Origin of the sequence: Rhodococcus sp. (in: high G+C Gram-positive bacteria), from assembly GCF_049286785.1 — a bacterium.
GTDB lineage: Bacteria > Actinomycetota > Actinomycetes > Mycobacteriales > Mycobacteriaceae > Rhodococcus_F.
On record NZ_JBAQEO010000107.1, the window covers coordinates 1 to 41,981 of the forward strand.

General features: G+C 65.8%; 37 protein-coding genes, 1 pseudogene and 1 riboswitch. Of the genes and pseudogenes, 27 read left to right on the forward strand and 11 right to left on the reverse strand.

Annotated elements, in window-relative coordinates:
* Window positions 1-891: pseudogene (locus tag WAW17_RS04100) on the reverse strand (hypothetical protein); the annotation flags it as partial.
* A 243-nt stretch (window positions 892-1,134) separates the two neighbouring features.
* Here WAW17_RS04100 and ehuB point away from each other — a divergent pair.
* Genes ehuB through ehuA form a run of 4 tightly spaced genes read left to right on the forward strand, consistent with a single transcriptional unit; the run spans window position 1,135 to window position 4,196 of the window.
* Window positions 1,135-1,998 carry an ectoine/hydroxyectoine ABC transporter substrate-binding protein EhuB gene (ehuB, locus tag WAW17_RS04105; RefSeq protein ID WP_422331763.1) on the forward strand — a complete coding sequence of 288 codons (864 nt, stop codon included), beginning with the start codon at window positions 1,135-1,137 and terminating at the stop codon, window positions 1,996-1,998.
* Between the two features lie 17 nt (window positions 1,999-2,015).
* A complete protein-coding gene (ehuC, locus tag WAW17_RS04110) occupies window positions 2,016-2,747 on the forward strand; it encodes an ectoine/hydroxyectoine ABC transporter permease subunit EhuC (protein ID WP_422331735.1) in 732 nt (243 codons plus the stop codon).
* The gene (gene ehuD, locus WAW17_RS04115; RefSeq protein ID WP_422331736.1) at window positions 2,744-3,388 is read left to right on the forward strand and encodes an ectoine/hydroxyectoine ABC transporter permease subunit EhuD; all 645 of its coding nucleotides are present in this window, start codon (window positions 2,744-2,746) and stop codon (window positions 3,386-3,388) included. The genes ehuC and ehuD overlap by 4 nt, the downstream gene beginning before the upstream one ends.
* 46 nt (window positions 3,389-3,434) lie before the next feature.
* Window positions 3,435-4,196, forward strand: a complete 762-nt coding sequence (gene ehuA / locus WAW17_RS04120) for an ectoine/hydroxyectoine ABC transporter ATP-binding protein EhuA (RefSeq protein WP_422331764.1) — start codon at window positions 3,435-3,437, stop codon at window positions 4,194-4,196.
* A 20-nt stretch (window positions 4,197-4,216) separates the two neighbouring features.
* Here the strand turns inward: ehuA and WAW17_RS04125 are convergent, their stop codons facing one another.
* A complete protein-coding gene (locus tag WAW17_RS04125; RefSeq protein WP_422331737.1) occupies window positions 4,217-5,221 on the reverse strand; it encodes a bile acid:sodium symporter family protein in 1,005 nt (334 codons plus the stop codon).
* Between the two features lie 82 nt (window positions 5,222-5,303).
* On the opposite strand from WAW17_RS04125, the gene WAW17_RS04130 reads away from it, so the two are divergent.
* Window positions 5,304-6,164 (forward strand): LysR family transcriptional regulator, encoded by an 861-nt coding sequence (locus WAW17_RS04130; protein WP_422331765.1) that lies wholly within the window; start codon window positions 5,304-5,306, stop codon window positions 6,162-6,164.
* A 55-nt stretch (window positions 6,165-6,219) separates the two neighbouring features.
* Here the strand turns inward: WAW17_RS04130 and WAW17_RS04135 are convergent, their stop codons facing one another.
* Entirely contained in the window at window positions 6,220-7,815 is a 1,596-nt protein-coding gene (locus tag WAW17_RS04135; protein WP_422331738.1) for a hypothetical protein, read from the reverse strand.
* Window positions 7,816-8,129: 314 nt separating this feature from the next.
* Here WAW17_RS04135 and WAW17_RS04140 point away from each other — a divergent pair, with 314 nt between their 5' ends.
* On the forward strand, window positions 8,130-9,503 hold the full coding sequence (locus WAW17_RS04140) for an MFS transporter (protein WP_422331739.1): 1,374 nt from the start codon (window positions 8,130-8,132) through the stop codon (window positions 9,501-9,503).
* 3 nt (window positions 9,504-9,506) lie between these two features.
* Here the strand turns inward: WAW17_RS04140 and WAW17_RS04145 are convergent, their stop codons facing one another.
* Window positions 9,507-11,192, reverse strand: a complete 1,686-nt coding sequence (locus WAW17_RS04145; RefSeq protein ID WP_422331740.1) for a PucR family transcriptional regulator — start codon at window positions 11,190-11,192, stop codon at window positions 9,507-9,509.
* Window positions 11,193-11,372: 180 nt separating this feature from the next.
* Between WAW17_RS04145 and WAW17_RS04150 the strand changes: the two genes are divergently transcribed.
* The 10 genes from WAW17_RS04150 (at window position 11,373) to WAW17_RS04195 (ending at window position 20,316) form a co-directional block, all read left to right on the forward strand.
* Window positions 11,373-11,819, forward strand: a complete 447-nt coding sequence (locus WAW17_RS04150) for a GlcG/HbpS family heme-binding protein (protein WP_422331741.1) — start codon at window positions 11,373-11,375, stop codon at window positions 11,817-11,819.
* Window positions 11,820-11,981: 162 nt separating this feature from the next.
* Window positions 11,982-12,701 carry a TenA family transcriptional regulator gene (locus WAW17_RS04155; RefSeq protein WP_422331742.1) on the forward strand — a complete coding sequence of 240 codons (720 nt, stop codon included), beginning with the start codon at window positions 11,982-11,984 and terminating at the stop codon, window positions 12,699-12,701.
* 67 nt (window positions 12,702-12,768) lie between these two features.
* Window positions 12,769-13,140 (forward strand): Rieske (2Fe-2S) protein, encoded by a 372-nt coding sequence (locus tag WAW17_RS04160; protein ID WP_422331743.1) that lies wholly within the window; start codon window positions 12,769-12,771, stop codon window positions 13,138-13,140.
* Window positions 13,141-13,156: 16 nt separating this feature from the next.
* A complete protein-coding gene (locus WAW17_RS04165) occupies window positions 13,157-14,401 on the forward strand; it encodes an NAD(P)/FAD-dependent oxidoreductase (RefSeq protein WP_422331744.1) in 1,245 nt (414 codons plus the stop codon).
* On the forward strand, window positions 14,398-15,840 hold the full coding sequence (locus tag WAW17_RS04170; RefSeq protein ID WP_422331745.1) for an aldehyde dehydrogenase family protein: 1,443 nt from the start codon (window positions 14,398-14,400) through the stop codon (window positions 15,838-15,840). The genes WAW17_RS04165 and WAW17_RS04170 overlap by 4 nt, the downstream gene beginning before the upstream one ends.
* 29 nt (window positions 15,841-15,869) lie before the next feature.
* Window positions 15,870-16,232, forward strand: coding sequence for a Rieske (2Fe-2S) protein (locus tag WAW17_RS04175; protein WP_422331746.1), 363 nt, complete (start codon window positions 15,870-15,872; stop codon window positions 16,230-16,232).
* On the forward strand, window positions 16,229-17,821 hold the full coding sequence (locus tag WAW17_RS04180) for a gamma-glutamyltransferase family protein (RefSeq protein ID WP_422331747.1): 1,593 nt from the start codon (window positions 16,229-16,231) through the stop codon (window positions 17,819-17,821). The genes WAW17_RS04175 and WAW17_RS04180 overlap by 4 nt, the downstream gene beginning before the upstream one ends.
* Complete coding sequence (locus WAW17_RS04185) at window positions 17,814-18,269, forward strand: RidA family protein (protein ID WP_422331748.1); 456 nt, start codon at window positions 17,814-17,816, stop codon at window positions 18,267-18,269. The genes WAW17_RS04180 and WAW17_RS04185 overlap by 8 nt, the downstream gene beginning before the upstream one ends.
* A 110-nt stretch (window positions 18,270-18,379) precedes the next feature.
* Window positions 18,380-19,027, forward strand: a complete 648-nt coding sequence (locus tag WAW17_RS04190) for a GntR family transcriptional regulator (protein WP_422331749.1) — start codon at window positions 18,380-18,382, stop codon at window positions 19,025-19,027.
* Window positions 19,024-20,316, forward strand: coding sequence for an MFS transporter (locus tag WAW17_RS04195; protein ID WP_422331750.1), 1,293 nt, complete (start codon window positions 19,024-19,026; stop codon window positions 20,314-20,316). Before WAW17_RS04190 ends, WAW17_RS04195 begins: the two co-directional genes overlap by 4 nt.
* A 54-nt stretch (window positions 20,317-20,370) precedes the next feature.
* On the opposite strand, the gene WAW17_RS04200 is transcribed toward WAW17_RS04195, so the two are convergent.
* Window positions 20,371-21,687, reverse strand: a complete 1,317-nt coding sequence (locus tag WAW17_RS04200; RefSeq protein ID WP_422331766.1) for a M1 family metallopeptidase — start codon at window positions 21,685-21,687, stop codon at window positions 20,371-20,373.
* Entirely contained in the window at window positions 21,684-25,574 is a 3,891-nt protein-coding gene (locus WAW17_RS04205) for a Pls/PosA family non-ribosomal peptide synthetase (protein ID WP_422331751.1), read from the reverse strand. Before WAW17_RS04205 ends, WAW17_RS04200 begins: the two co-directional genes overlap by 4 nt.
* Before the next feature lie 642 nt (window positions 25,575-26,216).
* Between WAW17_RS04205 and WAW17_RS04210 the strand changes: the two genes are divergently transcribed.
* The 4 genes from WAW17_RS04210 to WAW17_RS04225 all read left to right on the forward strand — a co-directional run bounded on the left by WAW17_RS04210 (window position 26,217) and on the right by WAW17_RS04225 (window position 29,360).
* A complete protein-coding gene (locus WAW17_RS04210; RefSeq protein ID WP_422331767.1) occupies window positions 26,217-27,095 on the forward strand; it encodes a phosphatase PAP2 family protein in 879 nt (292 codons plus the stop codon).
* A gap of 32 nt (window positions 27,096-27,127) precedes the next feature.
* Window positions 27,128-27,242: riboswitch (SAM riboswitch) on the forward strand.
* Window positions 27,243-27,292: 50 nt separating this feature from the next.
* Window positions 27,293-28,588 carry an aminotransferase class V-fold PLP-dependent enzyme gene (locus WAW17_RS04215; protein WP_422331752.1) on the forward strand — a complete coding sequence of 432 codons (1,296 nt, stop codon included), beginning with the start codon at window positions 27,293-27,295 and terminating at the stop codon, window positions 28,586-28,588.
* Window positions 28,589-28,616: 28 nt separating this feature from the next.
* A complete protein-coding gene (locus tag WAW17_RS04220; RefSeq protein ID WP_369325290.1) occupies window positions 28,617-28,685 on the forward strand; it encodes a putative leader peptide in 69 nt (22 codons plus the stop codon).
* Between the two features lie 48 nt (window positions 28,686-28,733).
* A complete protein-coding gene (locus WAW17_RS04225) occupies window positions 28,734-29,360 on the forward strand; it encodes a hypothetical protein (protein WP_422331753.1) in 627 nt (208 codons plus the stop codon).
* A 21-nt stretch (window positions 29,361-29,381) separates the two neighbouring features.
* Here WAW17_RS04225 and dszD read toward each other — a convergent pair whose 3' ends face one another.
* The 3 genes from dszD to WAW17_RS04240 all read right to left on the reverse strand — a co-directional run bounded on the left by dszD (window position 29,382) and on the right by WAW17_RS04240 (window position 31,721).
* Window positions 29,382-29,963, reverse strand: a complete 582-nt coding sequence (dszD, locus tag WAW17_RS04230; RefSeq protein ID WP_422331754.1) for an NADH:FMN oxidoreductase DszD — start codon at window positions 29,961-29,963, stop codon at window positions 29,382-29,384.
* 170 nt (window positions 29,964-30,133) lie between these two features.
* Window positions 30,134-30,607, reverse strand: a complete 474-nt coding sequence (locus WAW17_RS04235; RefSeq protein WP_422331755.1) for a YbaK/EbsC family protein — start codon at window positions 30,605-30,607, stop codon at window positions 30,134-30,136.
* Between the two features lie 34 nt (window positions 30,608-30,641).
* Window positions 30,642-31,721, reverse strand: coding sequence for a hypothetical protein (locus WAW17_RS04240; RefSeq protein WP_422331756.1), 1,080 nt, complete (start codon window positions 31,719-31,721; stop codon window positions 30,642-30,644).
* Window positions 31,722-31,848: 127 nt separating this feature from the next.
* Here WAW17_RS04240 and WAW17_RS04245 point away from each other — a divergent pair, with 127 nt between their 5' ends.
* Together WAW17_RS04245 and WAW17_RS04250 are read left to right on the forward strand one after the other, a co-directional pair.
* Window positions 31,849-32,427: a TetR/AcrR family transcriptional regulator gene (locus WAW17_RS04245; protein WP_422331768.1), complete on the forward strand. Its 579-nt coding sequence runs from the start codon at window positions 31,849-31,851 to the stop codon at window positions 32,425-32,427.
* A gap of 80 nt (window positions 32,428-32,507) precedes the next feature.
* Window positions 32,508-33,338: a crotonase/enoyl-CoA hydratase family protein gene (locus WAW17_RS04250; protein ID WP_422331757.1), complete on the forward strand. Its 831-nt coding sequence runs from the start codon at window positions 32,508-32,510 to the stop codon at window positions 33,336-33,338.
* A 132-nt stretch (window positions 33,339-33,470) separates the two neighbouring features.
* Here the strand turns inward: WAW17_RS04250 and WAW17_RS04255 are convergent, their stop codons facing one another.
* Window positions 33,471-33,962 carry an inorganic diphosphatase gene (locus WAW17_RS04255; RefSeq protein ID WP_422331758.1) on the reverse strand — a complete coding sequence of 164 codons (492 nt, stop codon included), beginning with the start codon at window positions 33,960-33,962 and terminating at the stop codon, window positions 33,471-33,473.
* A gap of 131 nt (window positions 33,963-34,093) precedes the next feature.
* On the opposite strand from WAW17_RS04255, the gene dacB reads away from it, so the two are divergent.
* Genes dacB through hpt form a run of 4 tightly spaced genes read left to right on the forward strand, consistent with a single transcriptional unit; the run spans window position 34,094 to window position 38,075 of the window.
* The gene (gene dacB, locus WAW17_RS04260) at window positions 34,094-35,482 is read left to right on the forward strand and encodes a D-alanyl-D-alanine carboxypeptidase/D-alanyl-D-alanine endopeptidase (RefSeq protein WP_422331769.1); all 1,389 of its coding nucleotides are present in this window, start codon (window positions 34,094-34,096) and stop codon (window positions 35,480-35,482) included.
* Entirely contained in the window at window positions 35,482-36,528 is a 1,047-nt protein-coding gene (locus WAW17_RS04265; RefSeq protein ID WP_422331770.1) for a zinc-dependent metalloprotease, read from the forward strand. The genes dacB and WAW17_RS04265 overlap by 1 nt, the downstream gene beginning before the upstream one ends.
* 10 nt (window positions 36,529-36,538) lie before the next feature.
* Complete coding sequence (tilS, locus tag WAW17_RS04270) at window positions 36,539-37,516, forward strand: tRNA lysidine(34) synthetase TilS (protein WP_422331759.1); 978 nt, start codon at window positions 36,539-36,541, stop codon at window positions 37,514-37,516.
* A 4-nt stretch (window positions 37,517-37,520) separates the two neighbouring features.
* Window positions 37,521-38,075 (forward strand): hypoxanthine phosphoribosyltransferase, encoded by a 555-nt coding sequence (gene hpt, locus WAW17_RS04275; RefSeq protein WP_422331760.1) that lies wholly within the window; start codon window positions 37,521-37,523, stop codon window positions 38,073-38,075.
* A 25-nt stretch (window positions 38,076-38,100) separates the two neighbouring features.
* Here the strand turns inward: hpt and WAW17_RS04280 are convergent, their stop codons facing one another.
* The gene (locus WAW17_RS04280; RefSeq protein ID WP_422331761.1) at window positions 38,101-40,167 is read right to left on the reverse strand and encodes a serine/threonine-protein kinase; all 2,067 of its coding nucleotides are present in this window, start codon (window positions 40,165-40,167) and stop codon (window positions 38,101-38,103) included.
* A gap of 136 nt (window positions 40,168-40,303) precedes the next feature.
* Between WAW17_RS04280 and WAW17_RS04285 the strand changes: the two genes are divergently transcribed.
* Window positions 40,304-41,662, forward strand: coding sequence for an amidase (locus tag WAW17_RS04285; RefSeq protein ID WP_422331762.1), 1,359 nt, complete (start codon window positions 40,304-40,306; stop codon window positions 41,660-41,662).
* Window positions 41,663-41,981: the final 319 nt, after the last annotated feature.

A 41,981-nucleotide genomic window follows, 5' to 3' on the forward strand; every position in this document is an offset into this window, starting at 1 on the left:
GATGGGGCACGTCGCTTTGCGTTGGGGCTGTCCGTCACCCGGGCCGGCATACGAGAAGTAGGAGACCTGATCGCATTCGTAGCCCAGCCGATTCACGTCGGTCTGGTGAATCGCGCCGAGGCCGGACCGCGAGTTGATGCCGGACATGATGAAGAGCGCACCGGCCTGAGGCGGGCCCGGCTCAGGATTGTCGTAGTGACGCGTTTGCACGAAGATCACCGACGATCCGGTCAGCAGAACAAGGGTCAGCGTGAGCGCGGCGACCGGTCGGGTGAGGGGCGCACGGTCCATTGCCCATACCGTCAGTCCGGTGACGGCGGCGGAAATGGGTACCAGCAGCACTGTCAGGCCGGGCATCCGCTCGGCGACGGCACCGAGTGCGACCACGGCACCGCAGTACGGCACAATCACTTCGACGCGCAGACCGCGGCGCCACGCCCGCCCCACCGCGCCGGACAAGGTGAGCGCTCCCTGCCAGGGAACCGGGCCGAGTACGAACACCAGCACCGCGACGAGCGTCACCGCCGGCCAGAAGACCCGCGAATACAGCACCGCGTATGCGGTCGCGTCGCTGAAGGTGGCGAGGAGAACCGGACCGAACGCCGTCGCATAGAACAGTGCGGCGAAGCGTAGACGGCGTGCATCGAGTCCGCCGAGAAGCCAGGCCATCAGCATCACTCGGAGGGCGAGCAGCACGGCCAGAAGCGAGAGGAACTGCGGCCATGAATCGGTGCGTAACAGCAGAATTCGCAGGTCGGCAAAGAGGTCCAACGGGGGCAGCGCCACCAGGTGGGGCAACCCTGGCCAGGTCGGGATTACCCCGGTCACCGCGAGCACGACCACGAATGCTGCGGCGACCGCGAGGGGTGACCATCTCTTCAGATCGATCACACTGCGCTGCTCTCTGTTACGAATCCTCGCATTCTGACACAAGACTGTCGATCTCGAGTACCCATAACGCTCACGTAAATTCCCGCGATTCCACCCGCGACAACTCGTATGCCTGCGTAACGTGGCCCGGGCAGATCCGGGAGGGGATCGTGCTGCTGCGCGCGGTGCGCGATTCCCTGGGCCGTACAGAGGTGACGAAGGGGAATTGTAGTGACGAGTACGATCTCGAAAACACGTCCGGCAATGCGAGCGGCATTGGCATTCACAGGGATTATGGTGGCCGCCGGCTCATTGGCAGGGTGCACGAAGACGGACTCGGCCAGCGGGGATTCACTTCTGGAGCAGTTGCGTGAAAAGGGGACGGTCACGGTCGGCTTCGCAGGTGAGGCGCCATACAGTTTTCAACAGGACGGGGATTTGACAGGTGCCACCGTGGCGTTACACCGCGAAATCTTCAAGAACCTCGGGGTCGACAATGTCGAAGGCGTGAGTACCGACTTCGGTGCGCTCATACCGGGTTTGCAGGCCCGGCGATTCGACGTGGTCAGCGCCGGTATGTCGATCCTCCCGCAGCGATGCGAGCAAGCGGCGTTCAGCGAGCCGGAGTTCAACTACACGACGGCGCTGATGGTTCCCGAAGGAAATCCTGCCAACCTCACCGACATGCAGTCCGTGAAGGACGGCGGCGTGCGGATGGCGGCGATGACGGGCGCGATCGAGTCGGACTATGCGCAATCGCTCGGAATCGAGGCCACGCAGGTCGCATCGGCGCAGGACGGAATGGACGCGGTGGCCAATGGCCGCGCGGATGTTTTCGCGCTCACCGGTATTTCGTTGAACTGGCTGGCGAAGAACAACCCGCAGGTTCCGGTCGACGTGACCGAGTCGTTCGTTGCAGTTATCGACGGAAAGCCGCAGGTCGGCGCTGGTGGCACGGTGTTCCGTACGGAAGACACCGAATTGCGGGACGCCTACAACGAAGAACTCGCCAAGATTACGTCGGATAAGGACAAGTACCTGTCAATCGTCGGTGAATTCGGCTTCACCGAAGAGGAGTTGCCTGATCCCGAGCTCACCACGGCCAAGCTCTGCGAAGGGGTCAGCTGAGGGACCAGGTTGTGTCGGTGAATGAGAATGTCGACGCCTTCCTGGATGCGTGGCCCCGCATCCAGGAAGGCATCATCGTCACACTCGAGCTCACGGCGGGTGGGGCCCTGCTCGCGTTGGTCCTGGCGGTCGGACTGGGCCTCGCGGCCAGGGCGCATAACATCGTGATCCGCGGAGCAGCGCGAGTGTTCATCGAGTTTTTTCGCGGAACCTCACTGTTGGTCCAGCTGTTCTGGCTGTTCTATGTGGTACCACTCTTCGGCTATCTCATCGATCCGCTGGTATGCGGCATACTCGCCCTCGGGTTCAACTACGGCGCGTACGGAGCGGAAGTGGTGCGCGGAGCTATCAATTCGGTACCGACACCGCAATGGGAAGCGGCCACGGCCCTGGATTTCAGCCATTGGCAACGACTTCGGCGAGTGATCTTTCCTCAGGCATGGGCCGAGATGATTCCCTCGCTGACGAATCTGCTGATACAGCTTCTGAAGGGCACGGCGCTCGCCAGTTTCATCCTGCTGCAGGACCTCACTTTCCAGGTTGATCAGCTGCGGCGGACTACGGGAAACACGTTGTTCTCCTTCGGTGTCGGGCTCCTGATCTACTTTGTCATCGGCTACGTGCTCACGTTGCTGATGAACGCACTCGAGGTGCGGGCGAAGAACCGTCTCGGAACCGGCCCCTCGCTGCGTGAGATCTTCAGTCTCGCGCCGACCGATCCTCGGGGATTGGAGGCCGCGGAGAAATGACGGCCCAATGGAGTTGGGACCGGGCCTTCGAGGCGTTTCCGGTACTGCTCGATGGATTCAAGATCACTTTGCTGGCAACAGTTCTCGGTTTCGTGATCGCGGCGGTGCTCGGTTTGGTCATCGCATTGATACGGCATTCGGCTCCGCGTTGGATCAGTACGCCCGTTCGAGCGGTCAGCGAGTTCATCCGGTTGACCCCGATCGTGGTGCAGCTGTTGTTCGTGTACTACACGTTCACCGCTCTGTCGCCGTTGCAGATCGGTATCGCCGTTCTCGGCGTCCACTATTCGACATACATGGCTGAGGTGTATCGCGCAGGTATCGAGGCGGTGCCGGTGGGCCAGTGGGAGGCGGCGCGAGCTCTGTCGATCGCGCCGAGTCGCACATGGCGAGCCATCATCCTGCCCCAGGCCATTCGGCGGGTTGTTCCAGCACTCGGGAACTACGCCGTGTCCATGTTCAAGGACACGCCCTTCTTGTTTGCCATTACCGTGGTGGAAATGGTCACCGCGGCGCAGCAGTTCGGTGCCCGGCACTTCCAGTACCTCGAGCCGTTGACGTTGGCCGGTGTCATTTTCCTCGTCGCCAGCTACCCGACGTCGCTGCTCATTCGCCGATTGGAGAAACACCTTGCCCGATGAAGTGCCCTTTCGTGTGGCAGAACCTGATGCGAGCACCTCCACTCCGATGATCCGGTTCGACGACGTGGTGAAGAAGTTCGGTGATCACGTGGTGCTCGATCAGCTGAACTTCCAGGTCGCACGAGGCGACCGCGTGACACTGATCGGCCCGAGTGGTTCCGGTAAGACCACGATCCTGCGGCTGTTGATGACCCTCGAGAGGGTCGACGACGGGGTGATCTGGATCGAGGACGCCCGCCTCACGCATGAGGAGAAGGGGGGCAAGCTCGTTCCGGCGTCCGAAAAGTATCTGCGTCGGGTCCGCCGGCGGATCGGCATGGTGTTCCAGCAGTTCAACCTGTTCCCGAACATGAATGTTCTCGAGAATCTCACCGAGGCACCGATTCACGTTCTCGGTCTCGACAAGGTTGCGGCGGTGGCGAGGGCCCGCGAACTTCTCGACACGGTGGGGTTGTCCGACAAAGAGACGGCGCACCCCACGCAGCTGTCGGGTGGTCAGCAGCAGCGCGTGGCCATCGCCCGTGCGCTGGCGATGGACCCCGACATTCTGCTGCTCGACGAGGTGACGTCGGCGCTGGATCCGGAACTCGTGGCAGATGTACTGGACGTGCTGCGCAACGTCGCGGCCACGACGGACATCACAATGTTGATCGTGACTCATGAGATGCAGTTCGCCCGGGATGTGTCCAATCGGGTGATGATGTTCGACAAGGGCCGGGTCGTGGAGGAGGGCGATCCCGGTGCCATTTTCACTGCGCCTCAGCACGAGCGCACCAAGTCGTTTCTCCGGGCTGTCCTCGCGGACTGAACGGCGGGGGCGGCGGCCGCTCAGCGTGGGCTGCCGACGAGTTCTGGATCGTCGGCAGTCGGCTGGCGTGCGAGCCGTCCCGCCGCCCAGGCGCAGACCAGCAACTGGATCTGATGAAACAGCATGAGGGGCAGGACGACCAGGCCGATCGGCTGGCTCGCGAAGAGCACGGTGGCCATCGGCAGGCCGGTCGCCAGACTCTTCTTCGATCCGCAGAACGTGATGGTGATCTGATCGGCTCGACCGAAGCCGAGGCGCCGGGAGCCGAACCAGGTGATCGCCATGACGATCGCGAGGAGGATGATGCAGACCCCGACGAGAGCGAGGAGGCGGCCCACGGACAGCGTGTTCCAGATGCCTTCGTTCATTCCTTCACTGAACGCGACGTAGACGACGAGCAGAATCGATCCGCGGTCCACGATCTTGAGGGGTGCGCTGTGCTTCTTGACCCAGGCACCGATCCAGCGCCGTAGCGCCTGGCCGGCGATGAAGGGCAACAGCAGCATCGCCACGATGTCGAGGGCGGACGACGCGTCGAAGCCGGTGCCCGTGCTCGTCATGAGCAGTGCGACGAGGACCGGCGTTATGAAGATGCCGAGCAGGTTGGAGAACGAGGCACTCACGATCGCGCCGGGCACGTTGCCGCGCGCAATGGACGTGAAGGCAATCGAAGACTGCACTGTCGACGGCAGCAGGCAGACATAGAGAAGGCCCAGGTACAGCGGCTCGGTCAGTACAGCGGGAACCAGGACTCGTGCGGCGATACCGAGCAGGGGAAACAGGACGAACGTGGTCGCCAGGATCGTCAGATGGAGACGCCAGTGCCGGAATCCCTGCATCGCCTCCTGGGGAGAGAGTCGGGCGCCGTAGAGGAAGAAGAGGAGTCCGACCGCCACCTTGGTGGCCCACCCGAAGCCGGTCAGCGCGGTGCCCTGCGCGGGAAGGAGACTGGCGATACCCACGGTGATGAGAATCCCGAGGATGAACGGGTCCAGTCTTCCCAGTAGGGGGATCTTCGTCAGCATGTGTCGACGGTAGATTCCTCGACCGAATTTCGAAAGATGATAACCGCGTTTACTGTAATTCGATTTCGTGATAGCAATGGGTATGTTCGATCCCGTTCACCTTCGCAGCTTCCTGGCCGTCGAACAGACGCGGAGCTTCACTGCGGCCGCGAAGCGCCTGGGCTTGCGGCAATCGACCGTGAGCCAGCACGTCGTGAAGCTCGAACTGGCCGCCGGGCGGCGGCTCTTCCTGCGCGATACGCATTCCGTCGAGCTGACGGCGGACGGCTCGGCGATGGTCGGATTCGCGAAATCGATACTCGACCGCCACGACGCCGCCGCCCGATACTTCACTGACTCGAGGGTGAGCGGACGGGTGCGGTTCGGGGCGTCCGAGGACCTGGTTCTACACGAGCTGCCCCGGATCCTGGCCGAGTTCCGCCGCGGACATCCGCTCATCGATTTCGAGCTGACTGTGGGCCTGAGCGAGGTGCTGTTCCGGCAACTGCACGACGGAGAACTCGACCTGGTCTTCGGGAAGCGGCGACCGGGTGAACGGCACGGCGAGTTGATCTGGACGGACCGGCTGACGTTCCTCGCGTCCCCGGACTTCGTACTCGACCAGGACGGTCCCGTGCCGTTGGTGACCTACCCGCCGCCGTCGATCACGAGGGAAGCGGCACTCGAGATCTTGAAGGAGTCCGGGCGAGGCGCGCGGGTGACATGTGTGACCGACAGTCTCAATGGTCTGCGTGCGGCGTGCCTGGCGGGACTGGGAGTCGTCTTGCATGCGGAATCGCTGCCTCCGGCGGGCCTCGTGCCTGTTCGCACGCACTCGCGGGACGCCCTCGGTCCTGCGGGAGAGGTGGAGTTCGTGCTCGCGGCCCGGCGCACCGTACTGAGCGACCCAGAGGAAGCGTTGTGGTCGGCGATCGTCGAAAACAGTGACCGTCTACACGGATGAGGCGGGGCTACTCGACGAAACGAGTGGCCCCACCCCAGGCATCGACCGTGGTAGGTCAGAAGATGAGTACCGAGATACCGGTGGAGAGTACGAGTCCTGACATCACCGGAACGAAACACTTGCGGGCGAGTTCGAGGACCGGAACCCGGGCGAAGCCGGCCACCGCTACGAGTGAGGACCACGCGACCAGGGTGCCGCCGCCGGACCAGATGTTTCCCATCTGGCCGATTGCCGCGAGGGTCGCCGGATCCAAGCCGACCGCCGGGCCGAGCGCACCCGACAGCGAACCTGTGAGGGGCAACCCGGTGAACCCGGAACCTTCGAGGCCGGCGATGACGCCGATGCCGAGAATGACGTAGGACGTGATAAAGGCGTTCTGCGGCAGATGGGACTGGGCTGCGTTGACCAGATCGAACAGCAGTGTCGGAGCGGGGGCGCTTTCGGGCAGTCCGAGGATGGCGGCGGAGAAGTCGCCGTTGCCGATGAAGAAGAAGCCGGCGATCGGAATCACGATTCCCATTGCCTTGAAAGCGAAGACCAGGCCGTCGATCAGATGTTCCGAGGTGGTTTCGAGGAAACCCTTCTTGTCGTTGGTCGCGGCGGCCGCAAAGAGGATCAGTGCCGCGATGCCGCCCACCATCGCAGCCGCGTCACCGCCCTTGAGGTCGGGCACAACGTCGGTGAATTTTCCGACCATGAGATACACGATGAAGATGAGATACGCCACCGGGACCAGGACAGCGAATGTCCTTGCTGCCCTGATGCTCTTGAACGTGTCGTCGATGACCTGTCTCGCCGATGCGGTCACCGGCTCGGCGAGAATCGTGGTCGACGAGGCGACCGGTGTGACGGCGCCGTCTGCCACCCGGACCGAGGCGCCGCCGGGGATGGCCGCTGCCGAACTGCCGCCTCCCGATTCCGGCGCGGTGCCGTATGGCGTCGCGCCGGTGGGCTTGCCCAGATCGGTCTCGGCGCTGGCTTCCCATTCTTCGAGGAGTGCGGGAGACGGACTCCGCATCTGCTTGCGCTGGGAGAAGTACGCGATGACGAGCGCGGTGAAACCCACGATCAGGGACATGACGAGTGCGCGATCCGCGACGACGTCGGGATCGACGCCCGCCGACTTCGCGGACAGTCCCGGTGCCACCTTGATGATGTAGTCCGAGGACAAGGCCATGCCCTGGCCGCAGATCGCGATCGCGAGTCCGACCGTCATGGGCGGCAGTCCCGCACGAATGGCGACCGGGATGAGAACGGCCCCGATCAGCGGCACCGCGGGCGTGGGCCAGAAGAAGAGCGAGATCGTGTAGGTAACCGCGGCGAGAACGATGAAGCTGCTGGTTCCGCCGCGCATCACGCGCCGGAACGGAGCAACCATGAGTCGGTCGGCGCCCATCTGGCGAAGCGCTCCGAGCATGGCGGTGACCAAGGAGATGATGAGGAAGATGTTGAACAACTCGCGGGCCGCCACCAGGCTCGCGTTGAAGATCGAGGCCAGCCCGATCACGATGCTGTCGGAAAAGACGAACGCGGTGAGGAATGTGCCGATGACGGCGGGGACGACGATATTCTTTCGCATCAGCATCGTCACGAGGATGACGACAATTCCTGCGAGGTAGATCCAGTGTGCGGCGGTGAGATTTACATCCACGTTGCGCCCCTTCGGAATAGTGAGAGCTTAGTGCCGATAATCACAGTGGAGTGATAGTGCGCGGGCCGTTTTGCAGGGGCAACAGCCAGTGTGCACATGGGCAGACAGCATATTTGTGCAATGTGCCTGGCATTTTTCGTCAGGATTTCTTGTTGTCACGGCGAAGTAAAGGAATGCTCGAATGCGTCGCCTATTCCGGAATGCGCTGTTCATAATTTGGATTGCCTAACCGAAGTGGCGTTGCCGGGCGCGGTAGTTTCACAGTCGGGCACAAGCACCGCAGAGAAGGAGTTTCGATCGAAAGTGGACGCATCATGAAGACGGCGGTCGATACGGATCCCTCCCCGCTCACCGGTGAACCAGGGCCCGGAACCAGTCCGGCACTGGCGGCATTGCTCGCCGGAACCTTCGTCGGCACCGTCAGCAACAACATCGTCAACGTGCCACTGCATGCGATCATCACGGATTTCGACGCAAGTCTCGGCAGCGGCATCTTCGTCGTCGTGGGCTTCCTTCTGACATTCGCCGCGACGATGCCCGTCGCCGGGTGGATCGGTGACCGCTTCGGTCGGCGGCGTGTCTATTGCGCGGCCCTGCTCGGCACCGCCGTGTGCTCTCTGGGCGCGGCACTTGCCCCGTCCCTCCCCGTTCTGGTGCTGTGGCGATCGATCGGTGGAGTCGCGGCAGCCGCATTCGCTCCAGCTGTGATGGGTCTGATCGCGTGGCTGTTCGGGCCGGCCCGCCGAGCGCGCGCCATCGGTGCGTGGGCCGCCGTCAACGGAATCGGACAGGCTGTGGGTCCGTCCATGGGCGGTGTCGTCAGCGACTGGTGGGGCTGGCGCTGGGCATTCGTGCCACTCGTTCCGATCGCACTGATCGGCTTCGCAGCGACGATGCGGTACATCCCCCGCTATCCGGGAAAGAAGATGCACCTCGACGTGATGGGCGCGGGTACCGTCACGCTCGGCGCGGCCCTGCTCATTCTGGGCATCACGATGATTTCCCAGGCGCAGGTGCCGGCCGCGGCGAGCGCCGCACTGGTGGCCGGTGGGCTGGCCACGCTCGTTCTCTTCGTCGTCCACAGCTTCCGTGTGGACGACCCCTTCGTGCCCATCCGACTCGTACTCGAATCACGTTTCCTGCGTAGTGCATTGGCGGCCTTCACCCAGATGTTCGTCCTCGGGGCTCTGTTGCTGGCGCTCCCGCTGTATCTGACGGGCACTGGAAGCTCGACGACCCAAGCAGGCCTGATGCTGTTCGTGCTGCCCGTGGTCATGACGTGTGTTGCACCCGTCGTCGGCCGAATCGTAGACCGCATCGGTGGTCGCGTGGTGATGCGTACCGGTCTGATCACGCTGATCGCCAGTCAGGTCGCGCTGGCGATCACGCTGTCCGCCGGAGTCCGGAACCCACTGGCGATCGGCGCGGTTCTCCTCGGGGCCGGTGTGGGCATCGGGATGGTGCAGACACCCGCAGCCGCCGGTTCCACCCGCTCACCCGCCGGCGCCGTCGGCACCGGCCTCGGGTTGTTCAACCTCGTTCGTTTCGGCGGGTCCGCGGTCGGTGCGGCGTGGGTCGGTGTGGCCGCGCATATTTCGGCCGAACCCTACCTGCTGCTGTTCGTGGTGGCGGCAGTAGTGGCGTTGGCGGGACTTGCCGGTACTTTCATCGGAGAAGACCCGGTCTGAGTATCAGTCGGCCACGATCTCGAGGCTCACCGACTTCTGGACACCGGCCAGCAGATCGAGGCGTAGTGCAAGCCAAAGGGTGAACTGGTTCTCGGGCTCCCGGATGTCCATGCCGATGAGCCGGGACGTGCGGTCTATCTTCGCGATCATGGTGTTGCGGTGGATGCCGAGACGTCGCGAGGCGGCGTTGATGTTGCCGCCTTCCTCGAGGTAGGCGAAGAGTACATCTTCGCTGCCCGTACCGGAATGCGAGGTGCGCAACGGCCCGAGTACGTCGCGGATCAGTCGGCGACTCTCCTCCGTGTCGGTCACCCTGGCGAGAACGCTGAACCCACGCAGATCGTTGTAGGCGACGGATCCGGAGAGCCTCAGTCGCTGGGCGATCCCCAGCGTGATCCGGGCCTCGCGATAGCTTTCGCCAATGTCACGGGCTCCGGCGGAGGGGCGGCCGTGTGCCACCGGAATTCGCTGGCCCAAACGATTTTCGAGATCCAGCGACATGGCATGCGCGTACTCGGAGATCTCGCGTTCGACGTGCGGACCGTCGGTGGTACTCAGCGAGCGGACCACCACCAGCACATCGCCGATCACGGTGACGTGGGAGCGCACTCCGGAACCCGGCAAGACTCCGGCGGCGTATCGCGCCAGCCGCACCATACTCGCCCCGGGTTGGCCCGAGCGATCCACGAGGCCGGGCGCGACGAAGACGATGTATTGCAGATCCAGATCGATCTCGTGCAACGCCGCGCGAGTGCTCAGGTCGTGATCGTTGGCGAAATTGCCGTGCACCAGCGCCTGGACGAAGTCACCTCGTGCCCGTTCTTCGGCCTCCTCGACGCTGCGCTGGCGAAGCATTTCCGTGCCGATGATGGTGCCGGCCTGCTCCACCACGACCTGGTGTTGCGCGAGATCATGCCGCCGCGGATGTGCACCGGACACGATGACCACGACCCAGCCCTCGTACCGGCCGGCCAGTTGCATGGCGCCCGCGACCGCCGTCGTGGGTGGAAAGAGGCCGTCCGGGTGTTCCAGGCGGTGGACATGGACGCTGTGCGCGTTGGCACGCGAGGACTCGTCCAATCTCGGCAGTACCGCGGCGAGTGACTTCAGTAGTGCGAGGGACGCGGGCGAATCGACGTCGGGAAGCCCGGCGTGGGCGAGGAGCCTGCCTCTGACATCGAGGGCCACAGCCATTTTCGATGTCAGCGCCGCTACCTCGCGAATGAGCATGGGAAGGCCCGCGCCCCGGTGCAGGAGACCCGCGAGAGATCGGTGGACGGTGAGCGCATACCGCATGACGTGGGCTTCCTGCGTAAGGGCCCTTTCGGCGAGGAGTCGGTTGAGGGCGCTGAATCCCACGGGGAATCCCAGTTCTACGACCGCTAGTCCGGCAGGCCACGCCATGTCGGGCGCCGACCCGTCGACCACCAGCACGCTTGCCCCGCGCGCCACCAGCGACTCGAGTTCACGTCCGTGCGCGGACAGGGTCTCGGGCCGCGTGTAGACGGCGACGTCGGTCAGCGAGTCGGGTCGGCTCATCACCTCGCCCCACGGTAGGCACCACGCGACGGTGGCTCCGAGCGCTTCCCTCCCGGACAGCACCCGCGCCGACGCCAGCAGGGGCTCCTCCAGAAGGCTGCGTCCCGACAGACGCTCGTCCTCTGCGTGTGATGTTGTCGCAGTGTCCACTGCAGAGCCTCCTCGGTGGCGACGAATGTGCAGTATGACTGAGCCACCTTGCACGGCCACCTATGCACTATGCCCTGGTTTCGTCGGGTTTGCAGGTTATCTTGACCATGGTTACCCAGCGGTGCCGGTGATAGAAATCGGTGCATCAACTTGCTCCCGACGATCGCAAACGGAGAAGACATGCACCAGGTCCATCGGATCAACCTCGACGACGCGCTGCCTCTCCTGGCGGCCGGGCGGGCCAAAGCGGAAGAACTCGGCGTCAAGCAGACACTGTGTGTGTGCGACGACGGAGGCAACGTTCTGGCATTGCACCGACTCCCGGGAGCACGCCTCACCGGTGTCGACATCGCGATTGCCAAGGCCTTCACCGCGGCCGGCCACGAGCGTGCCACCCACCTCTTCAACGAAGCGCCGGACGGGCCCGCGTTGCCAGGTAACGAAGCATTCGGTATCAGCCACATGCTGCCGGGTAAGTTCGCCATCTTCGTCGGTGGCTTTCCGCTCGTCTTCGACGATCAGATCGTCGGCGGAATCGGAATCAGCGGCGGAAACGGCAAGCAGGACAAAGCTGTCGGGGCGGCAATGCTCGCCGAGTTCGAGGCCATCGCCGTCGTCCGTAGCTGAGGGCCTGCCTCCGGCCTCTGCAACATGCACACCGAATCCTCTCCGTCGCAGCCACTCTGACCGTGGCACGGCTCCCCGAGAGCCGCTAGCGTCGATTCCACTCCATTCGGAGCGAACCTCAACCGATCCATTCTCTCCATTTCGAGAAAGACGAGGCACATCATGACCGAACTTCTGGGCAGGGACGAATTTCGCGCAGCTCTCGAGAACGCCATCAAGGGCCGGGAGGCGAAGAACGCGTCGTTCAGCAAGGCATGGGCCGAGGGCAAGCTCGAGAAGCACCACTTCGCGCGTTGGGCCGAAAACCACTACCACTACGTCGGACCGTTTGCCGACTACCTCGCGAACATCTACTCGAACACCCCCGACAACTTCACGAACGCCAAGGATTTCACCCTCCAGAACATGTACGAGGAGGAGCTGGCAGACATCCGGCACACCGACCTCCTCATCAAGTTCGCCGAAGCCTGCGGCACCACCAAGGAGCGGGTCGAGGACCCGTCCAACATGAATGCGATCACTCGTGGTCTGCAGTCCTGGTGCTACGCCGTCTCTCAACGTGAACACTTCGTGGTCGCCACCGCAGCCCTGGTGGTCGGCCTGGAATCGCAGGTTCCGAGTATCTACAAGAAGCAGATCGTTCCGCTTCGCGAGGTGTACGGATTCACCGAGGACGAGATCGAATTCTTCGACCTGCACATCACCTCGGACGTCGTACACGGCGAGCGCGGATACCAGATCGTGCTCGACCACGCGGATACGCCTGCGCTGCAGCAGCGTTGCCTTCAATTGGTGCAGTGGGGTGCCGAGATGCGCTTCTCGTACACCAAGGGCCTGTACGACACCTACGTGTCGCCTGAACTCGAGCTCGCGAACGCCTGATCGTGCCGAGGGGGAGCCGCGAGTGGGCTCCCCCGGAGCATGCTTCTCGCCCGAACAGGAGACAGCGATGGAAACGAACTGGACTCGGGTAGCCACCCTGCGCGAACTCGGCCGCCGGCGGAAGCTCCGGGTCGATGTCGGTGAGACCGCCGTGGCACTGTTCCAGGCCGACGACCGGATCTACGCATTCCACGATCTGTGCGTCCACCAGGACCGGTCGCTCGCCAAAGGCACCCTGCTCCATGGCCGTGTCATATGTCCGGGCCATCAATGGGCCTTCGACCTCGACACCGGTTACGAAGAAGAACAGGACCTGTGCCAGCCGACCTATGCGGTGAAGGTCGAAGACGACGCCGTCTATGTGGATCTCACCCGCCGCCCCGATTACGCCGAGACCGCCTTGCCTGGAGCGCCGGCCTCGCCGGCCGAAGTCGACTGAGAGAGCGAGTGACACCATGACGCTGAAGACCATCGTCACCATCGGTGCCGGCCAGACCGCTGCGGTAGCGGCGCGCACACTGCGGCGCCGCGGCTTCGACGGCAAGATCTTGCTCATCGGTGACGAGCCGCACGCACCCTACCAGCGTCCTCCGCTGTCGAAGGAATTTCTTGCCGGGCACGACGATCGCGACTCCTTGATACTCCTCCCCGACGCGTGGCGCGATAAGCAGAACGTCGAACTCCTCACGGGCACCACCGTGACGCGGATCGACTCGAGTTCCGCGGCCGTCGAACTATCCGACGGGAGGAGTATTGCCGCCGATGCCGTACTCATCGCCACCGGCGGACGTGCCCGCACGATGGAGGTGAGCGGTCCGGCACCCGAACGTGTGCACTACCTGCGGACCATTGGTGACGCCGAACGCCTGGCTGCCGAACTCCGGCCCGGTACGCGGCTTACGCTCATCGGCGGCGGGTTCGTGGGCCTCGAAATCGCTGCCACGGCCGTGGCCCTGGGCGCCGAGGTCACCGTCCTCGAGGCGGACCGGGTGCCGCTCGCCCGCATCCTCGGACCCGAGATGGGTGAGGTGTGCACCCGCCTGCAGAGGCAGAACGGCGTGACCATCCGCAGCGGTGTCCGCGTCACCGCAATCATGACTCGTCCCCGCGACGTGCATATCGCACTCGACGGCGGCGAGGTGGTGGAGGCCGACGTCGTGGTGGTGGGCATCGGGATCATCCCCAATGTCGAAGTGGCCCAAGCGTCCGGTCTCGCCGTCGACGGTGGCATTCTCGTGGATGCCCAGGGGCGTACGTCGTCGCCGAACATCTACGCCGCGGGCGATGTGGCGGCGCGATTCTCCGATGCGGCCGGCAGGCACGTACGCGTCGAACATTTCGACAACGCCAGCAAGCAGGGCGCCGCCACCGCGAATCTGATGTTGGGACGCGCCGCTGTCGTGGATCCTGCCCACTGGTTCTGGTCGGACCAGTTCGGCAAGAACATCCAGTTCACCGGTAGTAGTGCCCAGTACACCCACCTCGTGTTCCGCGGACGGGTCGAGGATGGCGAGTTCACCGCCTTCTATCTGGACGGCGGCCGGGTCCGGGGCGCATTCGCCCTCGACCGTGGTGAAGACATGGGCGCGGCCCGAGAACTGATCGGTCGGTCGATCGCCCCGGCGCGTCTGGCGGACGAGGATATCGATCTGTTCGACCTGATGGATGAGGACGACGAGAAACTGGTGACACTGTCATGATCGAAGGATTCAACTACATTGACGGACAGTGGGTTCCGTCGGCGTCCGGTGCTACTTTCGAGCGGCGCAACCCGGCCGACCGATCCGATGTGATCGGTGTGTTCCCCGACTCGACGTCCGCCGACGTCGATGTCGCAGTGACTGCTCTCGCCAAAGCCGCGCCGCAGTGGGCTGCCACTCCGCCGGAGCGCCGCGGCGCCATTCTCGAAGCCGCAGCAGCACACCTCGAAGCGCGCGCCGGCGAACTGATCGGCGAGCTGATTCGCGAGGAAGGCAAGACGCGGGCGGAGGCGACCATGGAGGTGAGCCGCACCCCGATGAATCTCCGTTTCTACGCGGGGGAAGCCCTCCGCACCACGGGCAGCACCTACCCGACGCCCGGTGAGGGACTGGTGATCACGCTGCGTGAGCCGGTAGGCATAGTTGGTGCGATCACGCCGTGGAACTTTCCGCTCAACATTCCGTCACGCAAGCTCGGACCGGCTCTGGCCGCCGGAAACGTGGTGTTGTTCAAGCCGTCCGAGCTCACACCGCTGATGGGTCAACGCCTGGTCGAGGCGTTGCTCGCCGGGGGTCTTCCGGCTGGGGCGATCGCCCTGGTGCAGGGATCCGGCAGGGCCGGAGCGGCCTTGGCAGCGGACGAGCGAGTCGACGCCGTGACGTTCACGGGATCGACCCGGGTGGGCCGAGCGATTCACGCGGTGGTTGGGCCGTCCCGCCGTAGCCAGCTCGAGATGGGTGGCAAGAATCCCGTCGTGGTACTCGAGGACGCGGATCTGGACAGGGCGGCCGCGTTGATCGTCAAGGGTGCGTTCGGATTATCCGGCCAGGCGTGCACCGGCACGAGCCGGGTGATCGCCGTCGACGCCATTCACGACGCGCTGCTCGGGAAGGTGACGGCATTGGCGTCCGAGATCGTCGTCGGGCCTGGTGGAGAGCCCGGCATCGGGATGGGACCGCTTGCCAGCGAAGGCCAGTTCGAGAAGTTTCTCGACTACGTCCGTATCGGTCGCGAGGAAGAGGCCGAACTGGTCTGTGGCGGTTGCGCTCTCGAAGGTGATGGCGGATTCTTCGTTCGGCCCACCGTGTTCGCCGGCGGCAGACCGGACATGCGGATCGTAACCGAAGAAGTCTTCGGACCGCTGCTCGTATTCCTGCGAGCGTCCGGCTTCGACGAGGCGGTTGCGCTCGCCAACAACACGGAGTTCGGGCTCAGCGCAGGAATCGTCACGGGTGACGTCGCCAAGGCTCTCGCCTTCGCCAGCCGCTCCGAGACCGGCCTCGTCAAGATCAACCAACCCACCACCGGCATGAGCATGAACGCCCCGTTCGGCGGCTACAAGGCATCGAGCACGCAGACCCACAAGGAGCAAGCGGGCGATTCGATGATGCAGTTCTACCAATCCGAGAAGACCATCTACCTCAGCCCTTCGGCTTGAGATCTACCTGCCCCGAGATGGAGAAGACCATGGAATTCACTCGTGTTGCGCGCTCCGGACAGGTTCCCGAAGGCATTGTGCGCCGATTCTTCGCCGGCGAACACGAATTCGCGGTGGCACGGCTGAACGGCAAGGCCTACGCCACCTCCAACTACTGTACCCACCTCGACTGCCTGTTGTCGTCCGGCAAACTCGTCGACGACGGCATCGGATGCTCCTGCCACGGAAGCATTTTCGATCTCGAAACCGGTGAACCGGTGTGCCCTCCGGCGACGGTGGCGATCAAGACGTACCCGGTCGAGGAGCGTGACGGTGAGATCTTCGTGGGGATCGACCCCGACGGCACGAGCTCGATCCCGCGTCGTCGTGCTGCCCGAGGATGCATGAAATGAGTCAGCGGCCGCCCACTCTGTCCGTCGAGGGGATGGTCTCGTCGAGTCATCCCGCCGCGAGTACGGTCGGGGCGCGTGTGCTGGCCGACGGCGGCAACGCGATCGATGCGACGCTCGCAATGGCCGCCATGACCTGGCTGACCCTGCCGGGGCAGTGCGGCATCGGCGGCGACGCGTTTGCCGTCGTCCGTGAGCCGGACGGTTCGGTGTGGACGGTGGGCGGAAGCGGCTTCGGACCCGACGGAGCCGATATCGGGTTCTACACCGAGCGCGGGATGCGGTCGATCCCTCTCGACGGGGCTCTGGCCGTGGCAGTTCCCGGTGCGCCTGCGGCCCTCGGGGCACTTCACGTCGGTGGTGCCTCTCGCGCGCTCGATGATCTTTGGGCGCCTGCGATGCGCGCGGCCGAACGTGGTCTGCCGTGTTCTGCCAAGACCCGTAGGGACGTGCGGGAGGCGGAGATGGCGGTCGCGGCCGACGCCGGACTGAGCAGCGTCTATCTTCCGGATGGGCGGTTGCCGCAGATAGGGGAGTTACTTCCGCAGCGGGAGCTAGCGGCGACGATCCGCGAACTGGCCCGTGACCCTCGCGGCTTCTATACGGGCTCGCTGGCTCAGCGGGCCGTGGAGGCGCTGCGCTGCGGGGGTGCACCGTTCAGCGGCGACGAATGGGCTGCGGGGGCAGAGGTGCAGGAGGAAGCGGCGATCAGCGGTCGGTACGCCGGGGCTGTCCTACATCAGACGCCGCTGCCCACGCCGGGGTGGATGGTGCTTCAGCAGGCCGCGCTGTGCAACGGGGTGGTGGGCTTCTCGCCGTGGCTGAGCGCTCCGGCCATCGACCGGATGGCGAGTGCGGCGCGGATGGCTTTCGAGGACCGGCTGGCTATCTGTGGCACCGACAACGATGCCTGGAACACGCTCCTCGAATCCGAGGCAGTGGCGGCGGCCAGACAGCGCCTCGACCGAAAAGTGGCACCGACTGGTTCGTTCGACGTTTCTGCCGGAGACACCACCTCCACAGTGGCAGTGGACTCGGAAGGCCGGGCCGTGAGTTTCATCCACTCTCTCGCCTTCACATTCGGCGCCAAGATGACCGTCCCCGGCACTGGAGTGGTGCTGAACAATCGTTGGGGCAGGGGAGCGTACTTGATTCCTGGTCACCCGAATGCTGCTGCGCCGCGGCGTAAACCGCTTCACACGCTCAACGCGTGGGTGGTGACGGACACCGTGGGAAACCTGCTGCACGTCGGAAACACCCCGGGCGGGGACGGGCAGGTGCAGTGGAACATGCAATTGATATCACATCTGCTCGATCACGGACTCGACCCGGCCGAGGCCGTTGCCGCGCCGCGCTTCACTGTATTCCCCGGTAGCGACGCAAATGTCGTCGGCCAACCGGCGGAACTGCGCTGTGAGTCCCGGCTACCGGAAGAGGTACGCGCCGAGCTCGAGAAGCTGGGCCACGACATCACATTGCAGGAACCCTGGGGAGCGGACGGCAGCGCGCAGATCATCTCCGTCGACAACGCACGCGGACTGCTGGCCGGTGCCGCAGACCCCCGCCAGGAAGGAATAGCACTCGGTGTCTGAGCAAGGAGTTCCGGTCGCACCGGTACCGCAGGGTCGATACATCTCCGCAGTCGTGCATGGCGGTGTCGCCTACAGCGCAGGCATGACACCGCGGGTGGACGGGGTGCTGACCGTCACCGGTGTCGTCGGGCATGATTTGTCGATCGAGCGCGCGCAGGAGGCGGCCGCACTGTCGGCGCGCAACGCCGTGACTGCGATCGCAGCGGCGGTCGGCGGAATCGACGCCATCACGCGTTGCCTGCGGATGAGCGTGTTCGTGGCCTGCGCGCCGGACTTCCAGGAGTTGTCCGCTGTGGCGGACGGGGCGTCGGATGCTCTTGTCGAGTTGCTCGGCATCGACTCGCTACCGGTGCGCAGTGCGATCGGAGTGTCGGCGCTGCCGGCCGGTTCACCCGTCGAGGTCGAACTTGCGGCTGCGGTCGCCGACCAGTTGACGAAGCCGGATTGAAGGGCAGTGGCCTCGGCGCCGTACGAAGCCGCAGATGCGGGCGGGAGATGAGGAAGCAGCTGCAGATGTGCACACTGAGCTGCACACGGGTATAAATACATCTTGTGTCTATGTCGTACTCAGCAGCGGAACAGGCGTATCGATCCGTCAAGGAACTCATCCTGTCGGGCGAGCTGCCCGGCGGTGAGCTGATCAGCGAGGGTGAGATCGCCGGCCGGATGGGGTCGAGCCGCACTCCGGTGCGCGAAGCGTTCCTCCGTCTCGAGGCCGAGGGCTGGATGCGGCTCTATCCCAAACGCGGCGCGTTGATCGTGCCGGTCGCCGAGGGTGAAGCCGAACACGTGGTGGATGCCCGGCAGTTGGTAGAGGCACACAGTGTGCGGGTGCTCGCCGACCGTCCGCGAGCGCGGGCACAACTCGTCACCCGGCTTCGAGAGAATCTCGCCGGCCAGCGCGAGATCGCCGCGCGTGGCGACGTCACAGCGTTCAGCGCCGCCGACGCCGACTTCCATCGGATGATTGTGGAGGCCGCCGAGAATCCCTTGATCGTCACCTTCTACTCCGGCCTCCGCGAGCGTCAGCGCCGCATGACGGCACATTCGATTGCCCGGGACCCGGGCCAGTTGCCGCAGATCATCGACGACCACGAGCAGTTGGCGAAACTGGTTGCGGCCGGCGACGCTGACGGATTCGACAGCGCCGTGCTCGAACACATGCGCAGTGTTCACGCTCTCAATCCGAGGGGAGCGGCGCGATGACCGTCGTCAGGGACAGCCGAACGGAACCACCGCAGGCGCCCATCACGTCGACGCGTGCCTGGTTGCTGGTCGCCGCCACGATGTTCGCGGTCGCATGGGGCGGAAACCAATTCACCCCGCTTCTGGGTATGTACCGCACAGACCACGGCTTCACGGCCCTCACCGTCGACCTGTTCCTCTTCGCGTACGTTCTGGGCATCGTGCCCGCACTGCTCCTCGGCGGGCCGCTGTCCGACCGGCTCGGGCGACGCCCGATCCTCTTGCCCGCACCGTTTCTCACCGTGGCCGGTTCGGCGCTGCTCGCGGTGGGGACCGATTCGGCTGCGCTGCTCAGTGTGGGACGCATCCTGTGTGGTGTCGCGCTGGGCCTGGGAATGGCGGTGGGCGGAAGCTGGGTGAAGGAACTCTCGACTCCGGCGTGGGATCCGGACGCCACGGACGGTGCCGGTGCGCGCCGCGCCGCGATGAGCCTCACCGGTGGGTTCGGGCTGGGTGCCGGCGTCGCGGGTGTTCTGGCGCAGTGGGGGCCGTTTCCGAGCATTCTGTCCTATGTGGTGCACAGCCTCATCGCCGTGCTCGCTTCGATCGCGCTGTGGAGAGCCCCCGAAACGCGTGCAGCCCAGCCTGTCTCGGAGCGGGTCTCGCTCGTCCGGGATCTCGCGATTCCGTCGGCAGGTCACCGGCGCTTCCTGTTCCTGATAGTTCCCCTGGCGCCATGGGTCTTCGGTGCCGCGGCGGCCGCGTATGCGGTGCTTCCCGCGCTCATGTCCCAGAACAGCGGTGGTGTGCCGCTCGCGTTCTCGGCACTGATGTGCATGGTCGGATTGGGTGCAGGGTTCGCGATCCAGGCGCTGGGCCGGAAGGTCGACACTCCGCACAGTGCACGGGCCGTCGTGGTCGCGCTGGTCTTCGTCATGGCGGGCATGGCCTTTGCAGCCGTGGCAGCGTCGGCCCTGACCATCCCACTCGCGATCGTCGCTGCGGCAGTGCTCGGCTGCGGCTACGGCATGGCGCTGGTGTCGGGGCTGCAGGAGATTCAGCGCATCGCTGGACCGGACGACCTGGCCGGACTCACTGCGGTGTTCTACTCCCTCACCTACCTCGGGTTCGCCACCCCTGCCCTCATGGCATTCCTGTCCGAAACCTTTCCGGTAGTGACCTATCCGCGGATATTCCTCTTCGGCGCAGTCGCCGCCGCGGGGTGCCTTGCGCTTGCCGTCGCCAAGTGGCGATCGCACCTGCCGTGGACGCAGCCGTCGCCGAATGTCACAGTGGTGCAGTCCAACTAGACCGATGTGACATTGGGCGAGCGGTGGGGGCGACTGGGGGCCGGCGGGGGCGATCTACAGCGGCGGCAGGACTTTTTCTCCCAGCCAGGTGTCCCAGAGGGTGCGCAGGGACTCGTCGGTGTAGCGGGCCGCCAGGTCGGTGAATTGTTCTGTGCTGACCGTGGAATGGCGGCGTGTCTTCGTCCACTGCTGGATCAGCGCGAAAAACTTGTCGTCACCCAGCCGCATGCGTAGGGCGTGGAGGGTGAGGGCGCCACGTTTGTAGATGCGGTCGTCGAACATCAGTTGCGGACCGGGATCGGCGGCCACCAGGTCCTGCGGCTTACGTGACAAACCCCGGTGCGCCTGCGTGGCCAGCTCATGTGCGCAGGGACCGCCGGAATTCTCGGACCACACCCATTCCGCGTAACAGGCGAAACCCTCGTGCAGCCAGATGTCGTGCCACTGACCGAGAGTGAGGCTGTTGCCGAACCATTGGTGGGCGAGTTCGTGCGCCACGAGGCGTTCCTCGTCGCGCCGGCCGGTGCAATGGTTGGCGCCGAAAATGGACAGTCCCTGCGCCTCGACCGGGATCTCCAGCTCGTCGTCCGTGACGACGACGGTGTAATCGGCAAAAGGGTACGGGCCGAACAGCCGTCCGAACACGTCCATCATTTCGGGCTGTCGACCGAAGTCGGTGTCGAACGACGAACGCAGGCGCGGCGGGTGGACGGCGAACATGGGGACCGCACCCGAGCCGAACCTGCGACGCTCGTACGGACCGATCTGGATGGTGGCCAGATAGCTCGCCATGGGTTCGGCCTGCTCGTACACCCACGTGGTCTGACTCGCCCGGGTGTGCTTGCCGATCAGCGTGCCGTTGGCGACCGTGTAATAGGGCGAGTCCGTGGTGATCGAGATGCGGTAACTGGCCTTGGAACTGGGATGGTCATCACACGGAAACCACGAGGCTGCGCCGTTCGGCTGGCTCGCGACGATCGCGCCCTCCGTGAGTTCCTCCCAGCCCACCTCGCCCCACATGCTTCGGATGGGTTTCGGGGAGCCGCCGTACCGGATGTGGAGGACCAGCGCACCGCCGACGGGAATCTCCTGAGCCGGCGTGATCACGAGCTTGCCGTTCCGGTGTGCCCACTTGGTGCCGCGTGCGCCGTTCGCCGTCACCTTCGTGACGTTCAGGCTCTGGGCGAGGTCGAGCGAGAACCGGGAGCGGGCCGCGGTGATCACCGCAGTGATCGTCGCCGTACCGGCAAGACGATTGCTGTGGACCTTGTACGTCAGCTCCAACTCGTACCGTGACACCCGATAGCCGCGGTTGCCGTTCTGCGGCAGGTAGGGATCGATGGGCTCGTCGAGGTCCTTGCCACATTTCATGAGGCCGGCCACGGTGCGATCGGATTACCTTGCCAGCGGGTGGAGGGCGGCACGGTGTCGCCGCGCATGACGAGCGATGCCGGACCGACCGTCGCACCGTCGCCGATACCGGCGGCAGGCAGCGCGACACAGTGCGGACCGAGCGTTGCTCCGGCTCCCAGGTTCACGGTGTCCATGGACATGATCCGATCATGGAAGAGGTGAGTCTGCACGACGCACCCCCGTTCGACGGTCGCACCGTCGCCGAGAGTCACCAGGTCGGCTTCCGGTAGCCAGTACGTCTCACACCAGACCCCCTTACCGATGGTGGCTCCCATACCGCGCAGCCAGACGTTGAGGACCGCCGTCCCGGTGGCGGCGCGGGCGAACCATGGAGCGGCGACCGTTTCGACGAAGGCGTCCGACACTTCGTTGCGCCACACGAACGAACTCCACAGCGGGTGTTCGACCTTGCCGATTCGACCCACCACCAGCCATTTCGCGCCCACCGAGACGGCACCGGCAACGGCACCCGCGACAAGGAGGACGACGCCGCTGGCCAGCGCAGCCAGCCAGAACCCGCGGTAATACGCCAACGCGTCGAGTGCGAACAGCACACCGAGCCCGATCCCGAACGTCACCATCACCGGAATCAAGCGGCACGTCTCGACGACCGCACGGGCCACCTTCAGCCGGAAGGGCGGTTCGAAGGTGCGGCTTGCGTCCGTATCGCCGACGGCGCGGCGCAGCCGAACCGGCGGGCTCCCCAGCCACGACGAGCCCGACTTGGACTTCGACGGTGCCGCGGAAAGAACTGCCACCAGGCCGTACTTGGGGACACGACGACCCGGCGCGGTCATTCCCGAGTTCCCGAGGAAGGCGCGTTTGCCGACCTTGGCGTGTTCGACGTGCATCCAGCCGCCACCGAGCTCGTAGCTGGCGACCATCGTGTCGTCGGCGAGGAACGCGCCGTCTGCCACCGTCGTGAACTTGGGTAGCAGCAGCACGGTGGAAGCCTCGACGTTCTTGCCGATCTTCGCGCCGAGCAATCGCAGCCAGCCAGGGGTCAACAGGCTTGCGTACAGCGGAAAGAGGAAGGTGCGTGCAGCGTCCATGAGTCGTTCGGTGGCCCACACCTGCCAGCCGATGCGGCTTCGCACGGGGTGATATCCCTCGTGGAGACGAATCGACAGCAATCGGACGGCGGCGACGGTGAGGACGGCGAAGACGAGCAGGCTCAGGATCGTTGCCGCCGGCAATATGACGAGGGACTGCAGGATCGCCGATCCCACTGTTGCGGCGTCGCGAATCCACCAGCCGATCAGCACGATTCCGGCGAAGAGTGCGACGATCGGCAGTCCCGCCAGTGCGACCGAGGTCAGCCCGTAGACGGGCACCCAGTACGACGCGCGGCGCGGTGCTTCCGCGGGCCACGGGTGCCGGGCTTTGCCGACTTTCGCGGCCGGTGATCCGGCCCAGTGCTGTCCGGCCTTGACTCGTCCGAATACGGCCGAACCGGCCTCGACCTCGGCGCCCCGGCCGATACGCGCTCCGGGCAGCAGAGTGGATCGCGCGCCGACGGTGGCACCGTCGCCGATCTTGATCTCACCGATATGGACGACATCGCCGTCCACCCAGTGTCCGGACAGGTCCACTTCGGGCTCGATCGAGCAGTGGTCACCGAGTTCGAGCATGCCGGTGACCGGAGGAAGCGTGTGCAGGTCGACACCCCTGCCGACCTTCGCTCCCAACGCTCGGGCGTAGTAGAGCATCCATGGCGCACCCGACAGGTTGGCGGCGCCGCTGGCCTCGGTGAGGCGCAGGGCAACCCACAGTCTCAGGTGCTCGCTGCCGCCGCGCGGATAGGTGCCGGGCTTCAGGCCGCGCAGCAGCAGCCGCGATCCGATCACCGAGATGGTCATCCGGCCGAGGGGGCTGATGAACACGGTGAACGCGAGGAGCACCCACCACCAGGAAACGGTGGGCGCCCACGGCACGTCGGTGTACCAGGACAGGACATTGTTCGCGATGGCCAGCCAGGTGACCCACTGCAGTCCGGTGAGGGTCGTGAGCGGAACGGTGGCGGCGATCTGGATCAGCTGGCTGCGACGCGGGGTGGGCGCGACGATGCGAGGTTCGACGGCAGCGGTGGGGGCCAGTTCGTCGAGATAGCTGGCAAGGGATCCGAGCCGCGGATGGTCGTAGAGTTGCGCGACGGTCACCTCGGGGAAGCGCTCCCGCAGGGCCGTCACCAGCTGGGCGGCGGACAGGGAGCCGCCGCCGAGCTCGAAGAAGTCGTTGTCCAGGCCGGTGATCCGGGCTCCGAGGATCGACGTCCACAGTCCGGCCACCCACCCGGCCACGCCTTCCAGACCGAGCGCTTCCGCCGATTCGTCGACACCGGGCGGCGGCCAGGGCAGGGCGTTGCGGTCGACCTTGCCCGACGTGCGGGTGGGCAACTCGTCGACCAGCACCAGACGTGGGACCAGCGCCGCCGGGAGCTGCTCGGTGAGCATCGCGTGGGCGGCCTTCAGGTCGAAGTCGGAGTCGGTGCTGGCCAGGTAACCGACCAGAACCTGGTGGCCGGCCCCGGTTCGGCGCACGGCCGCCGCCGCGCCGGCCACCCCGGGCAGGTTCTGTAGTGCGTTGTCGACCTCGCCCAGCTCGATGCGCCGGCCGCCGAGTTTCACCTGGTCGTCAGCCCGGCCCTGGAACAGGAGACCGGACCGCTCGAGGCGAACGAGGTCGCCGCTGCGGTAGGCACGGTCCCAGCCCAGGGTGGGCATCGGTGCGTATTTCTCGGCGTCCTTCTCGGGGTCGAGGTAGCGGGCCAATCCGACACCGCCGATAACGAGTTCCCCCACGTCACCCTCGGCGACAGGTTTGCCGTCGGCGTCGACCACGGCGAGATCCCAGCCGTCGAGGGGGAGGCCGATACTGACCGGACTCTTGCCGTCCATCAGCGCGGCGCACGCGACCACGGTGGCCTCGGTGGGCCCGTAGGTGTTCCACACCTCTCGCCCGTCGACGGCCAGGCGCTCGGCCAATTCGGGTGGGCAGGCCTCGCCGCCGAAGATCAGCAGTCGGACGGCCTCGAGCGCCTCGGACGGCCACAGCGAAGCCAGGGTCGGGACCGTGGAGACGATGCTGACGTCCCGCGCGACGAGCCAGGGACCGAGATCCACACCGCTGCGTACCAAAGAACGTGGCGCGGGAACGAGGCAGGCGCCGTGCCGCCACGCGAGCCACATCTCCTCGCAGGACGCGTCGAATGCCACCGACAGCCCGGCGAGCACCCGGTCGCCGGGTCCGATGGGCGCGTTCTGCAGGAACAGCCGTGCTTCGGCATCGACGAAGGCCGCGGCATTGCGGTGATTGACGGCCACTCCCTTGGGAGTGCCGGTGGAACCCGAGGTGAAGATGATCCAGGCGTCGTCCTCCACCGTCGGCAGGCGTGCGGCGGGCGACTCCGGCCGGGCCGGTGCGGTTCCTGCGGTGATCCCGTCACCGGTCACGATGGCCGCAACCTGGGCTTCGCCGAACACCAGCTCGGCACGCTCCTCGGGGTCGTCCGCATCGACGGGGACGTATGCTGCGCCCACCGCGAGGGTCGAGAGGATGGCGACATAGAGCGAGCACGAACCGGAGGGCATGCGGATCCCCACTCGGTCCCCGGCTCCGACGCCCTCGTCGGCCAGGAACTCGGAGCCCTGCCGGATCTCGTCGAGGAGTTCACGGTAGGTCAGCGAGATGATGCCGTCGTCGATCGCCGGTGCATCGGGGTGAGCCTCGGCCGTCGCGACGAGGATGTCGACGAGGGTGCGGGGCGCGGACGCCAGATCGCCGCGGAGGAATTCTCGCGGTACGAGGAGAGACTTTTCCGAATCCGTTGACGACTGGAGAGACAATCCGGGATTCCTTCGCTAGCGGTGGGTGGTGCGTACGGCCCGTTATCTCACGATCAAGTGACCGGCTGGTGAACAGTTGGCCCGGTACGGTGCAACGTCCATTCTCCACCTCCGCCGTGTCGAGGGCTGCGTCGAGGTACGGCGGATGATCGGCGACACCGGGCAATGGGAAGACACGTGCGAGACGCGTTCGCCGAGGCGGTCCGCACCTGGGCCACGTCGGGTCGGGCGGATCTGTGCGACAAGCCCTTCGGCTGGGCCGCGTGCAGTGCGATGTGATGTAGGACGAGACCGAATCATGGGGAGAGTTGGTACTCATGCGCTTTCACGACAGCCGACGTGAGCGGCGCGCGGTGGCCGCCGGATACGACGAATCAGCTCGTTCGGAGCTTGCCTGCGGTACGCGATCGATCCGGCAGGCAACGAGCCGACTCGGTGATTCCGGCTGAACGGCTGGCGGAGATGGCGTCGCATACGTGATGATGAGACGAGTGCCGCGTCGGTTCGACAGGTATCAACCGGCGCGCTCCCAACGAGGCCTGGGGTGCGGTGACAGAGCAGTCGAGTGAGCGGATCGGCGACGAGACTGTGACAGTGGAGTCTCGAACTGCTCCACGTCACCGGCTGTCCCTCCGGCGGGGGATCTGGTATTCCTACCTGATTGCCTTGACTGCCACCATTTTTTTGATCGGCATGCCCACCGACCGCATCTATCAGGCGACCTGGATCATCCTCGGTCTCACCGCCTTCGCGATCGACCGCCCGTGGCGTGACCATCTGCGAATCCTCACGGACTGGGTGCCACTCATCGCCGCGCTGGTGGTGTACGACCTCAGTCGCGGCATCGCCCACGAGCTGGGGATGCCCATCCGTGTCGAGGAACTGGTATCAGCGGAAAAATGGCTCTTCCGAGGTGCGATTCCCACGGTGTGGTTGCAGGAACATCTCGCCGATCCCGCAGGTGGTCGGCCGGGGTGGACGGTGTTCACCGGCGCGGTATACACCAGCCATTTCATTCTGCCGTGGCTCCTGGCAGCGGTGTTATACATTTACTCGAAACCGCTGTGGTCCAAGTACATGCGACGGGTGCTGTTGCTGTCGTATCTGGGACTGCTGACCTACATTCTGCTGCCCTCGGCTCCGCCCTGGTACGCGTCGGATGCCGGCGCGGTGACCCAGGATGTACGCCGTCTCACCGGCTTCGGATTCGACATCGTTCCCACGGACGTGAGCACGAGTTGGCTGGAGGCGCAGAGCAACCCCGTCGCTGCCCTCCCGTCCCTGCATGCGGGCTTCGCGCTGCTCGTCACCGTCGCGCTCTGGCCGCTCGTCGAGAAGCGGTTGCTCAAAACTGTGCTCGCCCTGTTTCCGTTGGCCATGGCCTTCGCGTTGGTTTTCGGTGGGGAGCACTATGTGGTGGACGTGGTCATGGGGTGGATCTACGTCGGGCTCGCCATCCTCCTTGCGAGGGGCTGGGAGGGACGTCGATTCCGGCCGGGTGCTCCACACACCTGCGTTTGACAAACTCGGCCTGATCCGAGATTCTCGGAAAAGGTCACGAGTACCAGCGTTCAGCCCCGGCTTGCTGGTCGGCAACCCTCCACCGCGGTGGGGTGCTCCGGGTGACGACCTGGCTGAGGTTCATACCGAACCCGGCAAGCGCGGACTCCGAGGGCAACTATCCCTGTGACGGGTCCCTGAGTACGAGGGATGTCGTGATGACTGCTGTATTGACCGCTGATGTGTGCACTGCTCCACTGGCCAAGGTTTCCGGTTGTGACCTGCGGGTTCCGCTCGTCCAGGGTGGGGAGGGCGCGTACGTGAACTTCGACTATGCGGCGAGCGCCCCGGCATTGTCCCGGGTGACCGACCGGATTGCGGCGTCGCTTCACACGTACTCCAGCGTCCACCGCGGCGCGGGCTATGCGTCCCGGGTGTCCACCGACGCCTACGAGGAGGCGCGCGGCACCGTCGCGCGATTCGTCGGGGCTTGCGAGGACCAGGTGGTGATATTCACCCGAAACACCACCGATTCTCTGAATCTGCTGGCCGGCTGCGTACCTGGCAGCACTGTAGTACTCGACATCGAGCATCACGCGAATCTCCTGCCGTGGCGAGATTCTCGCGTGGTCCGGGCCGCGGACACGGTGGCGGAGACGATCAGGCTGCTCGTGGCCGAGTTGTGCTCCAAGCCGACCGCTCTCCTCGCGGTCACGGGTGCGTCCAACGTGACCGGCGAGGTCCTTCCCGTCGCCGAGCTCGCCCGGATCGCGCATCGCTGCGGCGCACGCATTCTCGTGGACGCCGCGCAGTTGGCTCCGCATCGCGCCCTCGACATCGAGAAGTGGGGTGTCGACTACCTCGCCTTTTCCGGCCACAAGCTGTATGCGCCGTTTGGTGCGGGCGTGCTGGTGGGGCGCCGGGACTGGCTCGACGACGCAGAACCCTATCTCGCGGGTGGAGGTGCGGTTCGCAGCGTCACCGTGAATAGCGTGCAGTGGGCGCCGGCGCCCGCGCGGCACGAGGCCGGAACACCCAACGTGCTCGGGGCGATTGCCCTGGCCGCGGCTTGCGACGCGTTGTCCGAACTGGACTTCGGTCGCGTCGCCGCGCACGAAGCTGCCCTGACCGACCGGCTCGTGCGGGGCCTTGACAGCATCGACGGATCGACACTGCTGCGGCTGTGGTCCGACGCGCCCGACTCGGTGGGGATCGTCACGTTCACGATCGACGGGTTCGAGCCGGCCGAAATCGCCGCCTACCTCTCCGCGGAGCATGGAATCGGCGTGCGTGACGGCCGATTCTGCGCGCATCCCCTGCTGAACAGGCTGGGCCACCCGGACGGCGCAGTGCGCGCCAGCCTGGGTCTCGGCAGCTGCTCGGACGACGTCGACCGGCTGGTGAGCGCGGTTCGGGATCTGGTGGCAGGCCGACGGACCTGGAACTACGCGAACGAGGAGGGTCGGTGGAATCCGGTGCCGGAGACCCGATTTCTCGAGGGGCGCGTAGTATGACCGCATGGCATCGAAGGCAGGGAGCGCAATGATCGCTCACTGGTGCCGTCGACACGTCGATCTGTGTCGAACCGCCTCGGGTATGTGTTCGAGCTGACTGCTCCTTCAGTTCGCTTCCCGCGCAAGTCATCCCCGAGGAACTGTCATGTCTCGTAACACTGCATTCGTATCCCGTCCGCTGCGGGTAGCCGTCGAGCTCGCCGGATCCGGTCACCACCCGGCCGCCGCAGGAGCGGCCGGCACGCGTCCGATAACCGGCGCCGACTACTGGGTCGACCTCACCGCCGACGCGTCGGGTCGGCTCGATCTGACGGTGTTCCCGCCGGAGGTGGTCCGGATCCGGGCTTCCGATCTGCGCGAGGCACAGCACCAGCGTGCCCGAGTGCGGGCCGAGCTCGTCTCCGACGGCAGGGATCCCGACGGCGTCACCGTCCTGGTGGATCTCGAAGTCCTGCTCGCGGCAGAGGCCCGCACGGCGCGCAAGGAACTGGCATTGCTCGACAGCGCGCTGGTCGCACCGCGTGCCCCGGTGTCGTTGCAGTACATCGGGACTCCGGTCGGTCTTGCCGGCCTGATCGCCGACATCCGCAGCGCTGAGGTAGCCGACGGGGTGACGCTGTTGCCGCTGTCGCTGCCCAAGGTTCTGGAGCAGATCGTCGACGGCACCCTGCCGTGGCTCGAGGAGCGGGGTCTGGTCACCTCGGCCGACGCCGTCGACGAGGCTCTGGGCAGATTCGGGCTACCGGTCCGCGCACGGGTGCTGGCCTCCTGAGCCACCGTGCTGTGCGGTCTCTCAGCCGAGTGGAGTGGGCCGGTAGTACCGGCCCTCGTGGTACAGCAGCGGAGCCGCGGCGGACTCGTCATCGTCCTCGGCGTGTGCCCGGGTGACCAGGCCGATCACGAGCGTGTGATCGCCGACGGGGATCAACTGGTCCACGGTCACCCGTAGCCAGCTGGGCGTTCCGTGCAGGACGGGCTCTCCGGTGTCGAGGCGTGCCCACAGCGATTCGTCGGTGAAGCGCTCGTTCGCTGCGCGAGAGAACCGTTGTGCCAGGTGTTGTTGGTGCTCTCCGAGCAGATGGATCACGAGGGAGTCGGCGGAGTGCAGGGACTTGATGCTGGACGAGGCGTGCGCGATGTTGAACGACACCAGCGGCGGATTCAGGGACACCGAGGCGAACGACGTGGCGGTGAATCCGACCGGGCCGGAGCCGGAATCGAGCGTCACGATGGTGACTCCCGCAGGATGGCGTCGCAGGGCGGCGCGGTAATTATCTGCGGTGATCCCCGACACGAGTTCGGCGTCACCGGGTACGTCAGGGTTCGGCAGTTCTGGGTTCTGAGGGCCTTCGATGTTCTTCACTGTGTCGGACAAGGTGTTCTCCGGATCGGGCGTGCGGGCGTTGGCGTTGGTGGACGAGATCGTCGGCGGGCGATCTCAGCGCGAACACGGACACGTGCCGACGCGGCTCGCGCCCACGTGCCGTCGACTCCACACTCCGTCTGCCATGATGAAACAACTATAGGGGTCGGACGGCACGTAAATCAGTCGACGTCGATGGCGAGCCCGGCGGTAATGCGGACCAGTTCGGCGAACGAAGTTCGGAAGACCGTATCGGGATGACCGGCCGCCGCCCATAGTTCCCGGTATTCGGACAGGGCGTTGTCGACATAGGTGGGCAGATTCGTCGGGTGACCGAGCGGCGCAATCCCGCCCACCGGCTGGCCGGTGGCGATCCGCACCATGTCGAGGGGCGCACGGGTGAGTTCTCCCTGTAGTCGCTTGCCGGTGGTCTCCAGGTTCACCTCGTGCGCACCCGACACCAGGATGAGGATCGGATCGTCGTCGAGCAGGAACACCAACGACTTGGTGATGGCGCCGATATCGACACCCAGCGACTTCGCGGCCTCGACCGCAGTGTGGGTGGAGTGGATCTGTGTCACGATCACTCCGTGATGTCCCCGCGCGATCAGTGTCTCGGCAACATGCGCGGCGGAGGGGTGCAGGGGCGTCGGCATGAACCAAGAGTAGGACCAATTCCGCGGTACGACATCAGGATGCGTCAGAGACGACTTCGGAACGGGGCGAGGCCGATTGCGAGTTGTGGCGCGCGGTGAACCCGAAGAGGAGCCCGAGGCCGACCAGGCAGTAGAGAGCAAGTGCGGCCACCGGCTGACCGAGGCCCATGCGATGGAAGTACACGATGCTCCGGATTCCCTCGGTTCCCGCACCGGGGGTGATCCAACGCCCGATCGCTGCATAGAAGTCGGGGAGGACGTTCGGTCCGAACGTGCCGCCTGCGCTGGGGTTGCCGAGGATCACGAAGAGGGCGATCGCGGCGGGTACGGCGAGGATGCCGAGCGAGGCACGCAAGCCCGACGTGAAGATCGCCGTCCCGAACACGACAGCGGTGCCGAGGAGCCACAGTGGGAACCAGTGGCCCGCGAAGGTGCCGAGCAGGTGTGTCGTGATCAGCGCTCCCAAGGCGCCCGAGACGAGGGCGTAACCGAACAACACACCGGTGTGGACTGCGGCCGCGCGCAGTGTCCGAGGTGCTCCTATGAGCAGTCCGATGGCGGCCGCGAGGAGATAGCCGCCCACCACCCAGCCCACCGCGAGATAGAAACCGGAAAGCCCACGGTTGTCGTGGACGCCGACCGGGATCTCGTCCCGGACCGTGAACTCGCGTCCCTCGGCCTGCTCCACCCGGGTGAAGACGGACTCGAGAGCGGTGGCGACGGAACTTCCGCCGGCGCTTGCGGTGATCAGTGTGTCGTAACCGGAGGGGTCGAGGATGACAGCGCCCTGAACTTCCCGGGTACGCAGCAGTCGACGGACCTCTGCCGTGCTGTCGGCTACGCGCGTCTCGAGGGGACCGCCCTCGAGTGCATCGAGCCGATCGGCGACCTCCTGGTCGATACCCGCGGGCAGGCCGTCGGCCGCGACGACTGCGATTTCGATGCCCTTCGGAGTGGGCTGATGGAACGCGGCCACATAGCTGAGGATGAAGCCGAGTTGCAGGAGCAGAACTCCGGCGACCAGTACGACCATCACTTTCGGTGCGCTGTGTCGGGACACGGGGTCGTCGCTGTGGGTCCTCGACTCGCAGGTCTCGGGGGAGGTCGTGGTCATGGGCGTTTCTGTCCTCTGCTTGTCGATACCTTGGGTATTGAATACCGTAGGTATTGTGCCTGAGAGTCGTCAACACGATGGTCGTCACACCGAATGGGTCCCGACGACGCGTCCCGCGCGGGACGTGGTGCGTCAGCGCCTGCTCGACGCGGCGGCGGAGGAGTTCGCCGAACGCGGATTCGGCGCCGCCCGACTCACCGAGGTGGCGCGGCGGGCCGGGTTCACCAAGGGTGCGGTGTACTCGAACTTCGAGTCGAAACAGGCGCTGTTCGCCGAACTCTTCGCCCAGCGCTCGCTCGAACTCGCCGGACGAGTGCTCGAGGAGATCGCGGACATGGGTGCCTCGGACGCCGCGGGAAAGGGCGGCGAAGCCATCGCCGCCTGGCTGGTACACGAGCCGGGGTGGTCGCTGCTCGTGCTCGAATTCGGCGTTCTCGCGTCGCGCGATCCTCAGATCGCTCAGGCCTATCTCCGGGAACGTCGTCAGCTGCGCGCCCGACTGGTGGAATTGATCGCGGAGCGAGCGCGGGTATGGGGTGTCGAGGACAGCTTCGACGTCCAGACCACCGCCATCTCGCTCATGGCGCTGATCTCGGGCCTCGTGCTCGAACATTCCGTCGATCCGGATCAGGTGGACCGGCAGGCGATGGGCGAGGCCGTCACTGCGCTGTTCGCCGGGGCCATCGCCCGGGCCGGTCTGGCGTGAGCCGGTCAGGGTCGCGGCAACGCCCGGTCGACTGCTGGTTCGCATGTCGGGTCGGCGTGGACCTTGGTTACTCTTGAGTAATGACCGAACAGAAGACCTGGAATGCCTTCACCGTCGAGTGCAAGGAGCACGTCGCTCAGGTGACTCTCACCGGCCCCGGCAAGGGCAACGCGATGGGGCCCGATTTCTGGAACGAACTGCCGGAGATCTTCGCCGAACTCGACGCCGACCCCGGAGTGCGGGCAGTGGTCGTCGCCGGCTCCGGCAAGCATTTCTCCTTCGGCCTCGACCTGCCCGCGATGAGCGGTTCGCTGGGCATCGTCCTCGCCGACAAGGCGCAAGCCGCTCCGAGGACGGAGTTCCACGGGATGGTCAAGCGGATGCAGGCCGCGATCACGGCGGTGGCGGACTGCCGCAAACCCGTCGTCGCCGCTGTACAGGGCTGGTGCATCGGTGGTGGCGTCGACCTGATCTCGGCTGCGGACATCCGCTACGCGAGCGTGGACGCCAAATTCAGCGTCCGCGAGGTGAAGGTCGCGATGGTCGCCGACGTGGGCAGCCTCGCCCGCCTGCCCCTGATCATCGGTGAGGGGCACCTGCGTGAACTCGCGCTGACCGGTAAGGACATCGACGCCGCACGGGCCGAGAAGATCGGTCTGGTCAACGACGTGTTCGAGGACGCGGACACCGCGTTGGCCGCCGCGCACGCCACCGCCGCCGAGATCGCCGCGAATCCGCCGCTCGTGGTGCACGGCATCAAGGACGTCCTGGATCATTCCCGTTCGGCCCGGGTCGACGACAGCCTTCGCTACGTCGCCGCCTGGAACGCCGCCTTCCTGCCCTCGCAGGATCTCACCGAGGCGATCACCGCCGTGTTCGAGAAGCGCACACCCGAGTTCACAGGGGAATGATCGACGCGGTCCCCTGCCGGCAATAGACCGAAGCCGCACCCCCGATCGGCAGCCGCACTCGTATCGTGAACTGGAACGAGTCGGGTGCCGAGAAGGGGTGCGGCTGTATCGGGTCCGTCGCAACAGCAGCGTTCAGTGTCCGCCGTTGTCCTTCAGGCGCTTGATCGAGGCCTCGACCTCGGCCTTCGCCTCGGCCAGCCCGACCCAGTCGGCAGCCTCGACGTGCTTTCCCGGCTCGAGGTCCTTGTAGTGGACGAAGAAGTGCTTGATGGCATCCAGTTCGAACTGGGGAACATCGCCGATGTCCTGGATGTGATCCCATCGTGGGTCGCCCGCGGGAACGCAGAGCACCTTGTCATCACCGCCGGCCTCGTCGACCATCTTGAACATGCCGACGGGACGGGCCTCGACGATGACGCCGGGGAACACGGATTCGGGAAGCAGAACCAGCGCATCCAGCGGATCCCCGTCCTCACCGAGGGTGTTCTCGATGTATCCGTAGTCGGCCGGGTAGCCGAACGAGGTGTAAAGGTACCGGTCCAGCTTCACGCGACCGGTTTCGTGATCGACCTCGTACTTGTTTCGTTGACCCTTGGGGATCTCGATGGTGACGTCGAACTCCACGCCGATTCCTCGCTGTCGTGTCGGTAATGATTCCGGGAGAGGATATCGGGTCGAGGATAAGGTTGGTCGTCTGACCACCGATGCAGAACAGCGAAGACGGAGGCGTGTTGCCGGGCCAGGTGAAGAAGAAGATGGGCTCGTTGGCGGGACGTCACCGTCGGAACATGCTGATATTCATCGCTGCGCTCGTTGTCGTGGCGGTGGCAGCGGCGGCGGTCGTGGCCCTGGTCATGGTGGGGAACCGTGACGCATCGGCCGGGCGCGGCGAGCTGACCATTGCCCCCGCACCCGCACCGGTGACGGCTGCGCCGCAGGTCAAGCCGCTACCGGACGATGCCCCGATGCCCACCGCGCAGGGGCTCGCCGCGGCTCTCGGACCGGTGGCCGCGAATCCCGATCTGGGGAAGTTCAGTGGAACGGTGGCCGATGCAGTCACCGGGCAGGTGCTGTGGAGCGTGGCAGCGCAGACAGCGATGATTCCGGCGTCAACCACCAAGTTGCTCACCGCCGCGGCGGCCCTGCTGGCTGTGCCCGACGATCATCGCGTCGCCACGAAGGTGGTACAGGGTGCGAATCCCGGCGAAATCGTGCTCATCGCCGGCGGCGACCCCACGATCACCGCGAGACCGATGGGGGAAAACGGCTACTACCCGGGTGCCGCGCACCTGTCCGAGCTCACCGATCAGATCCGCGCGGCGGAGATCCCGGTCACGAGTATCGTGGTGGATACCAGCATCTATGCAGGTAGCAGCATGGCCCAGGGATGGTTCCCCACAGACATCGCTGCAGGATTCATCACACCCACGGAACCGATCATGATCGACGGAGGCCGCGCGGACCCATTGGTGGACGAGTCTCCGCGCAGCACCACTCCCGCTCTCGATGCGGGGCGGGCCCTGGCTCGTACACTCGGCGTGGATCCTGCGGCCGTCACGGCGGGGAATGCGGCACCGGACGCAGCGTTCGTGGCCGGCGTGCAGTCCGCTCCATTGCGTGACCGGTTGCGGCAGATGATGGAACACTCGGACAATGTGCTTGCCGAAGCGATCGGGCGGGAGGTGGCCATGAATGCCGGCGCAGAAGCATCGTTCTCGGGCACTGTCGCGTCCATCGGCCAGACATTGTTCGCCGCCGGATTCGACATGTCGGGTCTGACGCTCAACGATGCCAGCGGACTGTCCGTCGACAACCGCATCGCACCGCAACTGCTCGATCAGATCCTGACTGCTGCAGCCGGAGACGGCGTTCCCGCCCTGCGCCCGATGCTCGACTACCTGCCCGTGGCCGGCGCGACCGGGAGCCTGTCCGATCGATACGCCTCGGGGAACCGCACCGGCGCCGGTTGGGTGCGCGCGAAGACCGGGACCTTGTCCACCGCCAGTGCATTGGCCGGGTACGTGGTGGATCAGAACGGGCGGGTCCTGACGTTCGCGTTGATGTCCAACGACCGGCCGCCGGAGGTCAGCCGTCCGGCCCTCGACGCGCTCGCGGCGACACTGCGCATGTGCGGGTGCCAGTGATGGCCGCCGAGGGAAGCGCATTCAGCGGCGCCGTCGACTGGAAGCTGGCAGCAAAGACGGGCGTCAGGCTCGCTCGCAGCGGCCCGCCCACGTCGCGGTACACCGCGGAGATCGTCGTCGAGGAGCTGGCGGACGCGTCGATACGGGCCGAACTGCCTGTTCGGGAGGTCACGGGACTGGCCGACGGACTGCCGGTTCCGAGGGCGCAGATTCTCGACCGCGCCGGGTGGATCCATGCGGCCGCGCAATCGATGTCGCATCTCACCGGCGGTGAGGGTGCCCCCGGAATGCTGGTGGGCAAGCCCGCGGGAATACAGGCGGGGGCGATGCTGGCGTATCTGTCGTCAGCGATCCTCGGCCAGTACGACCCGTTCACGGGCGACAACGGAACACTGTTGCTGGTGGCCCCCAACGTCGTGTCCGTCGAACGGGCACTGCGGGTGCATCCGAGCGACTTCCGGCTGTGGGTTTGCCTGCACGAGGTGACCCATCGTGTGCAGTTCTCGTCCTCCCCGTGGTTGTCGGGTTACATGCGGAAATCGGTGGAGATACTCGGATCCTCGGAGGACGAGTCGGTCACCGATCTCGTCGGCAGGCTGACGGCAGGACTCCGGGACCGGAATCGCACGGCACCGGACGAGTCCGGTGCCCCCGGTGGAATCGTCGGACTGCTGCGCGCCACCCAGGCCGAGCCCCAGCGCAAGGCGCTCGACCGTCTGCTGGTTCTCGGAACGCTGCTCGAGGGCCATGCCGACTATGTGATGGATGCCGTCGGTCCCGCCGTCGTGCCCTCGGTGGCCGCCATTCGTGCAGCGTTCGATAATCGCCGACGGCGACAGAGCAATCCGATTCAGCGGCTTGTCCGGGCGCTGCTCGGGATGGACGCAAAGATGGCGCAGTACGTGCGCGGGAAGGCCTTCGTCGGCGCCGTCGTGGATCGAGTGGGGATGGACGGCTTCAACGTGGTGTGGTCGGGACCGGAGACACTGCCGAAGCTCGCCGAGATCGGTAACCCCGATATCTGGGTGTCCCGGGTTCTGGGCTGAACCGGAAACGATGCTGCTTCCCGAGGAGCCGGCGGTCCTCGAAGTTCGCCACGCGGTACGGCGCTGGATCGACCGGTATGCCCGGGACGGCGATATCGCGGTCGGATTGTCCGGTGGGGCAGACTCGCTGGCGTTGACCGCGGCTGCGGCGGCGGAGGCCCGGTCGGTGCGCGGCCTCGTGGTCGACCATCAATTGCAGCCCGGTTCTGCGGATGTCGCAGGCGAGGCGGCCGAGCGCGCGATGGCCCTCGGGTGTGCGTCGGTGGAAGTGCTGCCGGTCGAGGTGGACGGGCCCGGTGGGATGGAGGCCGCCGCTCGCACCGCCCGTTACGCCGCCCTCGACTCCGCACGTGGGTCTCGTCCGGTCTTGCTGGGTCATACGCTCGACGACCAGGCCGAGACGGTCCTGCTCGGACTCTCCCGCGGGTCGGGGGGCCGATCGATCTGGGGAATGAGCGCCTACGACCCCCCGTGGGGGCGCCCACTGCTGAAGGTGCGACGCACCGTGACCCGTCGGGTGTGTGCGGAGCTGGGATTGACGCCGTACGAGGACCCCCACAACGCGTCGCCCGACTTCGTGCGGGTCCGGCTGCGTACCGAGGTGCTCCCGTTGCTCGAGGACGTCCTGGGAGGGGGGGTCGCCGCGGCTTTGGGCCGCACCGCGGACCAGCTCCGCGAAGAGGGCGCCGTGCTCGACGCGGTGGCGGCGAAGGCGACCGCCGCGGCTGTGGTCGACGGCGGTATCGATGTGGCGGTGCTGGCCGGGTCGGCCGCGCCCATACGCCGCCGCGTGCTGCGTTCATGGCTTCTCGCCGCCGGGGCGCGAAGCCTCGGTGACCGGCAACTGCGTGCCGTGGACGACCTCGTCGCACAGTGGCGGGGGCAGGGCCCGGTGGCGATCGGCGGCGGAACACCGGAGGCCAGGTTGGTGGTCAGCCGACGACGTGGCAGGCTGAACGTCGGATTGGACTACCAACGAAGGGTTTGACCGCGTGTACGAAAGCGATATCGCATCGGTACTGATCTCCGAGGACGAGATTCGTCGACGTACCGGCGAACTCGCCGAGGAAATCGCGAAGCGTTATCCGGTGGGTGCTCCCGAAGGAGATCTCCTCCTGGTCGGCGTTCTCAAGGGTGCCATCTTCTTCATGACGGACTTCGCGCGCGCACTTCCCATCCCGGCCCAGATGGAATTCATGGCCGTCAGTTCCTATGGATCGTCCACGTCGTCCTCGGGTGTCGTCCGCATCCTCAAGGACCTGGACAAGGACATCGCCGGCCGCCACGTGCTGATCGTCGAGGACATCATCGACTCGGGTCTGACGCTGTCGTGGCTGATGCGCAACCTGTCCAGCCGCAACCCGGCGTCACTCGAAGTGGTCACGCTGCTGCGCAAGCCGGATGCCATCAAGGTCGATGTCAACGTCGCGAACGTCGGCTTCGACATTCCCAACGAATTCGTCGTCGGCTACGGCCTCGACTACGACGAGCGGTACCGGGACCTGCCCTACATCGGCACCCTCGATCCCGCCGTCTACGGCGGCTGACCCGAAGTCCGGACTCGCAACAGCTTCAGCGCGCAGGCTCGTGGGACACCGCGAGTTCCAGGGCTCCCAGGTCTTTCTCCAACTGGCGGAAGAGCCAGTACGCCCCCACGAAGGCGAAGATCCCGCCCACACACAGGATGCGGACCGCGACGATCACCATGGTGATCTCGTCGGGGGACAGGAACGTCACCCCGGCCACCCCGGCGAGTGGCACCGACGCGGCGACGGCGAGGTACAGCGTGCTGCGTCGGTCGAGGCCCCTCAGTTTGTGGGCATCCGCGCTGCTGGCGATGTCCTGCGGGAGCAGGGACGGGTAGATGCACCGCACCGCGAAGAACGCGACCAGGAAGAACGGGTAGGCCACCGACACCGCCCCGCACACGATGAGCGAAGCGATGAAGTGCACATACGCGTCTCGGGGAACGTCGCCGGCCGCGAACTGCAGCGATATCGGATAGGCGATCCCGGCGACGAGCCACAGACCGAAGACGACGAGAACAACCCGATCACCGAGTAGGAGGGTGTCGGTGCGGGCCCGGGCGAGTGTGGCGCGATCGTAGGTCCGGCCCTTGCGGAGTCCACGGGGGACGAGAAGCGGATTGCGGCACCAGTACAGGAGCAGGACGGCGCCGAGCGGAAACGCGATCGAGTTGATCACCATTTGTATCTGCTCGAATGAGAGCTGAGCCTCCGGCGACAAGTTGCTGATGATCAGCGTCTTGTTGTGGTGATAGTTGTAGGCGCCCGCGAGGGCATTCGGTGTCGCGATGGCAAGGACGAGTATCGGTAGAGCCCAGCGGCGAAGCCGTCGTCGCCAGCTGTGCGGCGGCGGGTCGACGAGATCCCGGGCGCGCGGATTGAGGCACAGATCGAACTGCTGGGCCAGCGCTGAACCGGATTGCCAGCGGTCCTCCGGTTTCGGCGACAGACATGTCAGCAGCACGCGACGCAGTGATGCCGGGCAGTCGTACGGCAGCTGGTCGAGGAACTCGGGGGCGATGTCGCTGCTGCGACGTTCCAGCATGGATTCCAGCGCGACCAGCGATTCGCTCGAGGCGTGTTCGTCGGGAAAGGGGCGCTGCCCGCACATCAGTTCCCAGAGCATGACGCCGAGCGCATAGATGTCGCTGCGGGTATCGAGGTCCGCGGCGGTGCCCGGCATCTCACGGTGGCACGCCTCGAGCTGCTCCGGGGACATGTACGCGAGTGAGCCGCCGAAATAGGCCAGAGGGGATGCGCCATGGACCGTGTCGCTGAAGCTGATGTTGAAATCGGCCAGTTTGGGAACGCCCTCCGCTGTCAGGAGGATGTTGGCGGGTTTGATGTCGCGGTGCAACACCCCTCTCCTGCCCGCGTAGTCGAGGGCTTCGGCCAGCCGCCGTCCCAGCCAGGCGATAGTCTCCGGCCAGGTCAACGACGCGATCTCCGCTCGCACGCTCGAGTCGGTTGGGCGGATCTCACCCTTTTCCCGCATCTCCTCGTCCACGACGTCGAGGAGCAGCCGGCCCGTCCGTTCGTTCTCCGGCGTGATGCGCACGCGTCGGAGCACACGCAGCAACGTTCCACCGGGCAGGTACTGCATGTACAGAAGACGCAGTCCGAGGTCCGGTACCACCCGCTGATCGAAGACTCGCACGATGTAGTCGTGGTCGAGTTGCGCGAGCGTCTGCGGTTCGTTGCCGTGGTCGTGCGAGATCTTGACCGCGACGAGCCGCTGCATCGACCGCTGCCGGGCCAGGAACACCCGGCCGAACGCCCCGTTGCCGAGGCCCATCAGCAGGTCGAAATCGTCGACCTGCTGACCGACCTCCACGTCGTCGAGGATTCCGCGCACGGGCGGTGTGGTGACGAGGGTGTTCCTGCGTCTACTCGCGGTCGGGATCTCGTCCGCCGCCTCGGTCATCGGGGAATCGAGTGTCGGGTCGGAGACCGTACCGTCGGAAACGGTCTGCTCAGCCGCCACTGTCGGCGGGCGCACAGCGACCGTCGCGTCGATGCTGTCGTGACCGGAGCTCGTCGCTCCGGCGGTCCGTTCGGCAGAGGTCGATCCTGTGGTCGATTCGTCTCTGCCCGACCCGTTCCCTCTGCTCATTACACAACCAAGCGGCTCTCTGGAGCGCGGGCAGTGAGTCCCACCGCGGGGACAAGCGAATCGTAACCCCGCACCCTCGCCGAATGTAGTAGGAAAGACTGGCTACAGGGACTTCGGTCGAACCTATACTTGGTTGATGAGGGAATTTCCGCTCTCCTCGTCTCCGCTTTCCCCTGCGACGGTCCTTGCCGGGCAGGTTCGCTCCGGGGAATCGACCCCGATGGCGCCCGTCGAGCACGCGCTGGCCGTGATCGAGGAGAGGGAACCGCGTATCCGGGCGTTCGTGTCCGTGTTCGCCGACGAGGCCCGCGCCGAAGCCCGCGCGGTGTCGCTCCGCCCCGATCTCGCGACCCTTCCGCTTGCGGGTGTACCGGTGGCGATCAAGGACGTCATCGCCGTGTCCGGTCATCCCATGCGGGAAGGGTCCGACGCCACGAGCAGCGAATCGAAGACGGCGGACCACCCCGTGGTCGCCAGGTTGCGAGCGGCGGGAGCGGTGATCGTGGGACTCACGACCCTCCCCGAGCTGGCGGTCTGGGGCACCACCGACGCACCGGGGAAAATCACCCGCAATCCGTGGAACCTCTCCCGCACATGCGGTGGGTCTTCCGGCGGTGCGGCCGCTGCAGTCGCATCGGGGATGGTGCCGCTCGCGCACGGCACCGACGGGCTCGGATCGATCCGCATCCCGGCGGCGAACTGCGGCGTGTTCGGGATCAAACCGGGTAAGGGCGTCGTGCCGTCCGAGCTGGGCGCGACCTCGTGGTTCGGCATGGCGGAGAACGGACCCCTGGCAACCACGGTGACCGACGCGGCCCTCATGCTGTCGGTGCTCGCCGACCGGCCCGAGCTTGCGCGGATCGACGAACCCGAACCGTTGCGGATCGCGGTGGCAGTGGGTTCGCCGACAGTTCTCGCCCGGGTGGACTCCCAGTGGCGCGACGCCACGCTGCGGGTGGGAGAGGAACTCGGGGCGTCCGGGCACAGCGTGACGCCGGCAACGCTGCCGTATCCGGTCAACCTCCTCCCTGTCCTCGCTCGATGGACGGCCGGCACCGCCGCCGATGCCGAGGGTCTGGACCCGCGCAGGCTGCAACCCAGAACGCGTCGGCATGTCGCGGCCGGCCGCCTCCTGCGCAGATTCGTTCGCCCCGAATCGGTGGTCCGCCTCGAAGACGCACTGCTCGGATTTTTCGAGGACTACGACGTCGTGATCACCCCGACGCTCGCCCAGCCGCCGCTCGTCGCCGACGCGTGGAGCGAGCGGTCGTGGTCGGCCAACCTGGTGGCCAACGTGCGGTACGCGCCGTTCACGGCGCTCTGGAACCTGGTCGGCTGGCCGGCGGCAAGTGTTCCCGTCGGGACCCATCCGCAGTCCGGCACGCCACTCGCCGTGCAGATCGCGGCTCCGCCCGGAGGGGAGTCGACGATCCTGGCTCTGGCCGCGCACATCGAGCGGGTTGCGGGCTGGCCGAGGTTCGCACCCGTGCGGTGAACCGCTCGTAGTCGGTGGCGTTGCCGGCCGGGGGAACCTGGAGGCTGCTCTGTTCGTTGAGAGGAAAGACGCCACCCTCCGAGGGTGGTTGGCTGCTACCTGGCATGGCCGGAGTGCCCTCGCGGTAACCTGGTTTGTCCGGTTGGCAGCCGGAAGGCGCACTCGGACGACCCGCACTCTCGAAAGGACCGGCCGCTCGGCCGACCTGTATGAACCGTAAGACAGTGTTTCGAAACCTGGCAATAGTTGCCGGCATTCTGCTGGTGATCTACGCCTTCAGCTACTTCGGCAACGACACGCGCGGATTCAAGGGTGTCGA

Coding starts and splice junctions, on each gene's coding strand:
- WAW17_RS04195 (WP_422331750.1), top strand. CDS start 19,024: ATGACCGTCGTCAGGGACAGCCGAACGGAACCACCGCAGGCGCCCATC.
- WAW17_RS04250 (WP_422331757.1), top strand. CDS start 32,508: ATGACCGAACAGAAGACCTGGAATGCCTTCACCGTCGAGTGCAAGGAG.
- WAW17_RS04240 (WP_422331756.1), bottom strand. CDS start 31,721: ATGACCACGACCTCCCCCGAGACCTGCGAGTCGAGGACCCACAGCGAC.
- WAW17_RS04285 (WP_422331762.1), top strand. CDS start 40,304: ATGAGGGAATTTCCGCTCTCCTCGTCTCCGCTTTCCCCTGCGACGGTC.
- WAW17_RS04200 (WP_422331766.1), bottom strand. CDS start 21,687: ATGAAATGTGGCAAGGACCTCGACGAGCCCATCGATCCCTACCTGCCG.
- WAW17_RS04170 (WP_422331745.1), top strand. CDS start 14,398: ATGATCGAAGGATTCAACTACATTGACGGACAGTGGGTTCCGTCGGCG.
- WAW17_RS04130 (WP_422331765.1), top strand. CDS start 5,304: ATGTTCGATCCCGTTCACCTTCGCAGCTTCCTGGCCGTCGAACAGACG.
- WAW17_RS04160 (WP_422331743.1), top strand. CDS start 12,769: ATGGAAACGAACTGGACTCGGGTAGCCACCCTGCGCGAACTCGGCCGC.
- WAW17_RS04225 (WP_422331753.1), top strand. CDS start 28,734: ATGTCTCGTAACACTGCATTCGTATCCCGTCCGCTGCGGGTAGCCGTC.
- WAW17_RS04140 (WP_422331739.1), top strand. CDS start 8,130: ATGAAGACGGCGGTCGATACGGATCCCTCCCCGCTCACCGGTGAACCA.
- WAW17_RS04235 (WP_422331755.1), bottom strand. CDS start 30,607: ATGCCGACGCCCCTGCACCCCTCCGCCGCGCATGTTGCCGAGACACTG.
- WAW17_RS04165 (WP_422331744.1), top strand. CDS start 13,157: ATGACGCTGAAGACCATCGTCACCATCGGTGCCGGCCAGACCGCTGCG.
- WAW17_RS04175 (WP_422331746.1), top strand. CDS start 15,870: ATGGAATTCACTCGTGTTGCGCGCTCCGGACAGGTTCCCGAAGGCATT.
- WAW17_RS04125 (WP_422331737.1), bottom strand. CDS start 5,221: ATGCTGACGAAGATCCCCCTACTGGGAAGACTGGACCCGTTCATCCTC.
- WAW17_RS04265 (WP_422331770.1), top strand. CDS start 35,482: ATGGCCGCCGAGGGAAGCGCATTCAGCGGCGCCGTCGACTGGAAGCTG.
- ehuB (WP_422331763.1), top strand. CDS start 1,135: ATGCGAGCGGCATTGGCATTCACAGGGATTATGGTGGCCGCCGGCTCA.
- WAW17_RS04150 (WP_422331741.1), top strand. CDS start 11,373: ATGCACCAGGTCCATCGGATCAACCTCGACGACGCGCTGCCTCTCCTG.
- ehuD (WP_422331736.1), top strand. CDS start 2,744: ATGACGGCCCAATGGAGTTGGGACCGGGCCTTCGAGGCGTTTCCGGTA.
- WAW17_RS04155 (WP_422331742.1), top strand. CDS start 11,982: ATGACCGAACTTCTGGGCAGGGACGAATTTCGCGCAGCTCTCGAGAAC.
- tilS (WP_422331759.1), top strand. CDS start 36,539: ATGCTGCTTCCCGAGGAGCCGGCGGTCCTCGAAGTTCGCCACGCGGTA.
- WAW17_RS04180 (WP_422331747.1), top strand. CDS start 16,229: ATGAGTCAGCGGCCGCCCACTCTGTCCGTCGAGGGGATGGTCTCGTCG.
- WAW17_RS04280 (WP_422331761.1), bottom strand. CDS start 40,167: ATGAGCAGAGGGAACGGGTCGGGCAGAGACGAATCGACCACAGGATCG.
- WAW17_RS04190 (WP_422331749.1), top strand. CDS start 18,380: ATGTCGTACTCAGCAGCGGAACAGGCGTATCGATCCGTCAAGGAACTC.
- ehuA (WP_422331764.1), top strand. CDS start 3,435: ATGATCCGGTTCGACGACGTGGTGAAGAAGTTCGGTGATCACGTGGTG.
- dacB (WP_422331769.1), top strand. CDS start 34,094: ATGGGCTCGTTGGCGGGACGTCACCGTCGGAACATGCTGATATTCATC.
- WAW17_RS04215 (WP_422331752.1), top strand. CDS start 27,293: ATGACTGCTGTATTGACCGCTGATGTGTGCACTGCTCCACTGGCCAAG.